General features: G+C 73.8%; 32 protein-coding genes and 1 pseudogene (1 of these 33 running past the window's edge). 17 read left to right on the forward strand and 16 right to left on the reverse strand.

Translation table 11 applies throughout. The features are described 5' to 3' along the window. Window positions 1-838, reverse strand: partial view of a MinD/ParA family protein gene (locus ACFWBY_RS29955; protein WP_385336131.1) — the 5' portion only. 428 nt of this gene lie to the left of the window's left edge; only the first 838 of its 1,266 coding nucleotides appear in the window; it begins with the start codon at window positions 836-838; its stop codon lies beyond the left edge, outside the window. Window positions 839-1,128: 290 nt separating this feature from the next. On the opposite strand from ACFWBY_RS29955, the gene ACFWBY_RS29960 reads away from it, so the two are divergent. Both ACFWBY_RS29960 and ACFWBY_RS29965 read left to right on the forward strand, forming a co-directional pair. Beyond that, window positions 1,129-3,927 carry a BTAD domain-containing putative transcriptional regulator gene (locus ACFWBY_RS29960; protein WP_385336129.1) on the forward strand — a complete coding sequence of 933 codons (2,799 nt, stop codon included), beginning with the start codon at window positions 1,129-1,131 and terminating at the stop codon, window positions 3,925-3,927. A gap of 202 nt (window positions 3,928-4,129) precedes the next feature. Then, window positions 4,130-5,248, forward strand: a complete 1,119-nt coding sequence (locus ACFWBY_RS29965; RefSeq protein ID WP_385336127.1) for a glutamate--cysteine ligase — start codon at window positions 4,130-4,132, stop codon at window positions 5,246-5,248. Between the two features lie 34 nt (window positions 5,249-5,282). Here the strand turns inward: ACFWBY_RS29965 and ACFWBY_RS29970 are convergent, their stop codons facing one another. From ACFWBY_RS29970 to ACFWBY_RS29980, 3 genes are all read right to left on the reverse strand, one after another. Next, on the reverse strand, window positions 5,283-6,872 hold the full coding sequence (locus ACFWBY_RS29970; protein WP_385336125.1) for a phytoene desaturase family protein: 1,590 nt from the start codon (window positions 6,870-6,872) through the stop codon (window positions 5,283-5,285). Continuing rightward, entirely contained in the window at window positions 6,865-7,317 is a 453-nt protein-coding gene (locus tag ACFWBY_RS29975; RefSeq protein WP_385336123.1) for an SRPBCC family protein, read from the reverse strand. Before ACFWBY_RS29975 ends, ACFWBY_RS29970 begins: the two co-directional genes overlap by 8 nt. A gap of 95 nt (window positions 7,318-7,412) precedes the next feature. Next, the gene (locus tag ACFWBY_RS29980) at window positions 7,413-7,739 is read right to left on the reverse strand and encodes a plasmid stabilization protein (RefSeq protein ID WP_385336121.1); all 327 of its coding nucleotides are present in this window, start codon (window positions 7,737-7,739) and stop codon (window positions 7,413-7,415) included. Window positions 7,740-7,861: 122 nt separating this feature from the next. Here ACFWBY_RS29980 and ACFWBY_RS29985 point away from each other — a divergent pair, with 122 nt between their 5' ends. Both ACFWBY_RS29985 and ACFWBY_RS29990 read left to right on the forward strand, forming a co-directional pair. Further along, window positions 7,862-8,341, forward strand: coding sequence for an MSMEG_6728 family protein (locus tag ACFWBY_RS29985; protein WP_385336119.1), 480 nt, complete (start codon window positions 7,862-7,864; stop codon window positions 8,339-8,341). A 318-nt stretch (window positions 8,342-8,659) separates the two neighbouring features. Beyond that, a complete protein-coding gene (locus ACFWBY_RS29990; RefSeq protein WP_385336117.1) occupies window positions 8,660-9,550 on the forward strand; it encodes an SDR family oxidoreductase in 891 nt (296 codons plus the stop codon). A 46-nt stretch (window positions 9,551-9,596) separates the two neighbouring features. On the opposite strand, the gene ACFWBY_RS29995 is transcribed toward ACFWBY_RS29990, so the two are convergent. Next, window positions 9,597-10,334: a DUF72 domain-containing protein gene (locus ACFWBY_RS29995; RefSeq protein ID WP_385336176.1), complete on the reverse strand. Its 738-nt coding sequence runs from the start codon at window positions 10,332-10,334 to the stop codon at window positions 9,597-9,599. 100 nt (window positions 10,335-10,434) lie between these two features. Between ACFWBY_RS29995 and ACFWBY_RS30000 the strand changes: the two genes are divergently transcribed. Further along, window positions 10,435-11,529 carry a glutamate--cysteine ligase gene (locus ACFWBY_RS30000; protein WP_385336115.1) on the forward strand — a complete coding sequence of 365 codons (1,095 nt, stop codon included), beginning with the start codon at window positions 10,435-10,437 and terminating at the stop codon, window positions 11,527-11,529. 96 nt (window positions 11,530-11,625) lie between these two features. Then, window positions 11,626-12,921 (forward strand): peptide ligase PGM1-related protein, encoded by a 1,296-nt coding sequence (locus ACFWBY_RS30005; RefSeq protein WP_385336113.1) that lies wholly within the window; start codon window positions 11,626-11,628, stop codon window positions 12,919-12,921. An 80-nt stretch (window positions 12,922-13,001) separates the two neighbouring features. Here ACFWBY_RS30005 and ACFWBY_RS30010 read toward each other — a convergent pair whose 3' ends face one another. Continuing rightward, complete coding sequence (locus tag ACFWBY_RS30010) at window positions 13,002-13,280, reverse strand: GlsB/YeaQ/YmgE family stress response membrane protein (RefSeq protein WP_385336111.1); 279 nt, start codon at window positions 13,278-13,280, stop codon at window positions 13,002-13,004. Between the two features lie 214 nt (window positions 13,281-13,494). Here ACFWBY_RS30010 and ACFWBY_RS30015 point away from each other — a divergent pair, with 214 nt between their 5' ends. The 8 genes and pseudogenes from ACFWBY_RS30015 to ACFWBY_RS30050 all read left to right on the forward strand — a co-directional run bounded on the left by ACFWBY_RS30015 (window position 13,495) and on the right by ACFWBY_RS30050 (window position 23,673). After that, complete coding sequence (locus ACFWBY_RS30015) at window positions 13,495-14,496, forward strand: YihY/virulence factor BrkB family protein (RefSeq protein ID WP_385336109.1); 1,002 nt, start codon at window positions 13,495-13,497, stop codon at window positions 14,494-14,496. A gap of 121 nt (window positions 14,497-14,617) precedes the next feature. After that, window positions 14,618-14,749: pseudogene (locus ACFWBY_RS30020) on the forward strand (DUF6766 family protein); the annotation flags it as partial. Between the two features lie 230 nt (window positions 14,750-14,979). After that, entirely contained in the window at window positions 14,980-16,761 is a 1,782-nt protein-coding gene (locus ACFWBY_RS30025; RefSeq protein WP_385336107.1) for an N-acetylglutaminylglutamine amidotransferase, read from the forward strand. Between the two features lie 39 nt (window positions 16,762-16,800). Next, window positions 16,801-19,041 (forward strand): S9 family peptidase, encoded by a 2,241-nt coding sequence (locus tag ACFWBY_RS30030; protein ID WP_385336105.1) that lies wholly within the window; start codon window positions 16,801-16,803, stop codon window positions 19,039-19,041. Between the two features lie 209 nt (window positions 19,042-19,250). Beyond that, window positions 19,251-21,488, forward strand: coding sequence for a catalase (locus tag ACFWBY_RS30035; RefSeq protein ID WP_385336103.1), 2,238 nt, complete (start codon window positions 19,251-19,253; stop codon window positions 21,486-21,488). Between the two features lie 232 nt (window positions 21,489-21,720). Beyond that, entirely contained in the window at window positions 21,721-22,407 is a 687-nt protein-coding gene (locus tag ACFWBY_RS30040; RefSeq protein WP_385336101.1) for a HemK2/MTQ2 family protein methyltransferase, read from the forward strand. Beyond that, window positions 22,391-22,651, forward strand: a complete 261-nt coding sequence (locus ACFWBY_RS30045) for a CDGSH iron-sulfur domain-containing protein (protein WP_385336099.1) — start codon at window positions 22,391-22,393, stop codon at window positions 22,649-22,651. Before ACFWBY_RS30040 ends, ACFWBY_RS30045 begins: the two co-directional genes overlap by 17 nt. After that, window positions 22,651-23,673, forward strand: a complete 1,023-nt coding sequence (locus tag ACFWBY_RS30050; protein WP_385336097.1) for an iron-containing redox enzyme family protein — start codon at window positions 22,651-22,653, stop codon at window positions 23,671-23,673. Before ACFWBY_RS30045 ends, ACFWBY_RS30050 begins: the two co-directional genes overlap by 1 nt. A 37-nt stretch (window positions 23,674-23,710) precedes the next feature. On the opposite strand, the gene ACFWBY_RS30055 is transcribed toward ACFWBY_RS30050, so the two are convergent. From ACFWBY_RS30055 to ACFWBY_RS30080, 6 genes are all read right to left on the reverse strand, one after another. Further along, a complete protein-coding gene (locus ACFWBY_RS30055; RefSeq protein ID WP_385336095.1) occupies window positions 23,711-24,592 on the reverse strand; it encodes an oxygenase MpaB family protein in 882 nt (293 codons plus the stop codon). Between the two features lie 83 nt (window positions 24,593-24,675). After that, a complete protein-coding gene (locus tag ACFWBY_RS30060; RefSeq protein ID WP_385336093.1) occupies window positions 24,676-26,343 on the reverse strand; it encodes a thiamine pyrophosphate-binding protein in 1,668 nt (555 codons plus the stop codon). A gap of 113 nt (window positions 26,344-26,456) precedes the next feature. Then, the gene (locus ACFWBY_RS30065) at window positions 26,457-26,654 is read right to left on the reverse strand and encodes a hypothetical protein (protein WP_385336091.1); all 198 of its coding nucleotides are present in this window, start codon (window positions 26,652-26,654) and stop codon (window positions 26,457-26,459) included. Window positions 26,655-26,885: 231 nt separating this feature from the next. Then, entirely contained in the window at window positions 26,886-27,428 is a 543-nt protein-coding gene (locus tag ACFWBY_RS30070) for a type 1 glutamine amidotransferase domain-containing protein (protein WP_385336089.1), read from the reverse strand. Window positions 27,429-27,777: 349 nt separating this feature from the next. After that, entirely contained in the window at window positions 27,778-28,965 is a 1,188-nt protein-coding gene (locus ACFWBY_RS30075; protein WP_385336087.1) for a glutamate--cysteine ligase, read from the reverse strand. 215 nt (window positions 28,966-29,180) lie between these two features. Then, complete coding sequence (locus tag ACFWBY_RS30080; protein ID WP_385336085.1) at window positions 29,181-30,020, reverse strand: class II glutamine amidotransferase; 840 nt, start codon at window positions 30,018-30,020, stop codon at window positions 29,181-29,183. Between the two features lie 171 nt (window positions 30,021-30,191). On the opposite strand from ACFWBY_RS30080, the gene ACFWBY_RS30085 reads away from it, so the two are divergent. Next, window positions 30,192-32,699: a SpoIIE family protein phosphatase gene (locus ACFWBY_RS30085; protein WP_385336083.1), complete on the forward strand. Its 2,508-nt coding sequence runs from the start codon at window positions 30,192-30,194 to the stop codon at window positions 32,697-32,699. A 48-nt stretch (window positions 32,700-32,747) separates the two neighbouring features. Beyond that, on the forward strand, window positions 32,748-35,084 hold the full coding sequence (locus ACFWBY_RS30090; protein WP_385336081.1) for a SpoIIE family protein phosphatase: 2,337 nt from the start codon (window positions 32,748-32,750) through the stop codon (window positions 35,082-35,084). A gap of 57 nt (window positions 35,085-35,141) precedes the next feature. Here the strand turns inward: ACFWBY_RS30090 and ACFWBY_RS30095 are convergent, their stop codons facing one another. Next, a complete protein-coding gene (locus ACFWBY_RS30095; protein WP_385336079.1) occupies window positions 35,142-38,078 on the reverse strand; it encodes a HAMP domain-containing protein in 2,937 nt (978 codons plus the stop codon). 164 nt (window positions 38,079-38,242) lie between these two features. On the opposite strand from ACFWBY_RS30095, the gene ACFWBY_RS30100 reads away from it, so the two are divergent. Further along, a complete protein-coding gene (locus tag ACFWBY_RS30100) occupies window positions 38,243-39,181 on the forward strand; it encodes a SigB/SigF/SigG family RNA polymerase sigma factor (protein ID WP_385336077.1) in 939 nt (312 codons plus the stop codon). A gap of 103 nt (window positions 39,182-39,284) precedes the next feature. Here ACFWBY_RS30100 and ACFWBY_RS30105 read toward each other — a convergent pair whose 3' ends face one another. The 3 genes from ACFWBY_RS30105 to ACFWBY_RS30115 all read right to left on the reverse strand — a co-directional run bounded on the left by ACFWBY_RS30105 (window position 39,285) and on the right by ACFWBY_RS30115 (window position 40,684). Beyond that, window positions 39,285-39,782, reverse strand: a complete 498-nt coding sequence (locus tag ACFWBY_RS30105; RefSeq protein ID WP_385336075.1) for an ATP-binding protein — start codon at window positions 39,780-39,782, stop codon at window positions 39,285-39,287. Between the two features lie 13 nt (window positions 39,783-39,795). Next, on the reverse strand, window positions 39,796-40,161 hold the full coding sequence (locus ACFWBY_RS30110) for an STAS domain-containing protein (RefSeq protein ID WP_385336073.1): 366 nt from the start codon (window positions 40,159-40,161) through the stop codon (window positions 39,796-39,798). Window positions 40,162-40,330: 169 nt separating this feature from the next. Beyond that, on the reverse strand, window positions 40,331-40,684 hold the full coding sequence (locus ACFWBY_RS30115) for an STAS domain-containing protein (protein ID WP_385336071.1): 354 nt from the start codon (window positions 40,682-40,684) through the stop codon (window positions 40,331-40,333). Between the last annotated feature and the right edge of the window lie 201 nt (window positions 40,685-40,885).

Below are 40,885 nucleotides of genomic sequence, written 5' to 3' on the forward strand. Positions count from 1 at the left end.
CGCGGTACTCGCGGTCGTCGAACGGCCTGGAGGCCGCCGCGCCGGGGTCGTCGGCCAGCACCTCCAGCCCGTCCGGCGTCCGCGAGGTGTACGCGCGGATGTCTGTGTACGAGTCCAGCCGGGGCAGTGCGGTGACCAGGTCGCGGACGGTCGCTCCGGTCGCACCGGCCTCCCGCGCGATCCGGTGGCCCAGCGTGCCCGAGGCGGGGTCGGCGTCCACCGCGATGACCCGGTCGGAGCGTTCCGCCGCGAGGAGGGAGCCCAGTACGGCCGCGGTGGTCGTGCGGCCGGATCCGGCCCGGAGGCCGATCACCGCGATCCGGTGGCAGCCGCTGAGCGGGGTGGTGCGTACGGTCAGCAGCCGGTCCGCGTCGTCCCTCGGGGCGAGGAGGCCGCCGAGCCGTCTCACGCCCGCGCGCCAGCGCGGCCGGAGCGATCGGCCCGGGGCCGGCGCGGCCGTGGCGTCGGCGTCCGGGGCGGCCGCGGGCGGAGCATCGGCGTGTCCGGCGGCTCCGGCGGCCACAAGGGTGCCCTCCCCACCGTCCGGGGACTCCGCTGCTTCCGGGGGCTGCGCCGCGGGCAGCTGCGTCGAATCCGGCTGCCGCGCCGGGGCCGGCACGCCGGCCCCGGACGCGGCCTCCGGCACGCCCGAGCCGCTCGCTGTCGCGCCCGAGCCGCTCGCCGCCGCGCCCGAGCCGCTCGCCGCCGCGACCTTCCCGTACGCGGGGGCGAGCCTCCAGCCCGGATCGTCCTGCCCGCCCAACCGGTACATCGCGGACGGCCGGGCGCTCTCGGTGTCCTCGTCCGTCCCCCCGCCGCTCTCCTCGCCCCGGGCCACCACCGCGTCCTCCGATCGGCACCGTCGCGCCGATGGCGACCGGTACCCGGAGGAACGGACGGCTCCGGCCGCCAGGTTCAGGAGGGCCGACGGGACGCGGGTGGGTGGGGGGAGGAACGGGGCACTCCGCGAGCCTCGTAGGATTGTCGTTCTAGAGTGCGATATTCCGGGCCTGACCGACCCGGCCGCACCCAGGATCCGGCCTGACGGGGCCGGACTGCCGAGCGGGAGGCGGCCGGAAGCGCGAGCCTCCCCGACGCTCGGCGTTTGCGAGACGAGGGGGGTCTCCGTTGGAGTTCCGATTGCTGGGCGGCGTGTGCGCGGTCGCCGGGTCGAGCGAACTGCCGCTCGGGCCCGCCAAGCGGCGGAGCGTGCTCGCCGTGCTGCTCCTGAGGGCCAACGCGGCCGTCCCCATGGAGCAGTTGATCGACGCGCTCTGGGACGAGGAGCCGCCCGCGCACGCCCGTACGGTCATCCAGGGGCACGTTTCACGGCTGCGGGCGCTGCTCGCCGGAGCGGGCGGCTCCGGCGTGCGCCTGGTCACCCAGGGCCCCTCGTACGTGTTCGAGATGCCGAAGGAACTGCTGGACACCCACCGCTTCGACGAACTGGCCCGCCGCGCGAAGCACCAGGAGCGGCCCGCCGAGGCGGTCGCCACACTGCGCGAAGCGCTCGCCCTGTGGCGCGGGCCCGCACTGACCGGTACGGTCCGCAGCGCCTCGCTGCTCGCCGCCGCGCACGCGTTGGAGGAAACCAGGCTGGTCGTCGTCGAGGACCTGGCCGACGCCTACGGGCGGCTCGGCGACCGCGCCGGAGCCGCCGCCGTCCTGCAGGCCGAGGCGGTGGCGCACCCGCTGCGCGAGTCCCTGGCGGCGTCCCTGATGCTCGCGCTCTACCAGGCGGGCCGTCAGTCCGACGCGCTCGACTGGTACCACCGCACCCGGGGTCTGCTCGCCGACGAACTGGGCATCGACCCGGGCCCGGCACTGCGCGGCGCGTACGAGGCGATCCTGCGCGGGGAGCCGACGGTCCAGCCGTCACCGCCGGGCACGCTCCTGCGGACGGAACGGACCGGGACGGCCCTCGTGCGCGCGGCGCCGGCGGAGGCCGCGAGGGCGGAGAGGGCGCCGTCGGAAGGCGGCCAGGTGTCCTCCGGGCCGCGTCCTGCGGAGGCCCTTCCCGTTCCGCGCCTGCTGCCGCGCGGGGTACGGGGCTTCCTGGGCCGGGAGACCGAACTGCTGGAGATCGACCGGAGCGTGCGGGACGGAGCCATCGCGCTCGTCATCGGGCCCGCCGGCGTCGGCAAGACCGCACTCGCGCTCCAATGGGCGCACAGCGGTCAGGCGCGCTACCAGGACGGAACGCTCTTCGCCGATCTGCGCGGCTTCGGCGGTGCCCAGGTCGAACCGGTGGAGATCGTGCGGGAGTTCCTGCTCGCCCTCGGGGTGCCCGCCCGCCGGATGCCCGAGTCCGCGGCCGCCGCCTTCGCCCTGTACCGCACGCTCACCGAGGAGCGCGAGCTCCTCGTCGTCCTTGACAACGCCCGCAGGACGGACCAGGTCCGCTCCCTGCTGCCCGCGGGGCCGGGCTCGGCCGTCCTGGTCACCTCACGGCTGCGCCTCGGCGGGCTGATCGTCGAAGAGCTGGCCCGGCCCGTTCAGGTCGATGTGCTCGGCCCGGAGTCCGCCACCGAGTTGCTCGCCGTGGCGGTCGGCGGCGGCCGGGTCGCGGCCGAACCGGCCGCCGCCGCCCAGCTCGCACGGCTGTGTGACGGGCTGCCGCTGGCGCTGCGCATCACGGCGGCCCAGTTGGCGGCCCGGCCGCGCTGGCGGCTCGCGGACCTGGCCGACGAACTCGCCAATGAGCAGCGCCGGCTGGCCCTGCTCTCCCTGGACGACTACGAGGACGCCGGTGTCGCGGCGGCGCTGCGGCTCACGGTGCAGGGCCTGCCCCACGACGCGCTGCGACTCTTCGCCCAGCTGGGGGTGTTGCCGGGGCCCGATCTGGACCGGGACGCCGCCGCCGCGCTCCTCGACCGGGACCCCGCGGTGGCCGCGGAGGCGCTCGACCGGCTCGCGGGCGCGCACCTGATCACCGAGTACGCCCCCGGCCGCTACTCCCTGCACGATCTGGTCCGGCTCTACGCGCGCGGGCTCAGCCCCGACGAGGGCGCGCTGCTGCGGCTGCTCGATTCCTACACGGTCACCGCGCTCGCGGCGTCCGCCGCCGCCGAGCCCGACGACAAGCCCTGCTGCGTGCTGCCCGCGGACTTCCACGCCCCCTCCTCGGTCAGGAGGTTCGCCACCCGTGACGCCGCCTTCGAGTGGTACACGACCCAGCAGGACAACCTCGCGGCGGCGGTGGCGGCGGCCCGGGCCGCCGGCCACGACGACCGGGCCTGGCGGCTGGCCGTCCTGCAGTGGCCGCACGTCGTGTGGCACGTACGCGACGGCTGGGTGCCGATGCTCGAACACGCCCTGGAAGCGACCAGGCGGCTGGGCGATCCCGACGCGGAGTCCCGGGTCCGGGCGCTCCTCGGCTGGGTGCTGACCCGCGAGGGACGACTGTCGGAGGCGCTCGTCGAGCTGGAGCTGGCGCCCGCTCTCGCCGCCCGCGCGCAAGATCCGTCGAGCGAGGCGACCGCCCTGGTCAACCTGGCTGTGGCGCTGGACCGCAGCGGTGTCACCGACGTTTCCCTGCGGCACGTGAGCCGCGCGGTCGAACTGGCCCGTGAGGCCCAGGACATCTTCACCGAGCTCCTCGCGCTCCACCACCGCACCCGCCAGCTGCTGGTCCGGGGTGACGCGGCGGCGGCGGAGCGGTGCACGGCGTACGCGCTGACCCTGGGCGGCGCGGGAGCGCCGACGGGCCTGGTCGCGCTGCGGCAGACGCTGCTGCGGCTCGGCCGGGGCGAGGCGCTCAGCGCGCTGGGCGAGCGGGAGGCGGCCGAGGCCGTCGTCCGCCGGGCCCTGGCGGACGCCGTGCGCCAGGGCTTCAAGGAGGCGGTCACGAACGCGAGGTCCCAGCTCGGCGCGCTCACGGCGCTCACGGCCGACGGGGGAGCGGCACGGCAGGGGTCCTCCGCCTGACGGGCGGCCCGACGTTCGGCTCGCCGCCCTCGCCGCGGGCGCGCGGTCCTCGGCTCGCCGCCCTCGCCCCGGGCGCGCGGTCCTCGGCTCGCCGCCCTCGCCCCGGGCGCGCGGTCCTCGGTTCGCCGGCCGGCTCCGGCATGATCGACCGGAGGCAGGGCAGGGGAGGTGCACCGGACGGCTCGAGCGACAGGGCGGCGACATGCGAAGCGTAGGCGTGGAGGAAGAGCTGCTGCTCGTGGACGCGCGCGGTGGGGCTCCGCTCGCCGTGTCGGGGGCGGTCCTGGCGGCCGCGGACCGCCTGGCGTGGCAGCGCCCCGGCACCAGCGGTCGGCGGCCGGACCACGAGTTCGAGAAGGAGCTGCATCAGGAGCAGCTGGAGTTCGCCACCAAACCGGTCACGGAGATGGGCGAGCTCCGGGAGGAGATCGTCCGCATCCGCGGCGAGGCGGCCCGCCACGCGGCGAGTGCCGGCGCCGTGGTGGCGGCGGTCGCGACGTCGCCACTGCCCGTGCGGCCCTCGCTGAACGTCGGCCGGCGCTACCGCTGGCTGGGCGAGCAGTTCGGTCTGACGGCGCAGGAGCAGCTGACGTGCGGCTGCCACGTCCACGTGTCGGTCGAGTCGGACGAAGAGGGCGTGGCGGTCCTGGACCGCATCAGGCCCTGGCTGGCCGTACTGATGGCGATGAGCGCGAACTCGCCCTTCTGGCAGGGCGAGGACAGCGGGTACGCCGGCTATCGCAGCCGGGTGTGGAACAGGTGGCCGTCCGCCGGTCCGGTCGACCTCTTCGGCTCCGCCGACCGCTACCACGAGCAGGTCCGCGCGATGATCGACACCGGGGTGCTGCGCGACGAGGGCATGATCTATTTCGACGCCCGGCTGTCCGCCGCCTACCCCACCGTGGAGGTCCGGGTCGCCGATGTCTGCCTGGACGCCTCCACGCCCGTCCTGCTCGCCGCCCTCGTACGCGGCTTGGTGGAGACCGCGGCCCGGGCCTGGCAGGACGGGGAGCCTCCGGCCAGGGTCGGTACGAGTCTGCTGCGCCTGTCCTCGTGGCGGGCCGGCCGTTCGGGCCTGGACGGACCCCTGCTGCACCCCGTCACCATGCGGGAGACGCCCGCCGAGCACGCCGTCGAGGCTCTGTACCAGCACGTGCGCGAGGCACTGGAGGACCACGGCGACGACGAGCGGGTCCGGGAAGGCATCGCGCACCTGCACGAGAGGGGCAACGGCGCCCGGGTGCAGCGCGGGCTGCACGCCGACGGGCAGAGCCTGGAGTCCGTGGTGACCCGGTGTGCGGAGATGACGCTCGAGCCGTGACGCGGCCGGCCGGCCCGGCCGGGGGCGGTGGCGGTCAGACGCGTTGGGCGCGGTGGAAGGGCGCGTGCAGCGCGTGGGGGCGCAGGGCGGCCCGCGCGGCGTTCGCGCCCGGGGCGCCGTGGACTCCGCCTCCGGGGTGGGCGGCGGCGGAGGCGAGGTAGAGGTTCTTGACGGGCGTCTCGGGGCGGCCGGTGCCGGGGGTGGGACGGAAGACCGTCTGCTGGTGCAGGGCGGTGGTGCCGTTGTTGATGGCGCCGCCCCGGAGGTTCTCGTTCATGGCCTGGAGGGTCGTGGGCGCCAGGATCCGACGCGCGCCGATCAGGGCCCGGAAGCCCGGTGCGAAGCGTTCCACCTGAGCTTCGATCCGGTCGGCCATGGCCTCCTCCTCGCGGGTGTCCCACCTGCCGGTGATGCCGTCCGGGCCCGCGTCGGAGGTGACGCGCTGCGGGAGGTGGGTGTAGGCCCACGCCGATTCCGTCCCGGCGGGCGAGCGGGTGGGGTCCGCGGTGGTCATCTGGCCGAAGAGGACGAACGGTTCGTCGGGGACGTGTCCCATGGCGATCTGTGCGGCGAAGCGGGTGAGGCCGTTCACGCCGTCGGCGATGTGGACGGTACCCGCGCCGACCGCTCCGGGCGCCGTCCACGGCACCCTCCCCGTCAGCGCCCAGTCGACCTTGAAGGTCGCGAAGTCCCACTGGAAGCGTTCCAGGTCCCGCAGGAGGCGCGACGGAAGGTGCTCCTCGCCCACGAGGTCCCGGTACAGGGCGGGCGCCGAGGTGTCGGCCAGAACGGCGCGGCGCGCGTCGACCGTCTCCCCGCCCGCGGTCCGAACCCCCACCGCCGTGTTACCGCGTACGACGACGGAAGCGACGCGCTCCCCGCACCGCAGGACGCCGCCACGGCGCTGGAGGCGGCGTACGAGCGCCGCCGTGAGGGCGCCGGCGCCGCCGACGGGTACCGGGAAGCCGTGGCTCTGTCCGAGCATCGACATCAGCCAGCCGAAGCCGCCGCTGCCCGCGGCCTCGGGTGCCAGGTCGGCGTGGAGGGCGTTGCCGGCCAGCAGGAGCCGCCCGCCCTCTCCGGCGAACTCCTCCTCGCCGAGGCGGCGTACGGGCAGGGCCAGGTCGCGGACCAGCCGCAGGCCACCGGAGGCCCGGAGCTTCCCGGCGAGGCGCAGTCCCGCGCGGACCGGCGGGAACGGCGTGAACAGTGCCTGCACGAGGTCCGGCCCGACCCGGGTCCACGTCCGGTACATGCGCTGCCAGGAGTCGCCGTCGCCGGCCGCGAACTGCGCCAGACCGGTGGCGGTGTCCTGCACGCGGCGTTCGAGGACCGCGCACCGGCCGTCCGGCAGGGGGTGGGCCAGCACGCGCGGCGCGTGGCTCCAGCGCAGGCCCTCCGCCGCGAGGTCGAGGCGGGCGAGGACGGGGGAGGCCGCCGCGAGGGGGTAGAAGGCGCTGAAGACGTCCGAGACGAAGTCCGGCCGCACCCGGCGGTCGCTCCGCACGGCTCCTCCGGGCTCCTCCTGGGCCTCCAGGACCTCGACGCTCCACCCGGCGTCCACCAGCAGGTTCGCGGCCACCAGGCCGTTGGGGCCGGCCCCGATCACCACCGCGTCAGGCACGGTACGAACCGGCGGGCCGCCGTTCCACCAGCCTGGCCAGGCGGGCCAGCATGCCGCGGTGCCGGAGTTGCAGCAGCACTTCGACCGCCGGGTTGTGGAGGGTGCCTCCGATGCCGCGCAGGGGGTGCTCGTCGCAGATGACGAGCGTCTCCTCGCCCCACGGCCTGAGCTGCAGGAAGATCCTCGCCGTGCCGAGGGACTTGAACGCCGCCTCCAGCTCCAGCTCCTTGCCGGGTTCCTGGTGGCGGACGGTCGTCACGCCTTCGGCGGACCAGGGGCCCAGTCGGACCGTGTAGCGCAGCCGGGCTCCGGAGTCGGGCCACATGTGGTCGAGCGGCGTGGACTCGGAGGGGCCCACCACCCATTCTCCGTAGAGGGCCGGATCGGCGAGTACGGCCCACACGCTACGCGGGGGACGCCGGATGAGCTGGTGACGGACGGCCATGGGGATCCTTCTGCCGAGAGGGGTCTGGGGCTGACCGGCGTGCGGGCCGGGGCGCAGGGGGCGGCCCTCCGGCGGAGGGCGCCTCCTGCGCACGGTCAGCCGAGGGCGTTCTTGAGCTGCTGCTTGGTCATCGTCGAGCGGCCCTCGACGCCGCGCTTCTTCGCCTCCTGGTACAGCTCGTCCTTGGTGCGCTCGGACGAGCTCCCTCCTCCGCGGGACTTCTCGCCGCCGAGCTGCGAGGCGGACTTGCCCTGGGTGGAACCGGAGCTAGCCGTCTTGCTCTCTCCCGAACGCGCGCGTTCCTTGTTCACCGTGCGGGAGGCCATCTCTTTCGCGCGGCCCTCCGACATGCCGCGCGCCTCACCCGACTCCTTGATGTGCTCGTACTGGCGTTCGCGCTTGGGGATTGATCCTCGGGGCATGGCAGAACCCTTCGTCGACGCTGTTGTGTCACGGTCATGGTGCGCGTACCCCGAATACGCCGCATCTCACGCGAACCGGACGGGGGACGCGGGCACGCGTCGCCGTCGCGGAGGGAGACCGCATGCAGACGTTCCTTCCTTTCCCCTCCTTCGACGCCTCGGCGGCCACGCTGGACGTGCGAAGGCTCGGCAAGCAGCGGGTCGAGGCCCTACAGGTGCTGCGCGGCCTGATCGTCCCGGGCTACGGATGGCGCAGGCACCCGGCGGTGCGGATGTGGGCGGGCTACGAGGAGGCTCTCGTCCGCTACGGACTGGAGATCTGCGGGGTCTGGACCGAGGGGGGACGCGCCGATACCTGCGCCGCGACCCTGGTCCAGGACTTCGGGGCGTGGCAGCCGGGGCGACACCCGCGGACGCAGGAGCAGCTGGCCGCCGTCGGGGACCTGCCGCCGTGGCTCGGCGCACCGGACTTCCACCGGAGCCATCAGTCCGCGCTCGTGCGCAAGGCCCCGGACTTCTACCGGGAGCGCTTCCCCGGGGTACCGGACGACCTGCCGTACGTATGGCCGCGGTCCGACCGGGAGTCCGACGGGGAGCCGTGAGCGGCGCGTGCACGGGCTGGGCGAGGTGGATGCCGGAGCGTGCGATGTGGTGGCCGAACCGGTCCGAGAGCACCTGGGTCTGCGCGGTCGGTGGCGCCCATGACCAGTCGTGCACGCCCGGATGGAACATCGGGGCCGCGTCCACAGGGAGGCCGCCCACGCGCGTCACGCAGGGCCGGCGGCCGCCGGGTCTGCGGGCGGCCGCTCGGCAGGGGCATCCTGTAAACGGGAAGACCGGACGGCGGGGGGTACGCGGGTCGGGCCGGGCCGGCGCCGTAGGCGGCGCGGTGGTGGTCTGCTGACGGGCGGAGGCACCGGATGAGGACGCGGACGCACAACCGGCCCCTGCGCGGCCGCACCGTGGTGGTGACGGGTGCGGCGCGCGGGGTGGGAGCGGCCCTGGCCCGGGCGTTCGACGACCGGGGCGCGCGGCTGGCCCTGCTGGGCCTGGAGGGAGAACGTCTGCGCGAGGTGGCCGCCACCTTGCGCAACGAGTCCGCCTGCTGGGAGGTGGACGTGACCGACGACGCGGCCATGGCGGACACGGCCCGCCAGGTCCGTACCCGCCTCGGCCCGGTGTCCGTGGTGGTGGGCAATGCCGGCGTCGCCGAAGCGGGCCCTTTCGCCGACTCCGATCCGCGGGTCTGGCGCCGGGTCATCGAGGTCAACCTCATCGGCAGTGCCGCGACAGCACGCTGCTTCCTGCCCGACCTCCTCGACACCCGCGGCTACTACTTGCAGGTCGCCTCCTTGGCGGCCATGGGAACGTCCCCCCTCATGAGCGCCTACTGCGCTTCCAAAGCCGGCGTCGAGGCCTTCGCCCACGCCCTGCGCGCGGAACTCGCCCATCGGGGGGTCGCCGTCGGGATCGCCTACATCAACTGGACCGACACCGACATGATCCGGGACGGCGAACACCACGTCGCCCTGCGTGAACTGCGCGCACACATGCCGGCGCCCGCACGCAAGGTGTACCCGGCGCCGCAGGTCGCGGACCGGCTGGCTGCCGCCGCCGAACGGCGCAGGTCGTCCGTCTACGTGCCCGCCTGGCTCCGCGCCGTCCAGCCGGTGCGGGCCGGCCTCCCGCCCGTCGTCACCCGTATCGCCCGCACCGAGCTGCCGCGCCTGGAACGTGCGGCGCGGCTCGGGGCGACCGGTCTGCTGGGCGCCGGCGGCCGCGCCGACGAACGGTACCGGCACCACCCCTGAGGCCCCGGAGCGCCGGACCGGGCCGCACGGCCGCCGGTCCCGGCCCTCAGCCGTCCGCCGGGACGGCCGTCAGGCGGCTGAACGACCGTGCGTTGACCACGGCCGCTCCGCCGGGATCGTTGTTGAAGTAGGCGAACACGTCCGCGTCCGCGGGCCAGGTGTCGGCGATGCGGTGCGCCCAGGTCCGCAGGGCGTCCCGGCCGTACCGGGGCGAGGGCCGGGCCCGGCCCTCGTGGAAGCGCAGGTAGCCCCAGTCGGCCGTGCGCCACAGCGGCGTCACGGGCCGCGACCGGCGGTCGGCCCAGCACAGGGCCGCACCACGCCCGGCGAGCACGGAGCGCACTTCCGCCGTCCACCACGACGCGTGCCGCGGCTCGACCGCGACGCGGGTACCGGCGGGGAAGCAGGCGAGGCAGGCGTCGAGCGCGGCCGGGTCGGCGCGCAGCGTGGGCGGCAGCTGGAGCAGGACCGGACCGAGCCGGTCGCCCAGGGGAGCGGCGTGCTCCATGAGCCGCCGGACCGGTTCCGCAGGTTCGCCCAGGCGTTTGACGTGCGTCAGGAAACGGCTCGCCTTCACGGCCATGACGAAGCCCGGCGGGGTCCGTGCCCGCCACTGTGCGAACGTCTCGGGCGAGGGCAGCCGGTAGAAGGCGTTGTTGAGCTCCACGCTGCCGAAATGCCGCGCGTACTCCTCCAGCCACAGCCGTTGCGGCCGGTCGGGCGGGTAGAGGACGCCCGACCAGTCCCGGTACTGCCACCCGGAGGTGCCGACGAGGACGGCCATACGGTCCGCCTGCCCCTCTGGGCTCACGGCCACACGCCTAGCCGGGTGGAATACGCCGCCGCCCAGGGGTGATCTTGGGGTGCACGGGTATTCGCACGACGTGATCACAGTAGGCGTTGAAGAAGAGTACTTGCTGGTGGACCCGGTCACCGGTGCACCGACACCGCTGGTGGAGGACGTGCGCGGTACAGCGGGTCTCGGTCCCTTCGCGGAACGCGGTGAGATCCAGGACGAGCTGCTGCAGGCCCAGATCGAGGTGGCCACACCCGTGTGCTGGAGCCTCGAGGAAGTGGGCGGCCACCTGCTGCGCCTGCGTCATGCGGTCGCCTCGGCCGCCGAGGCGAACGGGTGCCGGATCGCCGCCACGGGTGCGGCCCCGCTGCGCGGGTCCCTGCCCGTGCCCGTGACTCCCACGGCGCGTTACCGGAGGATGGAGGGGGAAGCCCGGCAGCTGGTCGACGAGCAGCTGATCTGCGGGATGCACGTGCACGTCGGGGTTCCCGATCCGGACACGGGCGTCGCGGTGCTGAACCGGATCCGCGGATGGCTGCCGACGCTGCTCGCCATGTCCGCGAACTCGCCGTTGTGGGACGGGCGGGACACCGGCTTCGAGAGCTGGCGCACCATCGTCTTCGGCCGCTGGCCCGTCAGCGGCCCGCCGCCCTCCTTCGACGGCCGGGCCGACTACGAAAGGCGTCTGGATGCGCTGGTCGCCTCGCGGGTGATCGCCGACCGGGGGCAGGTGTACTGGCAGGCGCGCCTGTCCGACCGCTATCCGACCGTCGAGGTGCGCTGCTTGGACGTCCAGCTGCGGGCCGATGACGCCGTCATGTTCGCCGGGATCGTCCGCGGGCTGGTCGCCACGGCGATCGCCGAGGAGAAGGCGGGCACGCCCCTGCCGGTGGTCGCACCCGAGCTGTTGCAGGCGTCGAACTGGCACGCGGCCCGGCACGGCCTGAACGGCACGCTGGTGGATCCGCTCGGCCACCCGCACAGCAGCGGTGACGTGCTGTGCTCGCTCCTGCAGCACATCACCCCGGCCCTGGAGGACGCCGGCGATCTCCGGGGCGTGAGCGCCCTCGTCCACCGGCTCCTCCAGGTGGGTACCCCCGCGGACCGCCAGCGCCGCGCCCTGGCCGAGGGCGGGCTGCCGGGGTTGATCGATCTACTGACCGGCGCCGCCGCGTCCGACTGAGGTGCGGCGGGCCGGGAGAGCCCGTCGTGATCACGACGGGCGGGCGTTCGCGCCGCCGCGGGCGCCCGTACGCCGGGAAAGATCGGAGGAACAGCAGTGAGCGAGCTCGACGCGGGTCCCCTGGTGGTCTTCGCCAACTTCCTCTCCGACTTGGCCGTGGACCTCGACGAAGGCCAGGTACTGGAGCAGTGGGCGCAGCAGGCGCCACGGAAGGCATGGCTCCTGCGGGCCGGGGACGTCCTGGTGACTCCGGGGCCGCTGAGCGCGGAGTTCCGCCGCTATGTGAGCGAACTGACCGGGGTGCCGCAGGAGCGGGCGGCGGTCGTCGAGGTGCCGCCGTCCGGCGCGGTTCCCCTCGCCCAAGCGGTGGTCCGGGCAGGGCTCTTCGAGCGGGTACGGGCCCTCGCGCGCCGCCCGGGGACGGCCCTGCTGCCCACGGCCCAGGACGCGTCCGCGCTCGCCTTCGCACGGGACCTCGGGCTGACCGTGCACCCCTACGGCACGGTCGACGAGGCCTTCGCCGCCCTGCCGACGACCATGCTCCTGAACACGAAGGCGGGCTTCCGCCAAGCCGCCGAGCACGTGGGCATGCGCCTGCCGCAGGGGCGGGTGTGCCGTCGTCCGGAAGTCGAGGACGTGGTGCGGCGGCTGCTCGAGCGGCACGAGCGGGTGGTGGTCAAGCCCGACCGCTCGGCGGGGGGCCACGGTCTGCGCTTCCTCTCGCGGGACGACGTACGGGGCACGGGCCTGGCGCTGGCCACCGTCGGCGGACCCCAGGGCACCTGGGTCGTGGAGGAGTGCGTTCCGGTGGCCGAGTCGGTCAGCATCCAGATGGAGAACACGGCCTCCGGGACGCGCGCCCTGTTCAGCGGTGCGATGCGAACGGAGCGGGGCTCCTTCACGGGGTACGTCTCCCCGCTGCCCGCGGCCTGCGCGCACGCGGCGGCGGAACTGGAGGAGTGGGGGACGGGGCTGGGCCGCCACCTGGCCGCACACGGATACCTCGGCCCCTTCGGACTGGACGCCCTCATCAGCACGGACGGCGTGACGTACGCCAGTGAGAGCAACGTCCGCCGTACCGCCACCACCACGCCGCACACCATGGTCGCCCGGCTGACGGCGGCGGCCGGCATCGATCCTCCGGCGTGGGCGGTGTCCAAGAGGCGCACGCGGCGTCCCGTCGCCTTCGAGGACGCCCTGGGCCGGTTGCACGCACACCGGATCGCCTTCGACCTCGACCGGGGTGAGGGAGTGGTGCTCTACGCGGACGCGCCGCCCGACGGACGCTCCTGGCGCTACGCGGTCATCGCCGCGCAGGGGAGCCGTGTGCGCGAGCTGGAACGCGCCCTGGCGACGGCCCTGGAATTCGAGGAAGCCCGACCCGGCCCGTGAAACGGACGAGGGGCCGCCCCCCAGGCCCGAGCGAGGGGGGCGACCCGTGTCAGGGCGCGGAGTGATCCCGCGGCCGGCGGTCAGGCGTGCCGGTGGGAATGCCGGCTTCCGATGACGAGCCGGTAGAGCGCCAGGAGAATGATGGAGCCGACGATGGCGGCGATCCAGGTGGAGAGGTCGAAGAAGCCGTCGATCGAGTCGACTCCGAAGATGACCTTGCCGAGCCACCCGCCGAGCAGGCCGCCCGCGATGCCGATGAGCATGGTGACGATGATGCCGCCCGGGTCCTTGCCCGGCATGATCGCCTTGGCGATGAGGCCTGCCAGCAGCCCGATGAGGATCCAAGCGATGATGCCCATGATGCGTCTCCTAGCTTCTGAGATGAGGCCGGTGTCACGTCGCTTCTTCACGCGTACGACGTTTCCAAACGTCCGCCACGTGCCGAGCTGGTGATCGACCGTCTGACGCGGCGGGCCCGGAGGGCGGGGCCGTCCGCCCCCCTCGCCGTGCCCCCGGCCGAGCCTCAAGACGCCTCGCCTGCATGAGTGGCGCCGAGGCGGAAAGCCGGAGGATATGAAAAGCAGCGAGGAACACGCGCCGGACCGGCCCACCGCTCTGCCCGGGCGGTCGTGGAAGGAGGTGCTGCGCGGCACCGTGAAGGAGGTCAAGGACGACGAGCTGGCGGACCGGGCCGCGGCACTGACCTACTACGGGGTGCTGGCACTCTTCCCGGCCCTGCTGGTGCTGGTGTCCCTGCTGGGGCTCGCGGGCGAGTCGACGACGCAGAAGGTCCTGGACAACTTCCAGGACCTGGCACCGGGCTCCGCGAGCGAGGTGATCGGCGACGCCGTGCAGCGATTGCAGGGCAACGCCGGTGCCGGATCGCTGATGGCGGTCATCGGCCTGGCCATCGCGGTGTGGTCGGCCTCCGGCTACATCGCCGCGTTCATCCGCAGCTCGAACGCCGTCTACGACATGCCCGAGGGCCGCCCCCTCTGGAAGGTCCTCCCGCTGCGCCTGGCGCTGACCGTCAGCCTGATGGCCCTCGCCTGCGCGGCTGCGCTCATCGTCGTCTTCACCGGCGCCGTGGCCCGTCAGGCGGGCAACGCCCTGGGCATCGGGGACACGGCTCTGACCGTCTGGTCGATCGCGAAGTGGCCGGTCCTGGTGCTGCTCGTCACGATCATGATCGCGCTGCTGTACTGGGCCGCGCCGAACGCCAAGGGGCGCGGATTCAAGTGGGTGACCCCGGGAAGTTTCCTGGCCCTGGCGATATGGATGGCCGCCTCCGCCGGCTTCGCGTTCTACGTCGCGAACTTCGGGTCCTACGACAAGACCTACGGAACCCTCGCCGGCGTGATCGTCTTCCTCGTGTGGGTGTGGATCACCAACCTCGCGATCCTCCTGGGACTGGAGTTCGACGCCGAGCTGGTCCGCCAGCGGGCGATCGCCGGCGGACTGCCCCAGGACGAGGAGCCCTACGTCGAGCCGCGCGACACCCGCGAGTGGAGCGAGGCGGACCGCCGTCGCACGGAGCACGGTGCGGCCGGCGGAGGGGAAGCTTTGTACCGGTGAACGAGGACGGGCGGCCCGCGCCGTGAGGCGCCCGCCCCTGCGGTGAGGCCGGACGGGTGGTCTGCGGGGAACGAGTCGGGTGGGAGGGCACGCGCGGGCATACCTAGGGGACGCCGTTGCCCTGCAGAACTGGCAGTCCGAACTCTTGGCCGTCGCCGCGATGGTCATGCTCTCCGTCTACCTGCGCCGGCGGGGATCACCCGAGCCCAAGCCGGTGGGCGCCGCCCATGCCTCGACCGGCGTCGAGGGCTGACCCACCCGGCCGGACGGTTCCGCAGGAGCGGGGCGCGGGTGAGCGTCCGCTTAAAGGACGCTCGGGCGGGCAGGCGCCCGTATGTCGATCGTCCGTTCGGGCGGACACGCACAGCGTCGGCCCGACTGGCACAGGAGTGAAGTGATGATGCACGTGACCTGGTCCTCCACCGGGAGTGAGGTTCCGAGGGGGTGGCGCTCCCGGAGCGCCGTCCTGGCGGTAGGTGCCCCGTGTGCGGCCTGAGCGGAGAGGTGCGCTTCGACGGCCGAAAACCGGACCTCGCCGCCGTCGAGCGCATGACCGATGCCCTGGAGGCGCGCGGCCCCGACGGCAGAGGGGCGTGGTCGCAGGGCCCGGTGGCCCTCGGCCACCGCCGCTTGCAGATCATCGACCTGTCCGAGCGCGGTGCCCAGCCCATGACCGACGCGCAGCTGGGGCTCACCGCGGTCTTCAACGGTTGCATCTACAACTACCGCGAGCTGCGGGGCCGCCTCGAAGGGCTCGGGCACCGCTTCTTCTCCGGCTCCGACACCGAGGTGGTCGTCAAGGCGTACGCAGAGTGGGGCCAGGAGTGCGTCGAGTCCCTCATCGGCATGTTCGCCTTCGCCGTGGTCGAGCACCACACGGGCCGCGTCGTACTGGCCCGTGACCGGCTGGGCATCAAGCCCCTGTACGTCACCCAGGACGGCGAGCGCCTGCGCTTCGCCTCGTCCCTGCCCGCGCTGCTGGCGGGCGGGGGGGTCGACACGTCCCTCGACACCGTGGCCCTCCACCAGTACCTGACCTGGCACGGCACGGTCCCGGCGCCCCGCACCGTACTGGCGGGCGTCAGGAAGATCCCGCCGGCCACCGTCCGCGTCGTCGAGCCGGACGGCACCCACCGTGACCACTGCTACTGGCAGCCCTCGTACACCCGGCACTCCGAGCTCGGCGAGGATCCGGTGCTCTGGCGGGAGGCGGTGCACGACGCGCTGCGCACGGCGGTGCGGCGCCGCACCGTCGCCGACGTCCCCGTGGGCGTGCTGTTGTCGGGCGGGCTGGACTCCAGCCTGATCGTGGCGCTGCTGGCCGAGGAGGGGCAGGACGGCCTGGCGACCTTCGCGATGGGCTTCGAGGCGGAGAAGGGGGAGGACGGAGACGAGTTCCGGTACTCCGACCTCGTCGCCCGCGGGTTCTCGACCGACCACCACCAGTTCATGATCCCGTCCGACCGGCTTCCGTCAGCCTTGGACGCCGCGATCGGCGCCATGAGCGAACCCATGGTCAGCCACGACGCCGTCGCGTTCCACATGCTGTCGGAACAGGTCTCCAAGGAGGTCAAGGTCGTGCTGTGCGGCCAGGGCGCCGACGAGGTGTTCGCCGGATACCACTGGTACCCGCCGATCGCGTCGGCCGCCCGGACGGATGCGCACGAGGCCTACGCGTCCGCGTACTTCGACCGGACGCACACCGATCTCACGGCCATGCTGCATCCGGACTTCACCGCCGGCCACGACGCCTCGACGGACTTCGTCCGCGCCCACATGTCCGCGCCGGGGGCCGACACCGCTCTCGACGCGGCCCTGCGGATGGACGTCCACGCGCTGATGCCCGACGATCCGGTCAAGCGGGTCGACAACATGACGATGGCCTGGGGTCTGGAGGCGAGGGTGCCGTTCCTGGACCACGAACTCGTCGAGCTGGCCGCGGCCTGCCCGCCGCGGCTGAAGCTCGCGCAGGACGGCAAGGCGGTACTCAAGGACATCGGGCGTACGGTCCTGCCCCGGGAGATCGTCGACCGTCCGAAGGGCTACTTCCCGGTTCCCGCGGTCCGGAACATGGCCGCGCCCGTGCTGACCCGCGTCCGGGACGCCTTCGCGGCACCGGAAGCGCGCCGACGCGGGATCTTCGACCGGCGCGTGCTCCGGGAGCTGCTCGCGGAGCCCAACCGTCATCGCACCGTACGCGGTGCCAGCACCTTGTGGCAGGTGGCGTCGTTGGAGATCTGGCTCCAGACGCACGGCATCCAGTGAGCCGCCGACACCTGCGAGCGGAACCGGGAGAGGCGGCCCATGCCCCTTGAGTACAGGAAGCCTCGGGAGTACGCGCCCGGGGCCGCCGACGGGATGGCGGCGGCCCACGCCGTCGGGACACCGCCCCCACCGGAGGCCGGGCCGGAGCCCGCACCGGAGCCCGCACCGGAGCCCGCACCGGCTCCCGTACCGATCCGGATGCCCGGCAACCGGCCCGCCGACCCGCCGACCCTCCTCGCCGCCCACGGGTGCTGGTACCCGTCCGCCGACCCCACCGGTGAGCACGTGGCCTTCATCTGCGACCGGGCGGGCGTCCCCCAGCTGTGGAGCGGGCCCGCAGGGACGAGCGAAGTCCACGTACTGGACGGCGACCCCGACCCGGTGACCGAGGTCTCCTGGTCACCCGACGGGCGCTGGATCGCCTACACCTCGGCTCCCGGTGGCGGCGAGCACACCCGGGTCCTGGTCGTGCGCCCGGACGGCACCGGACGCCAGGTCCTTGCGGGCGCCGAGCCGGGAAGCTCCGCCCACCTCGGGTGCTGGACGCGGGACGGCAGCGCCCTGGCCGTCACCGTCGCCCAGCCCTCCCGGGCGGGCTCGGAGCACGGTGGGCCAGGGCATCTGCCCGCGGACGCGGACGGTGCGCCGGTCGCCGCCGGCAGGGCTCCCGGTGCGGCCTGGTCCGAACGCGGCGGTCCCGCGGTCCTGCTCGGAGGCGGGGCGCCGCAGCCCGCCGTGCCGTCCGTGCTCGGCGCGGCCCGCCCGGCCGTGGACGGCACGCCGGTCGCGGAGCCCGGCCCGGCGCGGGGCGGCGGGCTGGCCGCCTACCTGGTCGACCCGGACGGCGCCGACGCGCCCGTCCTGCTGTTCAGCGAGGAGTCGGCCGCCTCCCTGCGCGTGTGCGACGTGAGCGCGCAGGGGCGCTTCGCGCTCGTCCGCCGCGGCCCCCGCGGCCGTCGGGAAGGCCTCGTGCTCGACACGGTGTCCGGCCGCACCGCCTTCTCGCTGCACGTCGCCGACGGGGATCCCTGGATCGGCCGGTTCTCCGCCGACGCGCGCACGCTGTGGCTGCGCAGCGACGCGGAACGGGAATTCGCGGCCCTGCTGCGCGTACGGCTGGACGAGGAGGGCGCGTGCCAGGGCGTTCACGTCGCGGCCGAACGCGACAGGTCGGGCCTCGACCTGCTGAGCGTGCCCGACCACGGCCGGTGGGCCGTCCTCGCCTGGAACGTGCACGGCGCCACCGAGCTGGAGAGCGTGGCGCTGCCCCTCACCCCTGCGGACGACGCCATCGGACCGCGTCACCGGGCGGTCCTGCCCCACGAAGTGGTCACCCGCATGGCGCCGGTGGAGCGCGGCGGGCTGTTCACCGCCCTCGCGGGATCCCGGCGCAAACCCGGCATCTGGCAACTGGACGAGGCCCTGCTGCCCACGCGCACCGGCTGGTCGGCCCGCGACGAGGACGCGGTCCCGCCGGGGCGCCCTCCCGTACGGCCGCTGCCCCTGCGCTGCGCGGCCCGCGACGGGCTGGAACTCGCCGGCTGGTACTACCGTGCGCCCGAAAGGGATCCGGGGCGGCCTGCCCCGTGCGTGATCCACCTCCACGGCGGCCCGGAGGAACAGGAGCGGCCGGTGTTCAACCCGCTGTACCACGAGCTCCTCGGCAGGGGCCTGGACGTGTTCGCCCCCGACGTCCGCGGTTCGTCCGGCTGGGGGCGGTCCTTCGTGGACGCCGACCTCGGCGCCGGCCGGTTCGCCGCGATCGACGACGTCGCCGACTGCGCCGCACACGTGGTCGCGCTCGGGTACGCCGACCCCCTCAGGCTCGGGGTGATGGGCCGCTCGTACGGCGGCTACCTCACCATGGCCTCCCTGGTGTGGCATCCGGACCTCTTCCGTGCGGGGGTCGCCGTCTGCGGGATGTCGGACTTCGCGACGTTCTTCGCCGGTACGGAACCGTGGATCGCGCAGTCCGCGGCCGCCAAGTACGGCCACCCCGAACACGACCGCGAACTGCTCCGCACCCTGTCCCCGATGAGCCGCGCCGACCAACTGCGCGCTCCCGTGCTGGCCGTCCACGGCGAGCACGACACCAACGTCCCGCCGACGGAGTCGGAGCAGTTCGTCCGGGCGGCGCGCGAGCGCGGTGTGCCGGCGCGGCAGCTGACGTTGCGCAACGAGGGACACGAGTTCCTGCGCGCCGACAACCGGCGGCTCTACCGGCGTACCGCAGCGGACTGGCTGGAACAGCACCTCGGCCGGAGGCCGACGGCCCCGTGAGCCGGGAGCGGCGTGTTCCGCGGCGTCCGCGTCTTCGCGGACCACGGGGTTCATCGCGGCTCAGCGGGTAGGCGACGGCACGCGCAGCCGTGAGGCAGCGGGCGGATGCCCCGGGGCGGCGGGTGAGAAACACCCGGACCCCGTTTGGGAGCGGATGCCTGCCGGTCATGGCTGAAGCGTCCAGTAGACGCCGTTCCCTGGGAGAGACGATGACCACGAAGCACACCCCCGCGGCCTCCGATCCGGGCGGGGACGGGCTGCCGGGCAAGCCGGGGCCCGTATCCCCGGCGGTGGCCGAGCCGACACGGCCCGCGGAGCCCCTGCCGCCCAAGGCGGACCAGGAAGGGCCGGAGACCGTGAGCCCCACCGGCCAGGCCACCGGGGCGGAGCAGGCGCGCACGGCGCAGAGCGGCGCGTACCTCACCACCGCCCAAGGGGCACGCCTGTACGACAGCGACCACTCGCTGAAGGCGGGGGCGCGGGGGCCGGTCCTGCTCCAGGACCACCATCTGCGCGAGAAGATCACGCATTTCGACCACGAACGGATCCCGGAGCGGGTGGTCCACGCCCGCGGCGCGGCCGCCCACGGCGTCTTCCAGGGTTACGGAACGGCCGAGGAGGTGACGCGGGCCGCCTTCCTGGCGAAGGACGTGGAGACTCCGGTGTTCGTCCGGTTCTCCACCGTCCTGGGCTCGCGCGGTTCGGCCGACACGGTGCGTGACACCCGGGGCTTCGCGACGAAGTTCTACACCGACGAGGGCACCTTCGACCTAGTCGGCAACAACATCCCGGTGTTCTTCATCCAGGACGCGGTCAAGTTCCCCGACATCATCCACGCCGGCAAGCCCCACCCGGACCGGGAGATCCCGCAGGCGCAGAGCGCCCACGACACGTTCTGGGACTTCGTGTCCCTGCACACCGAGGCCACCCACCACACCCTCTGGAACATGTCCGACCGCGGGATCCCCCGCTCCTACCGGATGATGGAGGGCTTCGGCGTCCACACCTTCCGCCTGGTCGGCGCGACCGGTGACACCACACTGGTGAAGTTCCACTGGAAGCCGAAGCTGGGCGTGCACTCCCTGGTGTGGGAGGAGGCCCAGCTGATCAACGGGATGGATCCCGACTTCCACCGCCGGGACCTCTTCGACGCCATCGAATCCGGCGCCTTCCCCCAGTGGGAGCTGGGCATCCAGGTCTTCCCCGACACCGCCGACCAGATGTTCGAAGGCATCGACCTCCTCGACCCCACGAAGATCGTCCCGGAGGAGATCGCGCCGGTCCAGCCCGTCGGGCTGATGACCCTGAACGCCAATACGAAGAACTACTTCGCGGAGACCGAGCAGGTCGCCTTCCACCCCGGCCACCTGGTTCCCGGCATCGACGTCACCGACGATCCGCTGCTCGCCGGCCGGCTCTTCTCCTACCTCGACACCCAGATCAGCCGGCTCGGCGGACCCAACTTCGGCCAGATCCCCATCAACCGGCCGCACGCCCCCGTGAACGACATGCTCCGCGACGGCATGCACCAGACCGCCGTCCACACGGGTGTCGCCCCCTACCGGCCCAACAGCCTCGACGGCGGCTGCCCCTTCCTCGCGGGCGCCGACACGAGTGCCTTCATCGAGACACCCGTACGGGTCCCCGAGGCCGGCAAGATCCGTGAGGCGCCCGCCTCCTTCGCGGACCACTTCACGCAGCCCCGGCTCTTCTGGCTCAGCATGACCCCGCCGGAACGCGAGCACATCATCGCCGCCTACACCTTCGAACTGAGCAAGTGCTTCGAACAGGCCGTCAGGGAACGCACCCTGGGGGTCCTGGCGAACATCGACCCGGAGCTGTGCGAGAAGGTCGCCGAAGGCCTCGGCCTGCCGGTACCGCCCGCCACCACCGAGCTCGTCACGCCCGAGCCCAGCCCCGCCCTCTCGCAGCTGGGGCGGACGTGGCCGGTCGACGGACGCGTGGTCGCCATCGTCACCGACGCCACCGCCGACCCGCAGGGCGTGCGGAGCGCGCGGCAGGCCGTCCTGGACGCGGGCATGGTGCCGCTGATCGTCGCCCCGGCCGGCGGCACCCTCGACCCCGACGGTGACCCGATCGCCGTGCAGCGCACCTTCGCCACCGCCCGCTCCGTCGAATTCGACGCCCTGCTGTTCGCCGGAGCACCCGGGCCGGGCTCCGACGCCCACGGCGCCCGGGACGCCAAAGCCGGCGGGCCCGCGCCGCAGGGACCCGACCCCCGCGTCGTGCTCCTCCTCACCGAGGCCTACCGGCACGGAAAGGCCCTCGGCGGCTGGAACGGCGCGGACCGGCTCCTCGAAGCCGCCGGCGTCGACGCGGACGGTCCCGGCATCGTCCTGGGCGAGGACGGCGCCTCGGTCGTCGTGGCCCTCGTCACCGCCCTGTCCGAGCACCGCGCCTGGGACAGGTTCCCGCCGGCCGCCTGACCCCGGGCGGGAAACAACCGCGGGCCCACCGCGTCCCTGGCGGCGGTGGGCCCTTCCCGTGCGCCGCAGCGGCCCGGCGGACAGGAGAGGCGCGCCCCGCGGGACGGGGTTACGTTTGATGCTTCGAAGATCGCCCGGAAGCCGAATGGGACGTCTTTCACGGGGCAGCCGCAGTGTGTCGTCAAAGGAGCGGCCCACACGGCGCGCCGCGCTCGATCCCCGGAGGTACGCGATGTCCAGCACGGCTCTGGCCTTGGGAACGCTTCCGGGCGGCCTGGTCGCCCTGCCGAGCGTCTACCGCCCGCAGGCCGACACCCGTCTGCTCGCCGGCGCGCTCGCCCACGAGCAGCTCGGGCCCCGTACGGAAGTGCTGGAGATCGGCACCGGGACCGGCGCACTGGCTCTGCACGCCGCGCGCAGGGGCGCCGCGGTCACGGCGGTCGACGTCTCCTGGCCCGCCGTCGTCACGGCGCGCATGAACGCCGTGCTGCAAAGACTGCCCCTGCGCGTCCTGCACGGCGACTTCGCGGAACGCACGGCGGGCCGGCGCTTCGACCTGGTCGTGGCGAATCCGCCGTACGTGCCCGCACCCGGCGCCCGCTTGCCCGCGCGCGGGCCGGAGCGGGCCTGGGACGCGGGCCCCGACGGACGCCTGGTGATCGACCGGATATGCGCGACCGCTCCGGCTCTGCTGCGTCCCGGGGGCGCTCTGCTCATGGTGCACTCGGGCATGTGCGGGGCCGGTGCGACCGTGGACCGGCTGGCCGCGGCCGGGCTGTCCGCGGAGGTCACGGGGAAGGCCTCCGTCCCGTGGGGGCCGGTCCTGCGTTCGCGACGGGCCTGGCTGGAGCGGCAGGGCCTGGCGAGCGCAGCCGAGGAGTGGGAAGAGCTGGTGGTCATCCGTGCCCGCAACGTCTGACGGCGGCGCCCGCCCGGCGTCCGCGGCGGCGCCCCCCGCGCGCCGGGTGTCCGTGGACCCGCAAGGACCGGTCCTCGTCGAGGGCCCGGTCGAAATCGTCCTGGACGACGGAACGGTCGCCCGGTCCGACCGCTTCGCGGTCGCCGTGTGCACCTGCCGCCGCAGTCGGACGTACCCCTGGTGCGACACCAGCCACCGCCCCCGGGAACGCAGCGTCCCGCCGCCCGAGAAGGGGAACCCGTGATGCCCGCACCCAGCCCGAGCCCGACGGCCACCGCTGCCGGACCCCGCCTGGTGGAGGGGCGGGGCGAGTTGTCCCGCGCCGTCACGGACGCCCTGCGGTCAGGCTGCGCACCCGAGTACGCCGCCGGGTCCGTGGCGGCGGCCGATCCGTACGGCGAGGACCTCCAGCTCGCCCTCTACCTGCTGTACGAACTGCACTACCGGGGCTTCGAAGCGGTGGACGACGCACGCGAATGGGACCCGGACCTGCTGCGCCTGCGCCAGGCGATGGAGGCGCGGTTCCTCGACGCCCTGCGCGGCGAGCTGTCCGACGCGCCCCGGACGGTCGAGGACGCCTTCGCGCCGCTGCTGGTGGAACCCGTGGACCTCTCCGGCAGCCTCAGCCGCCACCTGGAAACCGACGGGGAGCCGTGGCAGTTGCGCGAGTACGCGGCCCTGCGCTCCCTCTACCACCTCAAGGAAGCCGACCCGCACGTCTGGGTCGTCCCCCGCCTCACCGGCCGGGCCAAGGCCGCCATGGTCGCCATCGAGTACGACGAGTTCGGCGCCGGGCACGCCGAGCGGATCCACGCGCGGCTCTTCGCCGACCTCATGGCCGACCTCGGCCTCGACCCGGCATACGGCCGGTACCTCGACCACGCGCCCGCGCCCCTCCTCGCGACCGTGAACCTGATGTCCCTCTTCGGGCTCCACCGGGCGCTGCGAGGAGCCCTCGTCGGCCACTTCGCCTGTGTCGAGGTCACGTCGTCACCCGGGTCCAGGCGCCTGGCCAACGCCATGCGGCGCTGCGGGGCGGGAGCCGCCGCCGAACACTTCTACGCCGAGCACGTCGAGGCCGACGCCGTTCACGAACAGGTCGTACGCCGCGACGTCATCGGCGGGCTCCTCACCGACGAGCCCGCCCTGGAAGCCGACATCGCCTTCGGCTGCGCCGCGACCGTCCTGCTGGAGGACCGGCTCGCCCACCACCTGCGCGAGGCGTGGGCGCGGGGCCGGAGCGCACTGCGCGGTCCGCTGCCGTGAAGCGCACCCGGGGCGGCGCCGGCGCGCCGGTCCCTGACTACGGCGGATCCTGGGTCGGCGTCGGCGCGCCCATCGCCCAGCGGATCGCCGCGGTCACGGCGTGCCCGCAGGGCCGTACGCAGACCCTCTCGAACGGCGGCCACCAGGGCAGGCCGAGCTCCGCCCGGGCCCAGCGGGGGAGCATGCTCACGGCATTCGCGGCGAGGAGGGCGTACGGGGCGCGGGCGGCCGCCGGCAGGGGCGGGTGGAGCAGGATGAAGCGGGCGGCGTCCCGGGCCTGCGCGGTGCCGCGCAGCTCCGGCAGGTAGGCGGCCAGCCGCCGGGCCAGAGCGGCCCGGTCCAGCGGGGGATCCGGCACACCGAGCGCCGCCGCCACGCGCGCGGTGTCGGCTATGTACGCGTCACAGCCGGGTCCGTCGAGTGGCCGGGCGCCGTACCGCTGGTGGGCGCGCAGGAAGCTGTCGACCTCGGCGACGTGGACCCAGGTCAGCAGCCGCGGGTCCGAGGCGTGGTAGGGCTCGCCGGTGGCGGTGGTTCCGCGCACGCCGTCGTGGACGGCCCGCACCCGGTCGACGGCGTGCTGCGCGTGCTCGGCCGTGCCGTACGTCGTCACCGCGAGGAACGTACTGGTGCGCTGCAGCCGGCCCCACGGGTCGCCCCGGTACCCCGAGTGTCCCGACACCGCGGCCATGGCCAGCGGGTGCAGGGACTGCAGCAGCAGCGCCCGCAGCCCGCCGATGAACATCGAGGCGTCGCCGTGGACCACGCGCACCGGCCGGTCCGGCCCGAACCAGCGCGGGCCGGGCGTGCCGTGGATGCGGGCGCGGTTGTCCGGTCCCGCGGGCCCGGCGACGCGGGAGAACAGTTCCCGGCCGAGCTTCTCGCGCAGTTCGGCCAGCACGGGTGCAGCCATCGCCATCCACCCATTGTGGTCCCCCGGTCCAGAACCTGTCAGCAGGTGCGCCCGACGCGGCCCGCACCGGGGGAGACGCGGTCCCCGCCTCACGGCGAGGGCACGGCCGCCGGCCCGGTTCCCGTGAGGGGCGCCGCCGTCGCCTCGAAGTGGTCCCAGGGGGCGTGCGGCGCGATCGGTGCCACCTCGGGGTCGGTACGGAAGTCCAGGACCGTCGGTCCATCGGTCGCCAGGGCGGTGCGCCAAGCGTCCTCGACCCCGCCCGGATCGGTCACGCGGATACCGGCCACGCCCAGCGAGCGGGCCAGGTCCGTGCAGGGTTCACCGGTGTTCCACACCGCCACGATCAGGCGGGGATCCGTCCATTCGCCGGCGTGTTCGGCGATGGCGGCCAGCTCCGCGAGGCCGTTCTCCCGCACCGCCGCGTCGTCCACCAGCGCGACCGCCGGCCGGTCGGGGTGCGCGAACTTGGCACCCACGGCGTAGGGGACCGCGCAACCCGTGCTCGCCAGGGTGCCGGACAGCGTGCCGCGCATGCCGTCGCGCATCGTGAGGTGCCGGGCGTACCAGGTCGCGACGGGACCGGAGTCGGCGGTGATCATCGCGTCACCGGGGAGGAGCAGGTCCAACGCGTGCGCAACGTACTCGGGGTTGACGGGGTCGCCGCGCAGGCCGGCCCGGCGCGCCATGGCCGTCTTCCACCGCCGCACGTCCCGGACGACGCCCTCCTGCCAGGAGCGGTCCCGGACGGGACGCAGCAGGGGCAGCAGCGCGCGCAGCGTGGGGGCGGCGTCGCCGACCAGGTCGGCCTCGTAGGGATAGCGCGGTCCGACCGGACGGGGATCCACGTCGATCCGTACGGCCCTGGCCTGCCCGTACGGGGGCAGGAACTGCGCGTACGGAAAGCCGGAGCCGATGGTGAGCAGCGTGTCGCAGGTGCGCATCAGCTCGTACGAGGGCCGGGTTCCCAACGGGCCGACGCAGCCGGTGACGTAGGGCAGGAGGTCCGACAGGGCGTCCTTGGCGAGCAGGGACTTCGCCACTCCCGCGCCGAGCAGCTCCGCCACCTCGGCGACCTCGGCAGCGGCCTGGGCGGCGCCCTGGCCGATCAGGAGGGCCACCCGGTCACCGGAGTTCAAGATCTCCGCCGCCCGCTCGACGGACCGGGTCCGCGGCACGGGGTCCCCGCCGCTCGCGTCCAGGCTCGACGCGACGAGCCTGTGGGCGTGGCCGGTCGGCGGGAAGGCGAGGTCCTGCACGTCGGCCGGGATGACGACCGCGGTGGGCGCGCGACGGGCGTAGGCCGTCCGGACCGCCCGGTCGAGCACCTCGGGAAGGTCTCCGGGCGCGCCCACGGTCTGCGGGCCGGCGCCGACCGCGTCCTCGAACAGCGCCGCCTCCTGCCCGGGGGTCCCCCCGTCGCCGGGACCGGCCCGCCCGATGAGGGCCACGACCGGGACCTGGTCGAGCCGCGCGTCGTACAGCCCGTTCAGCAGCTGGACGGCGCCGGGGCCGGAGCCGGCCGCGCAGACGCCGACGTGCCCGGAGAACTTGGCGTATCCGATCGCCTCGAAGGCAGCCGACTTCTCGTGCCCGGCCCGCAGGAAGTGCGGCTCGTCACCGGCCCGGGCCCACGCCGCGAGGAGCCCGCCGATGCCCGCGCCGGCGCAGCCGAAGACGTGGGCGACGCCCCAGGCGCGCAGTCGTTCGAGGATGTGGTCGGACACCGTGTGCTCGGGCACCCTCGCGGCGGTCATTTCACGCCTGCCCCGCCCGGCTCGCCCGGCCCGGGGCGGTCCGTTCCGCCTTCCGCCTTCCGGGGCCGTGAGACGGCGAGGCGTTCACCTGGTGGACCTTCCCGGCCACGGCGCTAGGCCGGCGTTCCACCGGCGGCGGCCCCGCTCCCGGCGCTCCCGGCACCGCCGGCGCGGCGGCCGCGGCGGGAAGGGCCCGAGGTCGAGACTTCCAGCAGGCGGTCCATCGCCCGCAGGACCTGCTGGAGGTGCTGCCAGGGATCCTCGGTCTCACCGGATCCCCGACGTCCCCCCGGCTGCTCGGTGCGGTTCATGGTTCTCTCCGATCCGAGGTCCTGTCCGTGCGGGAGGGCGCCTGCCCGCTGGAAGCCCCGGTACGCCTAACCACCCCCGTCCGGGCGGCCCGGTCCGGTCGGATCCCGTACGGCCCGGGCCGGCGACGGGCGTGGCGGGCCGCCCGGCCACCGGGCCGCCCGGCCACCGGGCCGGACGGTCCTATGGCCGGGCGGTCCTCGGGTCCGCCGGTCCTATGGCCGGGCGGCCCGTCAGGCCGGATGGTCGCGGAACTCCTTGACGAGCGTCGCGCAGAAGGCGTCGAGGTCGTCCGGCTTCCTGCTCGTGACGAGCGTCGCGGGCGCCGCGTCGCAGACCTGTACGGGCTCGTCCACCCAAGTGCCCCCGGCGTTGCGGATGTCGGTGGCCAGACTCGGCCACGAGGTCAGCGTGCGGCCGCGGACCACGTCCGCCTCCACCAGCATCCAGGGCGCGTGGCAGATCGCCGCGACGGGCTTGCCCGCTTCGAAGAAGCTGCGGGTGAAGCCCACGGCCCGCTCGTCCATGCGCAGCGCGTCCGGATTGGCGACCCCTCCGGGCAGTACGAGCGCGTCGAAGGCGTCCGAGGTGTCTCCGGCGAGGAGGTGGTCGACGGGGTAGCTGCCCGCCTTGTCGAGGTGGCGGTACGCGCGGATCCGGCCGGGCGCCGTCGAGACCAGCTGCGGATTCCAGCCGGCCTGCAGCACGGCCTTCCAGGGCTCGGTGAGTTCGATCTCCTCCACGCCTTCGGGCGCGGTCAGAAAGGCGATGCGCACCGGATTTCGCCTCCTTCAGTCGGGGGGTTCCGGTACCACCGGCCGTTCGCTGGGCGAGGGCTGGTCGGGAGCCGGTCGGGGGTCGTGGGGCTTGGGATCGGGTTCGGGTTCGGGGGGTCCGGGACTCGGCGGTCCGGGATCCCGCGGTACCGGATCAGGGCGCTCCGGCGTGGGACCGGGGCCCTCGGGTCGCGGTCCGGTGTTCCGCTCCATGGCTTCACCTCGGGTTCCTTCCGTGCGCGTCCACGGGGCCGTACGGGCGGGATCGCGCGCACCCCGGCGCCTGCCCCGTCGGGCGCGCCCCAATCAGTGCCCGAGGGGGCCGGGGGAGCGCCGGGCGCCGTTCCCGTCAGGCCGCGGCGACGGCTTCCGCGAGGCTGTCCACCACATGGCTCAGCCGCCCCCGGCTCCGGTGGGCGGCCCGCTGCTGCGCCGCCCCGATGCCCTCCGCCCGGACGCGGTCGAGCAGGGAGTCGACGAGTCCCAGGTCCCCGGAGGCGGCGAGCCCCGGGGTCACCCGGTCCCGTAGCCGGGCGACCAGGGCCCACGCCGGCACGGAGGCACCGCTGACCGGATCGAGGCCGTCGCCGTCCAAGCCGTGGACGGCCGCGCGCCGATGGGCTTCGCGGAGCCTCGCCGGCCGCGGTGCCGGGGTCGGGCCGCCCTCGGCCGCCTCCGACCCCAAGGTGGCGGCGAGGCCCCGTACCAGGACCGCCAGCAGGACGACCGTGTCGATCCGGGCGTTCACGTCGGCGACCCGGATCTCCAGGGTCGGCACGTGCTCGGACGGGCGGGCGTACCAGTAGATCATCCGTCGGTCGAGCACCGCTCCGCTGCGGACGAGCTCGTCCGCGAGGCGTTCGTACGCGGCCTCGTCGAGGACCGGGGCGGGCCCCACGGTGGGCCAGCGGGCGTGTTCGACGGCCCGCCAGCTGGCGTAGCCGGAGTCCGTGCCCCGGTTGAAGGGGGAGTTGGCGGCGATCGCCTGGAGCGAGGGCAGCCACGGGCGCATCCGGTTGGCGAGGTCGAGGGCCTCCGCCCGGCTGCGCACGCCGATGTGGACGTGGCATCCGCACACCACCTGGTCGTAGTCACCGAGGACCGACGCGAAGCGCGAGGCCATCCTGCGGTACCGCTCGCTCGGGGTGACCGTCAAAGGACGCTCCGGCGGTATGACGGGCGTTCCGGCGGCGACCAGCAGGCAGTCCTCGGCGGCCGCGGCGCGGATCACCTCGGCCCGCAACCGGGCCAGCTGCGCCCTGAGGTCGGCGGGGCTCGCCGTGGGGCTGGTGCACACCTCCACCTGGGCGGTGTAGAACTCCGCTTGCACCAGCGGGCCGAGGGCCGGCGCGGCGGCTTCTATGACGCGCGGTCCGCGCCCCACCGGGGCCCGGCTGCGGCGGTCGACGAGCAGGAACTCCTCCTCGACGCCCATGGTCAGCCCCGCGACCGGGCCGGGGCCGGCCTCTAGCGGCGCGGCGGACGCGCGGGCCGCGCCATCACCCCCGGCGGAGCGCGGGGATACGGTCAGTGCCATTTCGGGTCCCCTCCGTCGACAGGGGCCGCTCGCGAGGGCCGACCGCGCGCTGGGCCGCCGGTCGTCCACGTGCTCGGCTGCGGGCCGGCTCGTGCCGTGAACGGGAAGGTCCGCCGGGCGGACCTTCCCGACCGCCGCACTGGTGGTAGGCGCATACCCCTCGGATCGCCGCTCACGCAGGGGGACGGCCGTCGGCGGTGCTGCCGGACGGAGCCTCAGCCGAATTCGGGAACGAAGGGGAGGAAGTCCTGCTCCAGCGCCGAAGGGATCACCACGTAGCTGGCCTCGGGAAGCTCGTTCCACACGCCGGGCAGGTCGCCCAGCGGCTCGGAGACCACGATGCGGGACTCGTCGGAGATGTCCCGCAGGAAGTCCACTTCCGGGTGGAGGTGGCGGACGGTGTCGGCACGGCTGCTGTAGAAGAGCGACCGGGACGCGCCCTTGCTGGAATAGCGGAAGGCCCAGACGCGCTCGCCGTCGCTGATGGCCAGCGTCATCTGGAGCGGTTCCACGACGCCGTGCTCCTTGCCGAGCCGCTCCACGAGCCCGGCCATCCTGGCCACCGCGCCCGGGACGTCCTGATCGAGTCCGAACGTGACCGCCAGGTAGAACATCACCTCGGAGTCGGTGGATCCTTCGATGAACGGGAACAGCGCCGGGTCGACGGCCAGGCAGAGGTCCCGCTGCAGCCGGTGGAAGTCCGCGATGGCCCCGTTGTGCATCCACAGCCACCGGCCGTGGCGGAAGGGGTGGCAGTTGGTCTGCTGGACGGCCGACCCCGTCGAGGCGCGCACGTGCGCGAAGAACAGGTGCGAGCGGACGTGCGCCGCCAGCTCGCGCAGGTTGCGGTTGTTCCAGGCCGGGGCGATGTCCCGGAAGACGGCCGGTGTGCCGTTGCCGTTCTCGCTGTACCAGCCGATGCCGAAGCCGTCGCCGTTCGTCGTCTCGACGCCCATCCGGGCGTTCAGGCTCTGGTTGATCAGCGAGTGCTCCGGACGGTAGAGCACGGCGTCGAGCAGCATGGGCGAACCCGAGTAGGCGAGCCAGCGGCACATGCGACCAAATCCTTTCGCAGCGTAATTCCGAGCCTAACCCCGCGCCGGGCACCCCTCGCGTCCACCGGGCCCGGACAGTGCCTCGCGGATCCGTCCGGGACACCGGGAGCCCGGCGGGAGCCGAAAGAGGCGGCCTAGGCGGGCGGGGAAGGCGCGTGCCATGATCGAGGGGTGAAGGGCGATGCCGCTCGGGGGGGTGAGGGCGCCGCACCCGAGGTGCTGGCGCTCGCCAAGGTGGTGGCCAGGCTCCGGTCGGAAATCGTCGGTCTCGAAGGCGTCGCCGCGACCACGGCCGTGGTCGAGCGGGCCAAGGGCGTCCTGATGGCCCGCACGGGGGCCTCCGCCGACGCGGCGTACCAGATGCTCCTCGACCGGGCGGGCGAGCGGGGCACCACCGTCCTGGAGGAGTGCTGGATCGTCCTCGGGCAGGTCCGCTCGCACCCGCCGCCCGGTAGCCGCCGGTCCTCCCCGCCCGCCACCACGCCCACGGACGACGGGGACGAGCCCGCCGGATCGGCCTTCAGCCGCCGGCGCTACCTCGTCGGGCACCGCGACGCCGATGCCGCACTGCGTCCCCTCCTGGCCCGGCTCGCGGACGGTCTGACGACGGCGCACGGCGGCGACGACATCGCGGAACTGCTGCGGAGCGTGCTCGGCGGGGCCGCCGGCGCGGACGCGGTGATGATCTACTCCCTGACCGCCGCCGGAAGCCTGGAACTGACCGGACACGCGGGCATCGACGAGGCGTTGGCCGAGCGTTGGCGCCACGTCCCCCCGCTCAGCGGCGTCGCCGCCCACGAGGCGATCGCCGGCCGCCGGGCGCTGTGGCTCGAGGACCCGGAGCAGGACGCCCGGCGCTACCTGCTGATCGGGGACCCGCCGGAGCGGTGGCCCGCCCGCGCCTGGCTCCCCGTACCCGGCGACGGACCCGCGAAGGCGGCCATCGGGATCCTGCGCGCCCGGCCCGGCCCCTTCGCCGCGGACACCCGGGCCCTGCTGCGCCAGGCGGCCCGTTTGTGCGCAGGTTCGCTGGTGGCGCCCGTACGGGCCCGCGAAGCCGCCGCCGAGCGGGCCCGGGACAGCGCCGAGGTGACATCCGTGCAGCGCGTCCTGGAAGCGCTGTCCGGCTCCGCGATCCTGCTCACCCCGCTGCGCTCGCAGTCCGGCGAGGTGGAGGACTACCGCATCGACGCGGCGGCGCCCGACTCGGTGGACGTGGCCGGGCGGCGCGGCAAGGAACTCGTGGGCCGCCGGATCCTGGAGACGTACCCGACGGTGGCGGGCACCGCGCTGTGGGACGGGTACCTGGAGACGCTGACCACGGGAACCGGGTACGAGGGAGCGCCCTTCACCTACGAGGAGGTGGTCGCCGGCGTCCCGCGGCAGTCCGTCTACTCGGCCCGGGCGTCCCGGCTGGGGGACCGCCTCGTCGTGTCCTGGATCCGCCACGACTCCAGCGAGCGCGAGACGCGGCGGCTGGCCGACATGCAGCGCCTCGGCAACCTCGGCTGGGCGGGCTGGGACCTGATGACGGACACCATCACATGGTCCGACCAGGTCTACGCCATCTTCGACCGCGATCCCCGGGACGGGCCGATGACACTGGAGGAACTGCCCCGCCACCTCCTCCCCGACGACCTCCCGACCCTGGCCGCGGCCGTCCAGCGGCTGCTGAGCCGGGGCGAGGCCATCGACCAGCCGTTCCGGATCAACACCGCGCACGGGGTGCGGCACCTGCGGATCGTCGCCGAGGCCCAGACGGACGCCGACGGCGCCCCGGTCGAGGCGCACGGCTTCTTCCAGGACATCACCGCGCGGCGCGACGTCGAACTCGCCCTGCTCGAGAGCGAGCGCGCCGTACTCCTCCAGCGCGGCATGCTCCAGGCCGAGCGGGCGCTCGGCGCCCGCCTCCAGGACACCCTGCTGCCGATCCCCGAACAGTCCCTGGAACTGGCCGGCCTGCGCATCGACGTCGCCTACGTCCCCGCCGACCGGGGGATCAACGTCGGCGGCGACTGGTACAGCGCCATCGAACTCCCCGACAAGAGCGCCCTGTTCGTCGTCGGAGACGTGGCCGGCCACGGTCTGGCCGCCGTGGGGACCATGGCCCAGCTGCGCTTCACCACGAAGGGCATGACGATCACCGGCTCGGCCCTTCCCGACGTCCTGCGACGACTCAACACGCTCCTGCTCCACACCGCTTCGGACCCGTCCGCCACCGCCACGGCCACCATGGTCATGGCCCGGTACCGGCCCCGGGACCGCCGCTTGACCTGGGTCCGGGCGGGACACCTGCCCCCCTTGCTGATCCGCGGCGACCGGGCGCGGTTCCTCGACCAGCCGCAGGGCAGCCTCCTCGGCGCCAGTTTCGACGCCTCGTACGGGCAGGCCGTCCTCGATCTCCTGCCCGGCGACCACCTGCTCCTCTACACCGACGGACTCGTCGAAGACCCGGGTGAGGACATAGAAATGGGGCTCGGCCGGCTCGCCGCGGTCACCTTGCGCCTCCTCCGGGAGGGCCGCGGCGAATCCCTCGCCAGGACGCTCGCCGCGCAGTGCCCCGGCAACCGCGACGACCTCTGCGTCCTGGACATCCACGTTCCCCAAGCCCACGCCGCGGCCGACAGCCGGGAGGGAGCCGATGAAGCGGCCGACCGGCGCGGCGCGGACGAACCGTAGAATCCGTTGTATGGGTATGTGCGCCCACCACGACGGTCAGGGGTCGTCATGACGACCCCGTCCGCCGACGCGCCCGGCCCCGGCCCGCATCACGCCCCGCCCCACCACCGGGAGCACGGGCCGGACGGAAGCGCCCCCCTGGCCGACGCGGTCACCGCGCTCACCGAGGAGATCGCGGCCCTGCGCGGCGACCGGGCCCGGCGGCGGTTGTTCGACCTCGCCACCGGAGTCCTCACCGTCCAGCTGAGCGCCTCGCCGACCGAAGCAGCCGACCACCTGGTGCGGCTGGCCGTCTCCACCGGGCTGGGGGCGGCGGACCTGGCCGCCGACATCGTCAACGCCGCCGTCGGAGCCGTGGTCGTCGATGTCCCCGAGGGGCCGGCCCCGGCGGCTTCCGAGGCACGGCGCGCGCGCCGCAGCACGGCGGCCGTGCAGGCCGCCGACAGCGCGGGCGAGGCGATCGACACGCTGCTGGAGGGGGGACTGCGGCCGCTCGGTGTGCGCTCGGTGTTCCTCTGGCGACGTACGGAGAGCGACTGCCTGGCCCTCGTAGGGCAGGCCGGGGCCGGCCGGCAGGAGGCCGTGCACTGGCAGTGGATCCCGCCGGAGGGCGGCGGCCCGCTCCACGGGGCGATGGCCGCCGGCTCACCCGTCTGGCTGCCCGAGGGCGCCCCCGCGGGCGGCCCGCGCGTCCCCGGGGCCGCCGCGGACGGCGCGCGCGCGTTGCTGCCCGTACGGGAGCAGGGAAGGGTCGCCGGGCTGCTGCTGGCCGCCTGGGACCGCCCCGACCCGCTGGCGGAGCCGCTGCGCAGGGCCCTGGTCGAACTGTGCGAGCCGGCGGCCCGCATCCTGGACTGGGACGCGGACGAGCCGGGCGGCCCGCGCATCGTCGCGGGGCTGCTGGACCAGCTCCAGCAGCCCGCCGCGGTCATCCTGGGCACGGAGCGGGAGCCCGCCAGGGGGCTGGAGATCGTCGAGTACGTCAACAGCGCGGCCCGTACGGCCCTCGGCGCGCTGCGCGACCCGGTCGGGCGGCCCCTGGCGCAAGTGTTCCCGTACGCCCATGACGGCCTCGTCCGCATGCTGTCGGGCGCGGCGACGGGATCCGGGCCGCAGTACGAGCAGAGCCTGCCCGTGCGGGGACCGGAGTCGCCGCAGTGGGCGCCCGGGTCGATGGCGCACGTCCGGGTCGTGGCGCTGAGCCGCTGCCGCAGCGCCGTCCTGTGGGACTGCGCCGACGACAGTCCCGTCCTGGCCCGCGTACTGAGCAGGCTGGAGCAGGTGGCCTCCTTCGACGACGACCTGCTGACGGGCCACTCCCTGTGGAGCGAGCAGGCCTACTCCATCTTCGGCATGGACCGCGCCGAGGAGCCCGTGCCCCTGCGCCGGCTCGCCGAACGGCTGCACCCGGACGACGCCGAGGTTCTGCACGGGCTGACGTCCGCCCTCACGGAACGGCACGAGGGAGCGCACGCGCTGGTACGGGTCGTCCGCGAGGACGGCGGCGTACGCCACGTGCGCATCGCCGCCGAGCCGGTCCTGACGGCCGGCGCGCTGACCGGCCTGGCCGGCGTGTACCAGGACGTCTCCGCCCAGTACCGCACCGAGGTGGCCCTGACCGCCAGCTTCGACCGGCTCAACGCCGCGCAGGCGGAGGCGGAGCTGCGCAACCGGGTCGTCCGGCAGTTGCAGGAGGCGATCGTGCCGGAGGCACCCGTCCTGGAGGCCACGCCCGGACTGCAGATCGCGGCCCGCTACCGGCCGGCGGCCCAGGAGTACCGGGTCGGCGGGGACTGGTACGACGTACAGCCGCTGCCCAGCGGACGGGTACTGCTGTCGGTGGGCGACATCGCCGGGCACGGCATCGACGCCGCGAACGGCATGGTGGCGCTGCGCAACGCGCTGCGCGGCCTGGCCTTCACCGGCTGTACCCCGGGCCGGCTGATGGAGTGCCTCAACGAGGTGGCCCTGCACACCTCCGGCCAGCCCACCGCGACCGCCCTGTGCGGCCTGTACGACCCGGCCGACCACACGCTGTGCTGGACCGGGGCCGGGCACCCGCCGCCGCTGCTGCTGAGGGAGGGGCGGGCCCTGTTCCTCGAGGGCCCGCACAACATCCTGCTGGGAGCCGTGCCCGGAGCCCCGTACGCGGAGAGGGTCACGCGGCTGCGGCCGGGCGACACGCTGCTCCTCTACACGGACGGGCTCATCGAGCGACGGCATTCGGGCCTGGACGAGAGCCTGGCGGTGCTGCGGGGCGCTGCGCAGCGGCTGGCGGGTGCAGGGCCGGACGAGCAGGCCGAGCGGCTGATGTCGGAGGTGAGCGGGGACACGGACGACGACACGAGCCTGGTGGTCGTACGGGTCGCCGGACGGCCGTCGTGAGGCGCGGCGCCGGCGGCGTACGGGGTCCACGGCGCGGCCCGGGGCGGGGCCCACGGCTCAGTGGTCGCGGTCGGGTGCCCGGCCGGGGCGGGGGCCGCTCCCGCGCTCCGCGAGGCAGGCGCGGATGACGGCGATCAGGTTCTGCGGGTCCACCGGTTTGGTCACGTAGTCCGTCGCTCCCGCGGCGAGGGCCTCCGCGCGGTCGTCCGGCATGGCCTTGGCGGTGACCACGATGACGGGTACGTCGCGGTAGCCGGGCATCCGGCGGATGGCGCGGGTGGCGGCGTACCCGTCGAGCCCCGCCATCATCAGGTCCATCACCACGAGGTCCACGTCCCCGCGGCCGGCCAGCAGCGCGATGCCGGTCTCGCCGTTGTCGGCGGCCAGGACGCGCAGGCCGGCGGTCTGGAGCATGGCGGTGAGGGCGAAGACGTTGCGGGCGTCGTCGTCGACCACCAGCACGGTACGCCCGCCCAGGTCGGGCAGCGGCTCGCCCGGCCTGCCGGCCGGCAGCCGCGCCCCTTCCGCGAGGGCGGCGGCGGGGGCCCGGCCGTCGCGCACGGGAAGGTACAGCGCGAAGCGGCTGCCCTGGCCCACCGTGCTCTGCGCGACGATCACTCCGCCGAGCAGCCGGGCGACCTCGCGGCTGATGGACAGCCCCAGACCGGTACCGCCGTAGGCGCGCGAGGTCGTCGCGTCACCCTGCCGGAAGGCCCCGAACACCGACTCCAGCCGGTCGGCGGGGATGCCGATCCCGGTGTCGATCACCTGGAAGGCGACCACCGGGCCGCTGTCCTTCAGCGCGGACGGCAGTTCGCCGGGGCCCGCGAGGGTCACGCGCAGGGAGACCTGGCCGGTCTCGGTGAACTTCAGGGCGTTCGAGAGCAGGTTGCGCAGCACCTGGCGCAGCCGCGCCTCGTCGGTGGTCAGGTCGTCGGGTACGTCCGGGGCGGCGGCCACCGCGAATTCCAGTCCGCGTTCGTCGGCGACCGGCCGGAAGGCGGCGTCGACGTAGTCGAGCAGCCGGCGCAGCGACACCGCCTCGGTGTGCACGTCCATCTTCCCGGCCTCGACCTTGGAGAGGTCGAGGATGTCGTTGATCAGCTGGAGCAGATCGGATCCGGCCGAGTGGATGACGGTCGCGTAGTCGACCTGCTTCTCCGTCAGGTTCCCCTCCGGATTCTGCGCGAGGAGCTGGGCGAGGATCAGCAGGCTGTTCAGCGGAGTGCGTAGCTCGTGGCTCATGTTGGCCAGGAACTCCGACTTGTACATCGAGGTGCGCGACAACTGCTGGGCCCTGGTCTCCAGTTCCTGGCGGGCCTGCTCGATCTCCAGGTTCTTGCTCCCGATGTCCCTGTTGCGCTCCGCCAGCAGGGCCGCCTGTTCCTTCAGTTCGGCGTTGGAGCGCTGCAGCTCCTGTTGGCCGTGCTGGAGTTCTTGCGAGCGGGAGCGCAGCTCGGACGTCAACTCCTGAGACCGTTCGAGCAGTTCGTCGGTGCGGGCGTTCGCGATCAGGGATCTGACGTTGACGCCGAGCATCTCGGTGAACTGTTCGAGGAAGTCCCGGTGCAGGGGGCGCAGCGGGTGTACGGACGCCAGCTCCACGGCGCCCAGCACCTGGTCCTCGGCGACGATCGGCAGGACGACCAGGGTGGTCGCGTCCGCGGCCCCGGTGCCGGAGGCGATGACGGCGTAGCCGGCGGGGAGGTCGTCCACGGTGATCGCGCGTCGGCCCGCGGCGGCCTCGCCGACCAGGGACTGGCCGATCCGGAACCGGCGCGGGCCCGTCTCGGGGGCGTCGGGAAGCCCGTAGGTGGCGATCGCCACCAGCTCGATGCCGTCGGGCCGCTCCTGGGCCAGGAAGAAGCTGCCGTACTGGGCGTCCACCAGCGGCGGTACCTCCCGCATCAGCAGGCGGGCAACGGCGGGAAGCTCGCGGATGCCCTGGATCCGCCGGGAGACCCCCGCGAGGCTCGACGCCAGCCACTCCTGGTCCTCGTTGGCCCGGGTCGTGGCGCGCAGGGACTCGACCATGGCGTTGATGTTGTCCCTGAGCTCCCCGACCTCGCCGGGGGCCTCCACGGTGATCGAGCGCGTCAGGTCGCCCTCGGCCACCGCGCTGGTCACCTCGGCGATGGCGCGTACCTGCCGCGTGAGGTTGCCGGCCAGTTCGTTGACGTTCTCGGTCAGCCGCTTCCAGGTGCCCGAGACGTCGGCGACCTCGGCCTGGCCGCCGAGCCGGCCCTCACTGCCGACCTCGCGGGCCACCCGAGTGACCTCGGCGGCGAAGGACGACAGCTGGTCGACCATCGTGTTGATCGTGGTCTTGAGCTCCAGGATCTCGCCCCGGGCGTCGACGTCGATCTTGCGGGTGAGGTCACCGCGGGCGACGGCCGTGGTGACCTGGGCGATGTTGCGCACCTGGTTGGTGAGGTTGGTGGCCATGGAGTTGACGTTGTCGGTGAGGTCCTTCCAGGTGCCCGAGACCCCTCGGACGGTCGCCTGACCGCCGAGGTTCCCCTCGGTGCCGACCTCGAAGGCGACCCGGCTGACCTCCTCGGCGAAGGCCGAGAGCCGGTCGACCATGGTGTTGATGGTGTCCTTCAGCTCGAGGATCTCACCGCTCGCGTCCACCCGGATCTTCTGCGTGAGGTCGCCCCGGGCCACGGCCGTGGCGACCTGCGCGATGTTGCGCACCTGCGAGGTGAGGTTGTCGGCCATGCTGTTGACGCCCGTGGTCACCTCGCGCCAGACGCCGCCGGTGCGCGGGACCCGGGCGTGTCCGCCGAGCAGGCCCTGACCCCCGACCTCCTGCGCCACCCGGGTGACCTCGGACGTGACGAGGGACAACTGGTCGATCATCCCGTTGTAGACCGCCGCGATCTCGCCGGGCAGGCCGACGGCGTCGTCGGGGAGGCGGGTGCTGAGATCCCCGTCCCGTACTGCGGTGAGCCCGGCCAGCAGCTTTTCCAGTATTTGGTCGGAATCATTCATATCTGACCTCACTGCGATCCACTGTGACATGAGAAGGGTCAGACGGCCCCGCGTGGGGAATATCCCTTCGGGAAGACCACGACGGTTCCCGCCGCCCCGACCGGGCCGGCCGGAAGCCCCCAACCCGTCGGAGGAAGCTCATGTCACCCGTTACCCGCGGCACCATGGATCCGTTCCATGCCGAGCCCCGCGAACTCCCGGACGTGCCCGATGTGCCCTACCTGGCGGATGTGGCCGACGCGCCGGATGCCGACGTCCCCGAGGATCCGCTCGCGGTCGGCACGGCCGAGGCGCGCGTCCTGTCCGTCGCGCTCTTCCGGCGCCTGAACGGGCTGCGTGAGGGAACGGCCGAGTACTCGTACGTGCGCAATACGCTCGTGGAGCTCAACCTCAGCCTGGTGAAGTACGCGGCACGCCGGTTCCGCAACCGCTCCGAGCCCCTCGAGGACATCGTCCAGGTCGGCACGATCGGCCTGATCAAGGCCATCAACCGGTACGACGTCGAGCGCGGGGTCGAGTTCACGACGTTCGCCATTCCCACCATCACCGGCGAGATGAAGCGGTTCTTCCGGGACACCAGCTGGTCCGTGAAGGTTCCGCGGCGCCTCCAGGAACTCCGCCTCGACATCGCGAAGACGTACGACGCGCTGGAACAGGGCCTCGGACGGCGGCCGACCGACCTCGAGCTCGCGACGCGCCTCGGCATCAGCGTCGAAGCACTGGCCGAAGGCCGTCAGGCGGCCAACGGCTACACCGCCGGCTCGCTGGACGCCCCCGTGGGGCAGGACGCGGAAATCGGCCCCCGGGAACGACCGCTGGGGGCGGAGGAGGACGCGTACGACCGCGTCGAATGCCTGGAGACGCTGAAGCCGCTGCTCGCCACGCTGGGTGAGCGCGACCGGCTGATCCTCTCGCTGCGCTTCGGCGAGGAGCTGACCCAGGCCGAGATCGGCAACCGGCTCGGGCTCTCGCAGATGCACGTCTCGCGCCTGCTGGGCCGGATCATGGCCACTCTGCGGACCGGGATGCTCACGGACGCCGAGGACCCCGAGGAGGCCGAGGGCGCCGGCGAGGACCGGAGCGAAGAAGGGCGCGGGCACTGACGCGGGTACGCGAGCGCCATGGCCGGTCGAGACCATCGGGCCGTTCGGTGGGTCCCGGATCCGGTTCTCACGGCCGCCGGACGGTTCTGAGGGCTGTCGGGGCTCAGACCGGGCGGGGGAACCCGTCCACCCGCCCGGGCGGCGTACCTTCAGCCATGCGGAGGGCCGTCGGCGCGTCGAGCTCCACCCACACGCATTTCCCCCCGTCCGCCGGCTCCGAGCCCCACTCCCGTGCCAGCCGCTCCACGATGAGCAGCCCGTGGCCTCCGGGCCGGGACGGGTCGGTCGGATGCCTGACGGCCGGCGCGACCGGACTTCCGTCGGTCACCTCGATGCGCAGCCGATCGCCGGTGCAGCGCAGCAGCAACGAGCTCGGACCACCCGCGTGCATGCAGGCGTTGGCCACCATTTCGGACACCAGCAGCAGGGCGTCGTCGGCGGTCTCGTACGTCCCGCCGCCCCCACCCCCGCTCGCGGCCCCGGGCAGCCACTGCCACTCGGTCAGGGCCCGGCGGGTGAAGTCCCGGCACTGGCTGACGACATCCGTGGTGTCGTGCAGCACCAGGCGCCGGGTCCGCTCCGGTGGCCGGCGCTCGCTCATCGCTGCTCCTCCGCTACGCGCGCTGGTGACTCGCCAGGGCCGACTCCACATCGGTGTGCAGCGGGAAGAGCCCGTCCGCACCCGTTATGTGGAACATGCGTTCGATCGGCTGATGGAGGCCGATCAGTTCGAGGCTGCCACCCGTTTCCTGGACCGCGAGCCGGTTGTGCAGCAACACGTTCAATCCCGTGGAGTCACAGAACTCCAGCCTGCTGAAGTCGACGAGCAGCCACTGCCTTCCGCCTGCCCGGGCGGCTTCGAGAGCCTCCCGCAAGGGCTCGACGGTGTCGTGGTCGAGCTCACCGGCCAACGCCAAGATCGTGGCCCCCCCGACGGGCCGTACTTCGACCGCGAAACGGTCATCGTCCGCCGTCGGCATTGCACACCCCCTTCAGCAGAGTCTCGTATCCGGACACATTGCGCGCCTACCCCCTCGCGCGCCACCAAACCCGACGGGCGCGAGTGAGCGGGCGTGCCCCGCGCGGGCGAGAGCGGGTCGGGGCGGCGATCGCCGCACTCGACGGCGCACACCCGTCGGCCCACCGGAGTCAGGCGGGCGGTTCCGGGTCGATGGGGAAGAGGCCCGAGGACCCGGTCACCTCCAGCAGGCGCAGCATCTGGTCGCTCGGCGCGGCGAGACGCAGCGTGTGGCCGGATTCGACGGCCTGCATGCGGGCCCGGAGCAGGGCGTTGAGCCCGGCGGAGTCGCAGAACGTGAGGCCGCTGAGGTCCACGACGGTCTCAGCGGGCCCTTCGGCGCGGGTCACCGCTTCGAGCAGCAGGGCGCGTACTTCGGAGACCCGGCTGATGTCCATCTCGCCCGTCAGGCGGACCACGACCGGTTTCGGGTCCGGGGCCGGTCGCTCGGGGGGCTGCTGGGCGGGATCCTGCTCCTCGGGCATCTGGCTCCTTCGTCCCGGCCCCCTGTGGACTCGTACGGCCGGCCTCCGAAGAGGCCGGCCTGCCCGTCCTCGTGCGGCCGGGAGTGGAAACTCCGCCCCGGGCCCGGGGCGCCGGCGGGGGGGGGGGCGCCCGGGCCCCGGGGGGGGGGGGTGGTCGCATGAGCGCCGGAGGGCGAGTGGGTGTTGGGGCGGGGCTTGCTC

The sequence above is a fragment of the Streptomyces sp. NPDC060049 genome (assembly GCF_042736715.1).
Lineage (GTDB): Bacteria > Actinomycetota > Actinomycetes > Streptomycetales > Streptomycetaceae > Streptomyces.

Bases quoted from the DNA above. Each gene is read 5' to 3' on its own strand.
- ACFWBY_RS29965 (WP_385336127.1), top strand. From the start codon at position 4,130: ATGCGAAGCGTAGGCGTGGAGGAAGAGCTGCTGCTCGTGGACGCGCGC.
- ACFWBY_RS29975 (WP_385336123.1), bottom strand. From the start codon at position 7,317: ATGGCCGTCCGTCACCAGCTCATCCGGCGTCCCCCGCGTAGCGTGTGG.
- ACFWBY_RS29980 (WP_385336121.1), bottom strand. From the start codon at position 7,739: ATGCCCCGAGGATCAATCCCCAAGCGCGAACGCCAGTACGAGCACATC.
- ACFWBY_RS29985 (WP_385336119.1), top strand. From the start codon at position 7,862: ATGCAGACGTTCCTTCCTTTCCCCTCCTTCGACGCCTCGGCGGCCACG.
- ACFWBY_RS29990 (WP_385336117.1), top strand. From the start codon at position 8,660: ATGAGGACGCGGACGCACAACCGGCCCCTGCGCGGCCGCACCGTGGTG.
- ACFWBY_RS29995 (WP_385336176.1), bottom strand. From the start codon at position 10,334: ATGGCCGTCCTCGTCGGCACCTCCGGGTGGCAGTACCGGGACTGGTCG.
- ACFWBY_RS30010 (WP_385336111.1), bottom strand. From the start codon at position 13,280: ATGGGCATCATCGCTTGGATCCTCATCGGGCTGCTGGCAGGCCTCATC.
- ACFWBY_RS30015 (WP_385336109.1), top strand. From the start codon at position 13,495: ATGAAAAGCAGCGAGGAACACGCGCCGGACCGGCCCACCGCTCTGCCC.
- ACFWBY_RS30030 (WP_385336105.1), top strand. From the start codon at position 16,801: ATGCCCCTTGAGTACAGGAAGCCTCGGGAGTACGCGCCCGGGGCCGCC.
- ACFWBY_RS30035 (WP_385336103.1), top strand. From the start codon at position 19,251: ATGACCACGAAGCACACCCCCGCGGCCTCCGATCCGGGCGGGGACGGG.
- ACFWBY_RS30040 (WP_385336101.1), top strand. From the start codon at position 21,721: ATGTCCAGCACGGCTCTGGCCTTGGGAACGCTTCCGGGCGGCCTGGTC.
- ACFWBY_RS30050 (WP_385336097.1), top strand. From the start codon at position 22,651: ATGCCCGCACCCAGCCCGAGCCCGACGGCCACCGCTGCCGGACCCCGC.
- ACFWBY_RS30055 (WP_385336095.1), bottom strand. From the start codon at position 24,592: ATGGCGATGGCTGCACCCGTGCTGGCCGAACTGCGCGAGAAGCTCGGC.
- ACFWBY_RS30060 (WP_385336093.1), bottom strand. From the start codon at position 26,343: ATGACCGCCGCGAGGGTGCCCGAGCACACGGTGTCCGACCACATCCTC.
- ACFWBY_RS30065 (WP_385336091.1), bottom strand. From the start codon at position 26,654: ATGAACCGCACCGAGCAGCCGGGGGGACGTCGGGGATCCGGTGAGACC.
- ACFWBY_RS30075 (WP_385336087.1), bottom strand. From the start codon at position 28,965: ATGGCACTGACCGTATCCCCGCGCTCCGCCGGGGGTGATGGCGCGGCC.
- ACFWBY_RS30080 (WP_385336085.1), bottom strand. From the start codon at position 30,020: ATGTGCCGCTGGCTCGCCTACTCGGGTTCGCCCATGCTGCTCGACGCC.
- ACFWBY_RS30090 (WP_385336081.1), top strand. From the start codon at position 32,748: ATGACGACCCCGTCCGCCGACGCGCCCGGCCCCGGCCCGCATCACGCC.
- ACFWBY_RS30095 (WP_385336079.1), bottom strand. From the start codon at position 38,078: ATGAATGATTCCGACCAAATACTGGAAAAGCTGCTGGCCGGGCTCACC.
- ACFWBY_RS30100 (WP_385336077.1), top strand. From the start codon at position 38,243: ATGGATCCGTTCCATGCCGAGCCCCGCGAACTCCCGGACGTGCCCGAT.
- ACFWBY_RS30105 (WP_385336075.1), bottom strand. From the start codon at position 39,782: ATGAGCGAGCGCCGGCCACCGGAGCGGACCCGGCGCCTGGTGCTGCAC.
- ACFWBY_RS30110 (WP_385336073.1), bottom strand. From the start codon at position 40,161: ATGCCGACGGCGGACGATGACCGTTTCGCGGTCGAAGTACGGCCCGTC.
- ACFWBY_RS30115 (WP_385336071.1), bottom strand. From the start codon at position 40,684: ATGCCCGAGGAGCAGGATCCCGCCCAGCAGCCCCCCGAGCGACCGGCC.